46 protein-coding genes (1 of these 46 running past the window's edge) are annotated in these 57671 nt (G+C 67.2%); 31 read left to right on the top strand and 15 right to left on the bottom strand.

The genetic code is table 11. The annotated features are described in order from the left end of the window. Positions 1–412: the end of a hypothetical protein gene (locus tag SX243_00230; GenBank protein ID MDY7091374.1), read on the top strand. 743 nt of this gene lie to the left of the window's left edge; 412 of the gene's 1155 nt are visible here — the last part of the coding sequence; its start codon lies off the left edge, out of view; its stop codon occupies positions 410–412. A 99-nt stretch (positions 413–511) separates the two neighbouring features. Beyond that, entirely contained in the window at positions 512–2686 is a 2175-nt protein-coding gene (locus tag SX243_00225; protein MDY7091373.1) for an ATP-dependent DNA helicase RecQ, read from the top strand. Here the strand turns inward: SX243_00225 and SX243_00220 are convergent. Next, positions 2623–3399 carry a TerC family protein gene (locus SX243_00220; protein MDY7091372.1) on the bottom strand — a complete coding sequence of 259 codons (777 nt, stop codon included), beginning with the start codon at positions 3397–3399 and terminating at the stop codon, positions 2623–2625. The two genes, SX243_00225 and SX243_00220, sit on opposite strands and share 64 nt — an antisense overlap. Positions 3400–3537: 138 nt before the next feature. Further along, entirely contained in the window at positions 3538–6804 is a 3267-nt protein-coding gene (locus tag SX243_00215) for an Rne/Rng family ribonuclease (protein MDY7091371.1), read from the bottom strand. Between the two features lie 234 nt (positions 6805–7038). Here SX243_00215 and SX243_00210 point away from each other — a divergent pair, with 234 nt between their 5' ends. After that, positions 7039–9249 carry an MMPL family transporter gene (locus SX243_00210; GenBank protein MDY7091370.1) on the top strand — a complete coding sequence of 737 codons (2211 nt, stop codon included), beginning with the start codon at positions 7039–7041 and terminating at the stop codon, positions 9247–9249. On the opposite strand, the gene SX243_00205 is transcribed toward SX243_00210, so the two are convergent. Continuing rightward, positions 9243–10157, bottom strand: coding sequence for a hypothetical protein (locus tag SX243_00205; protein MDY7091369.1), 915 nt, complete (start codon positions 10155–10157; stop codon positions 9243–9245). The genes SX243_00210 and SX243_00205 overlap by 7 nt on opposite strands. A 193-nt stretch (positions 10158–10350) precedes the next feature. Between SX243_00205 and pyrF the strand changes: the two genes are divergently transcribed. The 3 genes from pyrF (at position 10351) to argS (ending at position 14271) form a co-directional block, all read left to right on the top strand. Continuing rightward, complete coding sequence (pyrF, locus tag SX243_00200; protein ID MDY7091368.1) at positions 10351–11091, top strand: orotidine-5'-phosphate decarboxylase; 741 nt, start codon at positions 10351–10353, stop codon at positions 11089–11091. A 97-nt stretch (positions 11092–11188) separates the two neighbouring features. After that, positions 11189–12211, top strand: a complete 1023-nt coding sequence (locus SX243_00195; GenBank protein MDY7091367.1) for an NAD(P)-dependent alcohol dehydrogenase — start codon at positions 11189–11191, stop codon at positions 12209–12211. A 302-nt stretch (positions 12212–12513) separates the two neighbouring features. Further along, positions 12514–14271, top strand: coding sequence for an arginine--tRNA ligase (argS, locus tag SX243_00190; GenBank protein MDY7091366.1), 1758 nt, complete (start codon positions 12514–12516; stop codon positions 14269–14271). A 67-nt stretch (positions 14272–14338) separates the two neighbouring features. Here the strand turns inward: argS and SX243_00185 are convergent, their stop codons facing one another. Beyond that, positions 14339–15244, bottom strand: a complete 906-nt coding sequence (locus SX243_00185) for a hypothetical protein (GenBank protein MDY7091365.1) — start codon at positions 15242–15244, stop codon at positions 14339–14341. Positions 15245–15466: 222 nt separating this feature from the next. Between SX243_00185 and SX243_00180 the strand changes: the two genes are divergently transcribed. The 13 genes from SX243_00180 (at position 15467) to SX243_00120 (ending at position 33785) form a co-directional block, all read left to right on the top strand. Further along, a complete protein-coding gene (locus SX243_00180) occupies positions 15467–16027 on the top strand; it encodes an RNA polymerase sigma factor (protein ID MDY7091364.1) in 561 nt (186 codons plus the stop codon). Next, positions 16024–18801, top strand: coding sequence for a FecR domain-containing protein (locus tag SX243_00175; protein MDY7091363.1), 2778 nt, complete (start codon positions 16024–16026; stop codon positions 18799–18801). The genes SX243_00180 and SX243_00175 overlap by 4 nt, the downstream gene beginning before the upstream one ends. Positions 18802–18870: 69 nt before the next feature. Then, positions 18871–19803 carry an ABC transporter ATP-binding protein gene (locus SX243_00170; protein MDY7091362.1) on the top strand — a complete coding sequence of 311 codons (933 nt, stop codon included), beginning with the start codon at positions 18871–18873 and terminating at the stop codon, positions 19801–19803. Continuing rightward, positions 19790–20659, top strand: coding sequence for a hypothetical protein (locus SX243_00165; GenBank protein MDY7091361.1), 870 nt, complete (start codon positions 19790–19792; stop codon positions 20657–20659). The genes SX243_00170 and SX243_00165 overlap by 14 nt, the downstream gene beginning before the upstream one ends. Continuing rightward, positions 20656–21744 (top strand): ABC transporter ATP-binding protein, encoded by a 1089-nt coding sequence (locus SX243_00160; protein ID MDY7091360.1) that lies wholly within the window; start codon positions 20656–20658, stop codon positions 21742–21744. Before SX243_00165 ends, SX243_00160 begins: the two co-directional genes overlap by 4 nt. Continuing rightward, positions 21741–22616, top strand: a complete 876-nt coding sequence (locus SX243_00155; GenBank protein MDY7091359.1) for a hypothetical protein — start codon at positions 21741–21743, stop codon at positions 22614–22616. The genes SX243_00160 and SX243_00155 overlap by 4 nt, the downstream gene beginning before the upstream one ends. A gap of 109 nt (positions 22617–22725) precedes the next feature. Further along, complete coding sequence (locus tag SX243_00150; GenBank protein ID MDY7091358.1) at positions 22726–24246, top strand: tetratricopeptide repeat protein; 1521 nt, start codon at positions 22726–22728, stop codon at positions 24244–24246. Positions 24247–24272: 26 nt separating this feature from the next. Further along, entirely contained in the window at positions 24273–26603 is a 2331-nt protein-coding gene (locus tag SX243_00145) for a PEGA domain-containing protein (GenBank protein ID MDY7091357.1), read from the top strand. Positions 26604–26987: 384 nt separating this feature from the next. Continuing rightward, positions 26988–27878, top strand: a complete 891-nt coding sequence (locus SX243_00140) for a hypothetical protein (GenBank protein ID MDY7091356.1) — start codon at positions 26988–26990, stop codon at positions 27876–27878. Further along, on the top strand, positions 27875–29182 hold the full coding sequence (fahA, locus tag SX243_00135; GenBank protein MDY7091355.1) for a fumarylacetoacetase: 1308 nt from the start codon (positions 27875–27877) through the stop codon (positions 29180–29182). The genes SX243_00140 and fahA overlap by 4 nt, the downstream gene beginning before the upstream one ends. Before the next feature lie 41 nt (positions 29183–29223). Then, positions 29224–31290 carry an acetoacetate--CoA ligase gene (locus tag SX243_00130; protein MDY7091354.1) on the top strand — a complete coding sequence of 689 codons (2067 nt, stop codon included), beginning with the start codon at positions 29224–29226 and terminating at the stop codon, positions 31288–31290. Positions 31291–31462: 172 nt separating this feature from the next. Beyond that, the gene (gene hppD / locus SX243_00125) at positions 31463–32551 is read left to right on the top strand and encodes a 4-hydroxyphenylpyruvate dioxygenase (protein ID MDY7091353.1); all 1089 of its coding nucleotides are present in this window, start codon (positions 31463–31465) and stop codon (positions 32549–32551) included. 79 nt (positions 32552–32630) lie between these two features. Continuing rightward, positions 32631–33785 (top strand): homogentisate 1,2-dioxygenase, encoded by a 1155-nt coding sequence (locus SX243_00120; protein ID MDY7091352.1) that lies wholly within the window; start codon positions 32631–32633, stop codon positions 33783–33785. 153 nt (positions 33786–33938) lie between these two features. Here SX243_00120 and SX243_00115 read toward each other — a convergent pair whose 3' ends face one another. Next, positions 33939–34793, bottom strand: coding sequence for a metallophosphoesterase (locus SX243_00115; GenBank protein MDY7091351.1), 855 nt, complete (start codon positions 34791–34793; stop codon positions 33939–33941). 16 nt (positions 34794–34809) lie between these two features. Then, on the bottom strand, positions 34810–35592 hold the full coding sequence (locus tag SX243_00110; protein MDY7091350.1) for a Type 1 glutamine amidotransferase-like domain-containing protein: 783 nt from the start codon (positions 35590–35592) through the stop codon (positions 34810–34812). A gap of 227 nt (positions 35593–35819) precedes the next feature. Between SX243_00110 and SX243_00105 the strand changes: the two genes are divergently transcribed. After that, positions 35820–36362, top strand: coding sequence for a macro domain-containing protein (locus tag SX243_00105; protein ID MDY7091349.1), 543 nt, complete (start codon positions 35820–35822; stop codon positions 36360–36362). 86 nt (positions 36363–36448) lie between these two features. Here the strand turns inward: SX243_00105 and SX243_00100 are convergent, their stop codons facing one another. Further along, positions 36449–36883, bottom strand: a complete 435-nt coding sequence (locus SX243_00100; protein MDY7091348.1) for a hypothetical protein — start codon at positions 36881–36883, stop codon at positions 36449–36451. A gap of 269 nt (positions 36884–37152) precedes the next feature. Between SX243_00100 and SX243_00095 the strand changes: the two genes are divergently transcribed. The 3 genes from SX243_00095 to SX243_00085 all read left to right on the top strand — a co-directional run bounded on the left by SX243_00095 (position 37153) and on the right by SX243_00085 (position 39682). After that, positions 37153–37461 (top strand): hypothetical protein, encoded by a 309-nt coding sequence (locus SX243_00095; protein MDY7091347.1) that lies wholly within the window; start codon positions 37153–37155, stop codon positions 37459–37461. Positions 37462–37550: 89 nt separating this feature from the next. Further along, positions 37551–38492 (top strand): glycosyltransferase family A protein, encoded by a 942-nt coding sequence (locus SX243_00090; protein MDY7091346.1) that lies wholly within the window; start codon positions 37551–37553, stop codon positions 38490–38492. A 2-nt stretch (positions 38493–38494) separates the two neighbouring features. Beyond that, positions 38495–39682 carry a PEGA domain-containing protein gene (locus tag SX243_00085; GenBank protein MDY7091345.1) on the top strand — a complete coding sequence of 396 codons (1188 nt, stop codon included), beginning with the start codon at positions 38495–38497 and terminating at the stop codon, positions 39680–39682. 81 nt (positions 39683–39763) lie between these two features. On the opposite strand, the gene SX243_00080 is transcribed toward SX243_00085, so the two are convergent. The 3 genes from SX243_00080 to SX243_00070 are packed head-to-tail and all read right to left on the bottom strand — an operon-like array spanning position 39764 to position 42248. Beyond that, on the bottom strand, positions 39764–40510 hold the full coding sequence (locus SX243_00080) for a DUF3891 family protein (GenBank protein ID MDY7091344.1): 747 nt from the start codon (positions 40508–40510) through the stop codon (positions 39764–39766). A 21-nt stretch (positions 40511–40531) separates the two neighbouring features. After that, on the bottom strand, positions 40532–41248 hold the full coding sequence (locus SX243_00075) for a response regulator transcription factor (protein MDY7091343.1): 717 nt from the start codon (positions 41246–41248) through the stop codon (positions 40532–40534). Between the two features lie 10 nt (positions 41249–41258). Beyond that, positions 41259–42248, bottom strand: a complete 990-nt coding sequence (locus tag SX243_00070) for a HAMP domain-containing sensor histidine kinase (GenBank protein MDY7091342.1) — start codon at positions 42246–42248, stop codon at positions 41259–41261. Positions 42249–42484: 236 nt separating this feature from the next. Between SX243_00070 and SX243_00065 the strand changes: the two genes are divergently transcribed. Together SX243_00065 and SX243_00060 are read left to right on the top strand one after the other, a co-directional pair. Further along, positions 42485–43411, top strand: coding sequence for a fatty acid desaturase (locus tag SX243_00065; protein ID MDY7091341.1), 927 nt, complete (start codon positions 42485–42487; stop codon positions 43409–43411). Between the two features lie 243 nt (positions 43412–43654). Beyond that, positions 43655–44434: a helical backbone metal receptor gene (locus SX243_00060; GenBank protein ID MDY7091340.1), complete on the top strand. Its 780-nt coding sequence runs from the start codon at positions 43655–43657 to the stop codon at positions 44432–44434. 6 nt (positions 44435–44440) lie between these two features. On the opposite strand, the gene SX243_00055 is transcribed toward SX243_00060, so the two are convergent. Next, the gene (locus SX243_00055; protein ID MDY7091339.1) at positions 44441–46006 is read right to left on the bottom strand and encodes a beta-ketoacyl synthase N-terminal-like domain-containing protein; all 1566 of its coding nucleotides are present in this window, start codon (positions 46004–46006) and stop codon (positions 44441–44443) included. 181 nt (positions 46007–46187) lie between these two features. Between SX243_00055 and SX243_00050 the strand changes: the two genes are divergently transcribed. Continuing rightward, positions 46188–46829 (top strand): class I SAM-dependent methyltransferase, encoded by a 642-nt coding sequence (locus SX243_00050; protein ID MDY7091338.1) that lies wholly within the window; start codon positions 46188–46190, stop codon positions 46827–46829. Between the two features lie 255 nt (positions 46830–47084). Next, positions 47085–48524, top strand: coding sequence for an alkaline phosphatase (locus SX243_00045; GenBank protein ID MDY7091337.1), 1440 nt, complete (start codon positions 47085–47087; stop codon positions 48522–48524). 84 nt (positions 48525–48608) lie between these two features. Here the strand turns inward: SX243_00045 and SX243_00040 are convergent, their stop codons facing one another. The 3 genes from SX243_00040 to SX243_00030 form a co-directional block, all read right to left on the bottom strand. Next, complete coding sequence (locus SX243_00040) at positions 48609–50465, bottom strand: M4 family metallopeptidase (protein MDY7091336.1); 1857 nt, start codon at positions 50463–50465, stop codon at positions 48609–48611. 291 nt (positions 50466–50756) lie between these two features. Then, positions 50757–52106: an argininosuccinate lyase gene (argH, locus tag SX243_00035; protein MDY7091335.1), complete on the bottom strand. Its 1350-nt coding sequence runs from the start codon at positions 52104–52106 to the stop codon at positions 50757–50759. Further along, positions 52103–53422 (bottom strand): argininosuccinate synthase, encoded by a 1320-nt coding sequence (locus tag SX243_00030; protein MDY7091334.1) that lies wholly within the window; start codon positions 53420–53422, stop codon positions 52103–52105. Before SX243_00030 ends, argH begins: the two co-directional genes overlap by 4 nt. Before the next feature lie 329 nt (positions 53423–53751). Between SX243_00030 and SX243_00025 the strand changes: the two genes are divergently transcribed. The 4 genes from SX243_00025 (at position 53752) to SX243_00010 (ending at position 56667) form a co-directional block, all read left to right on the top strand. After that, positions 53752–54117 (top strand): hypothetical protein, encoded by a 366-nt coding sequence (locus SX243_00025; GenBank protein ID MDY7091333.1) that lies wholly within the window; start codon positions 53752–53754, stop codon positions 54115–54117. After that, entirely contained in the window at positions 54114–54293 is a 180-nt protein-coding gene (locus tag SX243_00020) for a hypothetical protein (GenBank protein ID MDY7091332.1), read from the top strand. Before SX243_00025 ends, SX243_00020 begins: the two co-directional genes overlap by 4 nt. A 119-nt stretch (positions 54294–54412) precedes the next feature. Beyond that, positions 54413–55051, top strand: a complete 639-nt coding sequence (locus SX243_00015) for a DUF6499 domain-containing protein (GenBank protein MDY7091331.1) — start codon at positions 54413–54415, stop codon at positions 55049–55051. Positions 55052–55698: 647 nt separating this feature from the next. After that, positions 55699–56667, top strand: coding sequence for an IS1 family transposase (locus SX243_00010; protein ID MDY7091330.1), 969 nt, complete (start codon positions 55699–55701; stop codon positions 56665–56667). A 250-nt stretch (positions 56668–56917) separates the two neighbouring features. Here the strand turns inward: SX243_00010 and SX243_00005 are convergent, their stop codons facing one another. Further along, positions 56918–57382: a hypothetical protein gene (locus SX243_00005; GenBank protein ID MDY7091329.1), complete on the bottom strand. Its 465-nt coding sequence runs from the start codon at positions 57380–57382 to the stop codon at positions 56918–56920. Between the last annotated feature and the right edge of the window lie 289 nt (positions 57383–57671).

The raw sequence follows: 57671 nt of genomic DNA, 5'->3' as shown, positions 1-57671 counted from the left end.
TGACGTGATCGTGACCCCGGCGGCCGGCGCGGCTCCCTTCGTCTTCGCCCCCGCCGCTGCCCTCGGCCTGGGTCCCCAGGACGATCTGGACGCCCTGACGCTGATGGAGAACGGCGATGGCTTCTTCAGCCCGTCGAAGCGGCCCTTCGACTGGCAGACCGACCCCCGCATCGACATGCTCTTCTTCTCCGTGCGTCGCGGATCGCCCATCATCGGGGCCCTGGACAGCGTGTTCGGCATTCCCATCACCGAGGGTGACATCCTGATTCCGCCGGTGAACGGCGCTGCCACCCCAGGGATCTTCGTCGCTGCCGAGGCGCTGGGTCTTGTCACCAACCGCGGCGGCGGTGGCAATCCGCCCTTCCCGCCCCACTCCGACGATCTGGACGCCCTGGCGTTGCCGCCTTGCTGATCGTCTCCACGGACCCTCGTTGACGAGTGGTTCCAACGCCGGCCGACGCCCTGGAGGCATCGGCCGGCGTTTCGTTTTCGATCCGATAGACTCTCCCCCATGGCGCGTTCCGAGTCCCCCCAAGCCACCCTCACCACCGAATCCGACCCCCTCGCTCAGGCCCTGCGGGAGACCTTCGGTCACGGGGCCTTCCGCACCGGTCAGCGGCGGGCCGCCCAGGCGGTGTTGGACGGCCGCGACGTGGTGGCGGTGATGCCCACCGGTGCCGGCAAGTCGCTGTGCTATCAGCTGCCGGCGCTGCTGCTGGAGGGGACCACGGTGGTGATCTCGCCCCTCATCGCCCTGATGAAGGATCAGGTGGATGCTCTGCGCCAGCGCGATGTCGCCGCGGCGGCGATCCACTCCGGCTTGACCGCCGGCGAGCGCCAGCGGGCGGAGCGGGACCTGGCGGAGGGGCGGTTGAAATTGGTCTACGTGGCCCCCGAGCGCCTTGCCAGCCGCCGCTTCCAGGCCGGTCTGGAGCGCGCCCATCCTTGCCGTCTGGTGGTGGACGAGGCCCATTGCATCAGCCAGTGGGGCCACGATTTCCGCCCCGACTATCGGCGGCTCGGCCAGCTCCGGCGTCAGCTGGGGGTGCCGGCGGCGGCGTTTACCGCCACCGCCACCCCGGAGGTACGGGAGGACATCGGCCGCCAGCTGAGCCTGGAGGAGCCGCTGGAGCTGGTCACCGGCTTCGCCCGCCCGAATCTCACCCTGGCGGTGGAAGAATGTCCGGATCGGGTGAGCAAGGCTCGGGCCCTCGACCGCATCGTTCGCGAGATGGGACCGCCGGGCATCGTCTACGCTTCCACCCGCAAGAACGTCGAGCTGTGGGCGGCCATGCTCGAGCAGCGTGGCCTCAAGGCGGCGAGCTACCACGCTGGTCTCGACGACGGCGAGCGACGGCGGGTGCAGGAGGAGTTCCTTGGCGGCGAGCTGGAGGCCATCGCCGCCACCAACGCCTTCGGCATGGGCATCGACAAGGCGGATATCCGCTTCGTCGTCCACGCGGATCTTCCCGGTAGCGTCGAAGCCTACTACCAGGAGGCCGGCCGCGCCGGCCGCGACGGTTTGGAGGGGCGCTGTGCGCTGCTCTACTCGCCGGTGGACATCCGTACTCAAGAATTCTTCATCTCCGGTTCCAACCCCGACGTCGAGACTTTTCACCGCGTGTGGGCAGCCCTCGGCGAGGGCTGGGACGACTCCCAGATCGAGAGCGCCGCCGGCACCGCCGCGGCGGACCGTATGGCGGCGGCGACGGCGGCCCGGCTGTTGCGCCAGGCCGCCGCCGAGGAGCGGGTGCCCCTCGGCCAGGGGCCGCCGCCGGTGGACCTGGCGGCGCAGCGCACCAAGGCCCGTCGGGATTCCCAGCGGCTGCGCTGGATGGTCGACTATGCCGACCATCGGGGCTGCCGGACGTCGTTCATTTACCGGTATTTTGCGGGTTCTGGCGGGGCTGGCGCAGACGGGACGGGCACCAGTGCCGAGGATGCGGTGGAGGAATGTGGCACCTGCGATGTGTGCCGGGGCTGGCGGTTTTCCGGCGGCCGCGAGCCCACCGACGAGGAGCTCCTGCAGGTGCGCATCGCCCTTTCCGGTGTAGCCCGCCTGTCGGGGCGCTTCGGCATGCAGAAGGTGGTGCAGATGCTCACCGGCAGCCGTGCCCGGGCGCTGCTGGAGCGCGGTCTCGACCGCCTACCGACCTATGGCAAGCTGGCGGCCCTGGGGCAGGACGGCACGAAGGCTCTCTTGGGGGTTCTCATCGAGGCCGGCTTGGTCCAGCGTCGGGGCATCGAGGGCGGCCGGCCGGGAGCGTTCGTTCTCGCCCTCAGCGCCGCTGGCCGGGAGGTGATGCACGGCCGTGACCGGCCTCGCCTGCCGCTGCCGGAGCGCGCCGCCGCCGGACCCCGCCCTGCGGCGGCGCCGGATCTGCGCGTTCCCTCGTCCAGCGCCGCCCGCAACAGTCTTTCCGAGGACCCGGCCCTCGGGTCGGTGGATGCCGAGCTCTTCGAGCGGCTGCGGGAATGGCGCGGCGAGGAGGCCCGGCGGCGCAGCCTACCGGCTTACGTGGTCTTTCACGACAGCACCCTCGAGCAGCTAGCGGCCCTCCAGCCGCGGGACGAGGAGCAGCTGCTCCGGGTCAAGGGCATTGGTCCCGCCAAGGTCGAGAGCTACGGCGAGGCGCTGTTGGCGCTCTTGGCGGAATCGCCGGAGGAAGGCTCCGAGTCGCCGTAGCGATTCGCCCGGTAGCGCATGTTGAGCATCTCGATGGCCAGGGCGAAGCCCATGCCGAAGTAGATATACCCCTTGTTCAGGTGCTGGTCGAAGCCTTCCGCCACCAGCAGCACTCCGATCATCACCAGGAAGCTCAGGGCGAGGATCTTGATGCTCGGCCGGCGGTCGACGAAGTCGCCGATGGGGCCGGCGAAGATCAGCATCACGATCACCGCCAGAATTACCGCCGTCGCCATGATGGCGAGGTGGTCAGCCATGCCCACGGCGGTGATCACCGAGTCGAGACTGAAGACCAGATCGAGGAGGGTGATCTGGACCAGCACCGCTCCCATGGTCTTCACCGAGGCGCCGGCGGCGGCCTCCGCCGCCGGGTGCTTGGCTTCGACCTTGTCGTAAATCTCGAGAGTGGCCTTGGCGAGCAGGAAGAGACCGCCGAGGATGAGGATCAGATCCCGTCCGGAGATGCCTTCCCCGAAGATGGTGAAGAGGTCGGTGTTGAGCTTCATCACCCACGCCAGGGAGGCCAGCAACACCAGGCGCGAGACCAGGGCCACGATGAGCCCCAGGCGGCGTGCCCGCAGCTGCTTCTCCGGCGGCAGCTTGCCCGCCAGGATGGTGATGAAGACGATGTTGTCGATGCCCAGGACGATCTCCAGGGCCGCGAGGGTGATCAGGCTGATCCAGGCTTCGCTCGAGGTCAACAGCTCCATCATGGGACTTGGGTCTCCTCCGTATGGGCCTTCCTGCAGGCCATCAAATAGGCCCTCTACGCTGCCCCGGGCTCGGCGCCTCGGGAGCGATACGGCTCCCTACGCTCCGGCCGAGGGAAGGCCGGAGCGTAGGATTTCTCTCTACTCTTCCTCGCTCTTGGCCGACCGAGTACTACCCCGGCGTCGCCGGGTCTTGGGCTTGTCCTCGGCGTCGTCGTCCTTGGCGGACTCCGCTTCCTTCTTGGCTTTGGAGCTGCGGGTAGAAGAGCTACGGGTTGAGGACCGGCGCCGTCGGGTCTTGGGCTTGTCCTCGCCCTCGTTCTCGTCATCACCCTTCGATTGGGCCTCCTCCGCAGCCTCTTCCTTGGCCTTGGTGGTCTTGGTTGAAGAGCTGCGGGTAGAGGACCGGCGTCGCCGGGTCTTGGGCTTGTCCTCGGCGTCGTCGGCCTTGGTGTCGGCCTTGGTCTCAGGTTCTTCCGGAGCTTCGTCCTTGGCCTTGGCGGCCTTGGTAGAGGAGCTACGGGTGGAGGATCGGCGTCGCCGGGTCTTGGGTTTGTCCTCGGCGTCGTCGTCAGCCTGAGTGTCGGCCTTGGCCTCAGGTTCTTCCGCAGCCTCTTCCTTGGCCTTGGTGGCCTTGGTAGAGGAGCTACGGGTAGAGGATCGGCGTCGCCGGGTCTTGGGCTTGTCCTCGGCGTCGTCGTCGGCCTGGGTGTCGGCCTTGGTGTCGGCCTTGGCTTCGGCCTCTTCCGGAGCTTCGTCCTTGGCCTTGGTGGCCTTGGTAGAGGAGCTACGGGTGGAGGATCGGCGTCGCCGGGTCTTGGGCTTCTCCTCAGAAGCCTCGGCTTCCTTGGCATCCTGAGCTTCGTCGCTCTGGGGTGCGTCCTCTGCGGCATCCGCGTCCTTCTTGGCGCGGGTGCTGCGGCGTCGCCGGGTCGGTTTGGGAGCTTCGGCCTCCTGGGCCGAATCCTCCTGGGACGGCTTGGCGGCCTGGGTCTCTTCCTTGCCGCCCTCTTCCTGCGCGCTTTCCTCCTGCTTGGCAGATTCCGCCACCGGCCTCAGATACCAGGGCTGGCCGAATTTCTGGCGGATTCGCTCTTCCGAGGGAGGCTGATCCGGAAGGGTGGGCTTGACCGGAGCGATTCCCACGTGGGGCCGGTTGCCGCCCTTCTTGCGCTGGGTGGGCTGAGTATCCCAATGGGGCTGCTGGTCCGAGCCGCCGGAGGATTCGCGGCGGCTGCGGCCGGAGCGGCCCCGGCGACCGCCGGTGCCCTTGTCGCGGTTTCCAGTGTCGCGGTTTCCGGCGTCCCGACTGCCCTTGTCACGGGTTCCGGTGTCGCGGTTGCCGCGGTTGTCGTCGTCTTGGTCCTTCCCGCGGCCACGGCTGCGGCTCCTGGAGCGACGCTCCTGAGAGTCCCGCTGCTGCGCTGAGGAGTCGTCCTCGCTGGCCGCGCTCTTGTCCTCGCCGCCGCGGGAACGGGTGCTGCCGGAGCGGCCCCGCCGCCGCCGGCGGCGCCGGCGCCCGGTGCTCTCCTCGTCGCCATCCTGATCCGAGTCCTTCGAATCCTGACTTGTCTTGGCAGCTTTTTCGTCCGCCTTGTCGCTGTCCTTGGAGGAATCCCGCTGCTGCGAGCCCTGCTGCTCCTGCTGGCTTCCGGAGGCATCCTTGCCGGCTCCGTCTCCGCCGGAGCTCCCCCGCCGCCGTCGTCGCCGCCGCCGACGACGACGCGGCTTCTTCTCCTCGCCGTCCTGCTCTTCGCCGGAGCCACTGTCAGCGGCGCCATCACTGGCGGCGGCGCTCTCGGCCTTTGAAGCCTCTTCCTCCTCAGACCGGCGGGAGCGACCGCGGCGTCGACTGCTGCGGCCGTCCATCAGATCCGAGGCGGTGAGGGCTGCCACCGCACTCCTCGGCGGGGCGGTGCCCTCGCTCTTCGAGCCCTGGCCGCGCTTCCACTCGACCTGCTCTTCGGAGCGGTGCAGATGAGTGGCGGCGACGATCTCGATGCGGATGCCGTATTCCGCCTCCAGCTGGGCCAGCTCCCGCCGGCGGTTGTTTTGGATGCCGTCGGCGAGCTCCGGATGCAGGGCGATGCGCACCGCCCGCAGATCGCCGGCGGCGGCCCGGGCTTCGATGCGCCGCAGCAGGCTCAGGCCGACGAACTCGGGGCTGGCGATAGTACCGCTGCCGCTGCAGGTAGGGCAGGGGCGGTGGGTGCGCAGCTGCAGTGCTTGTTTGATCCGCTGGCGGTTGATCTCCAGCAGGCCGTTGTCGCTGATGCGGCCGATGGAGACCCGGGCGCGGTCCACCTTCATGGAGTCCCGCAGGGCCTTCTCCACCTTGCGGTGGTTGCGGCGGTGCCGCATGTCGATGAAGTCCACCACCACCAGGCCGCCGATGTCGCGCATGCGCAGCTGGCGGGCGACCTCCGCGGCGGCTTCCAGGTTGGTGCGGGCGACGGTGTCCTCGTGACTGTTGCCGCCGCGGGTGCGGCCGGAGTTGACGTCGATGGCGGTGAGAGCTTCGGTGCCGTCGATGACGATGGAGCCGCCGCTGGGAAGCTGTACCGTGCGGTCGTAGATGCGGTCGATCTGCTCGTCCAGGTGGAAGCGGGCGAAGAGCGGGATGCGCCCGTCGTAGCGGATCAGCTTGGTGCGCGCCCGCGGCATGAAGGCGCGCATGTATTGCTCGGCCTTCTTGAGCACGTCGTCATCGTCGACGTGGACTTCTTCGATGGAGCTGTCCAGATAGTCCCGCAGGGCCTGCAGCACCAGGTCCTGATCGCTGTAGAGCAGGCGCGGCCCCTTGCCCTTGGAGAGCTCGGCGGCGATGCGCTTCCACAGCCGCAACAGAGCGTTGAGGTCGCGGTTGAGGTTGGTCTTGCTCTGATCCTGGGCGTTGGTGCGGGCGATGGCACCGCAGCCGTCGGGCATGTTGAAGCCGCCCATCTGCTCGCGCAGGCGCTTGCGGTTCTGGTCGTCCTCGACCTTGCGCGACACGCCGCGGGTGTCGTCGAAGGGAGTGAGCACCATGTAGCGCCCGGCGAGGCTGATGCTGGTGGTGAGGGCGGCGCCCTTCTGGCCTACCGCTTCTTTGGTGACCTGCACCAGGATCGGCTTGCCGCGCTCCAGCACGTCGGCGATCTTGGGGCGGCCCTTGCCGCCGTACTTCTTGTGATAGGCATCGGGAACGATGTCGTCCCCCGGCAGGAAACCGTGGCGCTCGGCGCCGTAGTCGATGAAGGCGGCGTTGAGACTGGATTCGATCTTGGCGACGACGCCGCGGTAGATGTTGCCGCGGGTGAGGCCGGATTCGGCGGCCTCTACTTCGTAGGCTTCGAGAATTCCGTTGTCAATGATCGCCACGCGCAGCTCGTCGCTATGCCGCGCGTTGATCAGCATTTTTCGGCTCAAGTTGTCTCCATTTCTCTCTGGCCGCCGGGCGGGGGTCGCGCAGCTCTACTGCGCGGCGGCCTACCGCCGGCGGGCCGGGTGCCCGTGCCCGAGGGCTCCTGGGCTGTGGTACCGATCAGGGGCGGCGCTCTACCCTGCGGCTTCCATTGAACGAACGGAGACCGGAAGATAGGCGCGCTGCCGTAGAATTGACGGCGCCGGGGGCTTCGATAGCCGGCCGGCGAACGATCCTCCATGAATGAGCTCGACTCCAGCATCACCCCGGAATCACGGGGGGCGGTACGCCGAGCCTGGCTCTTGGGCCTGGTCGCGGTGGCGGTGGTCCTCGCCCTGATCACGCGGCTCGATCTATCGCCGCGGGTGGAGGCGGACTTCTTCTTCGCCACCGACGATCCCCAGCTTCGCACCTCGGCGGCCATCGACGAGCTATTCCCGTCGAGCCCTCAAATGCTGGTCTTTCTCGCCGGCGATCCGGCGGCGACGAGCTATGCCGAGGCGGTGGGGCGCCTCTCGGAGGGGCTCTCGGCCACCTCCGGGGTAGCGGAAGTGTACAGCCTTACGGCGGGTCCGGCGAGCCCCACGGGGGTAAAGAATAGCCCTTTATGGCGCCGATTGCTGATTCCAGGGGGTGAAATAGAGTCTGGAACCCCTTCGCCAAGCGCCTCGGGGAGTCTGGTTTTGGCGGAGTTGGAGGAGGAAATCTCCGCTTCACCGGTGGTTTCGGCGGTGGAGGAGCTGGTCGCCGCGGCGGTGGCCCAGGAGCCGGCCCTCGACAGCGCCGCCATCTCCGGCGTTCCCTACGTGGTGGAGCAGGTCCGCCGCCGCCTGGTGCGCGACCTGCGCACCTTCAGTCTGGTTTCTCTGCTGCTCTTCGGGTTGGCGGTGGCGTTGGTCTTCCGCTCGGTGGCGGTGGTCTCGGGCACCCTGGTGCTGTGTTCTTTGGCCTGCGCGCTGACCCTCGGCGTGCTGCGGTTGCTGTCGGTGCCCATCGGTTTGCTCACCGCCAACCTCGCCACCATCGTCTTTGTTCTCACCCTCTCCCACCTGATCTTCCTGACCGCTGCCTACCGCCGCGGCGACGCCGCCGAACCCGCAGCGGAAAGGGCTCGCCGGGCGGTGCGGGAGACTCTGCCGGCGTCCTTTTGGTGCGCCGTCACCACCTTCTTGGGCTTCGCCAGCCTGTTGTTCACCAGCGCCCGGCCCATGCGGGAGCTGGGGCTGGCGGGGATGATCGGCACCGCCGTGGCTTTGGCGGTGGCCTTTGCCGGCCATCCCACCTTCCTGCGGGCGGCGCGACTGCCGCCGGCGGGCGGTGGGCGTTGGTCGTTGCCGGCGGCGTCTCGGGGGGTGGTCCTCGGTCTGGGGCTGCTGACGTTGGTGGCAGCGGCGGGGTTGCCGCGGCTGGACACCGACCCTAGCCTGCTCTCTTACTTTGCGCCCGGCAGCGAGCTGCGGGAGGGCCTGGCGACCCTCGACCGCGGCGGCGGCTCCAGCCCGCTGATGATGGTGGTGGAGGACGCCAGCGGCGGCCGATTCGATCAGCCCGAGGTCGCCGGCCGTCTCGCCCAGGCCCAGGCGGCGCTGGAGGCGGATCCGGCGGTGGGCACCGGCCTGTCCCTGGCGGTGCTCTTGGAGGAGGCTCGCCAGGTACCGTTGGCGCGCTTCCTAGGCCTGCCCCAGCTCCTCGCCATCCTCGACAGCCCGGCCTACGACCAGGTGGCGTCCAACTTCGTCACGCCGGACCGCGAGTCGGCGTTGGTCTTCCTGCGCATGCGCGAGGAGGCGCGGCCCGATTCCCGGGAGCCCAGGTCGCGGGAACAGGTGGTCCAGCGTCTCGAGGGCATGGTGCTCGAAGAGGGGCTCGAGCCCCGCCTGGTGGGTGGTCTCTACGCCCTCCAGGGTCAGCTCTCCGCCCTGGTGGGGCGCAGCCTGCTGATGGGATTGGGAGCTCTGGCCGGGCTCTTTCTGCTCATCGCCGTGGGCATCTCCCGCAGTCCGCGCATCGCCGCCGCCATGGTCGCCTGTCTGCTGGCGCTGCCGGTGCTGATCCTCGGCACCCTCGCCTGGCTCGGTCGGCCGCTGGACGTCATCGCATCCCCCGCCGCCAACGTCGCCATCGCCCTGGGTATCGACAGCATGATCCATCTGGTCCTCGCCCGCCGCCGGCTGCAGGGGGGCGGGCTCGCGCCGGCGAAGGCTTGGGATGCGGCGCGCCGCCGCATGGCCCCGCCGATCCTCACCGCCGCCCTGGTGCTGGCCGCCGGATTCGGCATCTTCGGCCTGTCGAGCTTCCCGCCCACGCGCAACTTTGGCTTGGCGGTGGTGGTGGGTACGTTGGCGGCTGCCGCCCTCGCCCTCTTCGCCTTACCCTGGCTGGCCGGCTCGCATCGGGGGGCAGCTGCGGGCGCAGGGACGACAGAGCCCGGAGAGAAGTCTTCTCAATAGGGCGGGATCCGGAGGGCGTAGCCTCCTCCCGTGGCGTTGGTGGCGAAGATCAGCCCCACGACCTTCATGTCGTTCGTGCCCACCACCGCGGAGCCCGAGTCCCCTTGCGCCACGGTGCCGGCGGCGAAGGTGATGACGTTGTCGAAGAACGCCCAGGTGGAGTCCTTCCAGGAAATCACCGCTCTGCCGACCAGGCCGGCAATGGTGGTGGTCTGCACCGCCGCGGTGACCTGGCCCACCCATTTCACGTTTTCTCCGTTGACGGGAGCGCGGTAGCCCGTGGGCTGTCCGATGCCGTAGATATTGGTGGCGCCGGTCTCGGTGGTCATGTTGCAGTAGGCGAAATCGTAGCGATTGAAGGTCGGGACCGGAGGGTTGCGGCTGTCCATGGCGGTGACCGGCATGTAGCCGGTGACGGAGGTCAGGCTGTTGCCGAAGAGGCCCTGTTCCGGCTGGTAGACGGTGCCGCCGATGTTGCCGTTCTTGGAGATCACGTGGTTGTTGGTGAGCAACCGATACTTGCCGCTCCAGGCCAAGTTGCAGCCCAGGGTGCCCGTCCCTTCGCTGAAGAATCCTTCGGAGACGCTGATCTTGTAGCCGCCGGGAGCCGGCCGTTTTTTCTCGTCCAGCGCCGCCAGGCGGATGGGTCCGACCTCCACCACCTTGGTGCGGATGGAGAGGATGTGGATCGCACCCTCGGCGTCGTGGGTGTGGTGCTCCACCGTCGGCGGCACGAAGAGGTCCGAGGGTCCCATCTCCTCGCGGGCCTTCTTCTTCTCCACGTGGACTTCGAGGCGATAGTCGCCTTTCTCGAATTCACGGGCGCCGATGTATTGGATGTTGGGGCTGGAGAGCCAATGCTGAACGCCGAGGACGGCCTGCTCTACCTGCTCGAGGGTCGGTTCCATGACGGACTCCTTTCGAGGACAGGGCTCGCGGCTCGGACGATCCCGGGGTTGATGGAGCGAACTCTGTCATGAGAGTCGGGGCGGTCGCAAGCGCATTTGGACCCGACCGGGGACACTGCTGGGCCACGGCTCGGGTACACTCGCCATCGACACTGGCGAGAGTCACCACCGTTAACCCCCAGCCGCAGGAGTCATGACCTACATGGAAGCCTCGCACCAACAAATCCCGCCCCGGGAACGCCTCATCCTCGCCCTCGACGTCGCCACGCCGGAGGAGGCCCGGGAGTGGGTGGAGCGGTTGGGGGAGAGTGTGGAGTTCTACAAGCTCGGCCTCGAGCTCTTCATGGCCGGCGGGTACTTCGAGCTGGTGGAAGATCTGCGGCGGCGGGGCAAGAAGATCTTCGTCGACCTCAAATTCTTCGACATCCCCCAGACCGTCGCCTCGGCGGTGCGCCAGCTCAACGGGCGCGGAGTGACCTTCGCCACGGTGCACGGCAACGACGGCATCCTGAAGGCCGCGGCGGAGGCCAAGGGGGACGTTCAGATCCTCGGCGTGACGGTGCTCACCAGCCTCGACCAGGGGGATATGGACGATCTGGGCTTCCAGACCGACATCCCGACCCTGGTGCGCTCCCGGGCGCGGCGGGCCATCGAGCACGGCTGCGACGGTGTGGTGGCCTCGGGTCATGAAGCGGCGGCGATTCGCCGCGAGCTCGACAAGGCCGGGCTGGGGGGTAGGATCGTGGTCCCGGGGATCCGGCCCGGCGAGGGTCGTAGGAGCGACGACCAGAAGCGCACCGTGGACGTGGAGAAAGCCTTCGAGAAGGGGGCGGATTACATCGTCGTCGGTCGACCCATCCGCGGCGCCGAGGATCCCAAGGCCGCCGCCGAGGCCATCCAGCAGCGCATCGCCCGGCATTTCGGCGCCGACTAGCTAGGCCCGCCCCGGACCCACCCCAGCGAATCAACCGGCGGCTCAGCAAGCCAATCAGCGAGCCAATCAGCCAGCGAACGAGACAGGGAGCAGCAGCATGCGAGTGATGGAGATCCGAGACGCCTTCGGACTGGAGAACCTACAAGCCGCCGACCGTTCAGACCCCCAGCCGGGGCCTGGGGAAGTGCAGCTGGCGATGCGGGCGGCGTCCCTCAACTATCGCGACCTGCTGATGGTGCGCGGCCACTACAACCCCCGTCAGCCGCTGCCGCTGATCCCGTGCTCCGACGGCGTCGGCGAGGTGACGGCGGTGGGCGAGGGAGTGAGCCGGGTGGCCGTCGGCGACCGGGTGGCCACCACCTTCAGCCAGCGCTGGATCGCCGGTGAGCCGACGCCGGAGCGCCTGCGCTCAACCCTCGGCGGCCCGCTGGACGGCACCCTGGCCCAGTCCATGGTGCTGGACCAGGAGGGGGTGGTGAAGGTCCCGGAACACCTCACCGACGAGGAAGCGGCAACCCTCACCTGCGCCGGCCTCACCGCCTGGAGCGCCCTCTTCACCCACGGCGATGTCCAGCCCGGGGATACGGTGCTCACCCTCGGCACCGGCGGCGTCTCCATCTTTGCTCTACAGCTGGCGAAGCTCGCCGGCGCGCGGGTGATCATCACCTCCTCCAGCGACGAGAAGCTCGAACGGGTGCGCCAGCTCGGCGCCGACGAGACCCTCAACTACCGCCAGACCCCGGAGTGGGGCAAGGCGGTGCGCGAGCTCACCGACGGCCGCGGAGTCGACCTGGTGGTGGAGGTGGGCGGCGCCGGGACCCTGGCCGAGAGCCTCAAGGCGGTGCGGTTCGGCGGCCGCATCGCCATGATCGGGGTGCTCTCCGGCGTGGCGACGGAGCTCGCCGTCACCACTCTGTTGATGCAGCAGGTGCGCATCCAGGGCATTCTGGTGGGGCATCGGGACGGCTTCGAGGCGATGAACCGTGCCGTCGCCGCCGCCGAGATGCGGCCCGTGGTGGATCGCACCTTCCCGCTGGCGGAAACTCGCGAGGCGCTGGAGACCATGGGGCGGGGCGAGCACTTCGGCAAGATCTGTCTGAATCACTTCGCGGACCTTTGACTGCCGGTAGTGTCCTAGTTTGAATCCGCTCAGGCCTCGGCACTGCTAGCCACCGCAGGCAGTGGCGTCGGAGCGGCGCGCGGAAAACTCGCTGACGCTCAAACAGTTCCGCGCGTTCTTCCGCTCCGACTTTCGCCTGCGGTGGGCGCCTCGGAGTCTTCGCGGAATTCAAACTAGGACACTACCTGACCGCCGAGGTTCTGAGCCGGGGAGGCGGTCTGTAGTAGGATTCGCCGTCGGTCCCCGCCGGGCCGTTCCCCGAACGCTCAAGACCCCTCCCCAACGACGGAAGGATCGTTCCGATGCCCTACGCCCTAGAGAAGGCCAAGCAAGAGATCGCCGACCTGTTGGCGAAGGCCACCGGTACCGAAGTCCTCGACAGCAAGAGCGCGCCGCCCAACGTCGACGCCGACCTGGCGGTGCCGATCTTCCCCATCGCCAAGCAGCGCGGTGTCAACCCCGCCGCCCTCGCTCAGGAGCTCGCCGACGGCCTCGACCTGGAGGGCACCCTGCTGGCGGCGGTCACCGCCACCGGCGGCTTCGTCAATTTCAAGCTGGCGGACGACGCCTTCACTCGCGGAGTCTTCGCCGACTTCGCCCAGCGCGGAGCCGACTACGGCGGCTCGGCGGAGGGCGCCGGCCGCACGGTGGTGGTGGATTTCTCCTCGCCGAATATCGCCAAGCCGTTCTCCGTCGGCCACCTGCGCTCGACGGTCATCGGTCAGGCGCTGGTCAATCTGCATGAATTTCTCGGTTTCAAGGTGGTGGGGGACAACCACATCGGTGATTGGGGCACCCAATTCGGCAAGCTGCTCTACGCATTCGAAGTCTGGGGCGACCGGGAGAAGGTAGCCCAGGAGCCCATCCGCGAGCTCTTGGCCCTCTATGTGCGTTTTCACGAGGAGGCCCAGGACAACCCGGCCATGGAGGACGAGGCGCGGGCCTGGTTCCGCCGGCTGGAGGAGGGGGACGAAAAGGCCCGGGAGCTGTGGGAGTGGTTCCGGGAGGTCAGCTGGACCGAGTTCCAGCGGGTCTACGATCTGCTGGGAGTACGCTTCGACGAGGTCCTGGGGGAGAGTTTCTACAACGACCAGCTGGACGACGTGGTGGACGAAGCCTTCGACAAAGGCCTGGCGGAGTGGAGCGAGCTGGCGCCGCGCACCGCCGTCGGCGACGGTCCCGAAGAATCCGCCAGCGCCGAGCCGGAGCGGGTGGCCATCATCCCCTTGGCGGAGCACGGCATCGAAACGCCGCTCCTGGTTCGCAAGAGCGACGGCACCTCCCTCTACGCCACCCGCGACCTCGCCACGATCAAATACCGGGTCGAGCATTGGGCGCCGGAAGCCATCCTCTACGTGGTCGGCGGCGAGCAGCGGCTGTACTTCCAGCAGCTCTTCCAGGCGGCGGAGCTACTCGGCTACGGTGCCCAATGCGAGCACGTGCCCTTCGGCCTGATCCGTCTGCCCAAGGGCCGCATGTCCACTCGCAAGGGGCGGGTGATCTTCCTCGAAGACGTTCTCGACGAGGCCATTTCCCGAGCCGAGGCGGTGCTCGAGGATCGCGAGCTCTCCGACGACGAGAAGGCCACCATCGCCCGCATGGTGGGCATCGGCGCGGTGAAGTGGGCGGATCTATCCCAGACTCGCACCAAGGACGTGCTCTTCGACTGGGACAAGATGCTCAACCTCCAGGGGGATTCGGCGCCCTACCTCCAATACGCCTACGTGCGCACTCTCTCCATGCTGCGCAAGGCGCCGGAGGGTCTCGGGGAGGCGGATCCGGATCTGTTGGGGGAGCCGTCGGAGGTGGAGCTGGTGAAGGCGCTGGCGCGATTCCCGGAGGCTGTGGCCGCCGCCGTCCAGGGGCGCTTCCCGCACCTGGTGGCCACCTATCTCATCGCCCTGGCGCGGGATTTCAGCTCGTTCTACAACCAGGTGCCGGTGCTGCAGGCGGAGACGCCGGAGCTGGTGGCGGCGCGGCTGGAGCTGTGCCGCATGACCGCCCAGGTGATCCGCCGGGGCCTGGGGCTGCTGGGCATCGAGTGCCCGGAGCATATGTAGCGCTCGGAGCCTTCGTCAGCAGCAGAGGCACGCCACGCGTGTGGCCATTCTCACCGACAGAAATCCCTCACCGACAGAAGTCAAAGTGACCGAGGAAGGGCACCATCTTCGCCTCGTCCCCCACCGTGCCGGTGAGCACCGGTGCGTCGTCCGCACCGATGGTCTCCGGGAAGGGACCGCTCCAGATGGCGATGCGCATCCGGTGGTCCTGAGGGCATTCGGCGAGGAAGAGAGCTAGGAGCTCCTCGCGGCGGCGCATCTCGTCGAGATCGCCGATGCCCACCACGTAGAGCAGCTCGGCGCCGGCGGCGGAAAGGGAGCCGCGGCGCAGCACTTCCCGCAGGTCGACCTGGACGCCGTTGTCCTCCAGGGCTTGCAGATCGTCGCGGGTGCCGGTGAAGAAGTCGGTGACGATGCGGCGGTCTTCCGGGCTCATGGCCGCCTGGGCGCCGGCGAGGAATTCGAAGAAGAGGAAGACGTGCTCGCCGTCCGTCGCTTCGATCAGCTCGCCCTCGGTGGAGTCGTCGGTCTCGACCTCGATTTCCGTCGCTGGAGCTTCCGGTGGGGCCTCCGGCGGTAGAGGCTCGTCGACTGGGCTCTCGTCGATGGGGCCCTCGTCGGTGGGCGGCTCGTGCGGTGCGGGGGCCTCGGGGGCTGGCGGCGCTTCCGGCGGCAGCTCCGGAGCTGGCGGCTCGGGAAGCTCGCCGTCGCTGAGGATGGTCATGCGCATGACCCAGGGAATCTCCAGGGCGATGGCCGCGTGGTATCCCTCCGGCAGCTCCTCCGCTCCCAGCAGATCCCGCGCCCGGTCCGCCTGGGCTGCGGGATCTTCCAGACTCTCGATGGTCTGTTTGGCGGTCTGCACGCCCCAAAAGGCCAATCCCGCCACCAACGCCGCCACCAGCAGCATCAGGCAGCCGCAGCCGGTGGCCAGCACCAGGCAGGTCTTGGAGGTCGAATTTTGCGCGGCCATGGGTGACTCCCTTCGTCGCCGCGGTGCATCGGCAGCCGCGGCCTCGCCCCGGGGAGTTTACCTCGGCGGTCTCCCGGGGCTGCTAGGCACTCTGGAACAACTGTGCAAGGCTGATGCAGAATTCCTTCAGCCGAGAAATCCTCCCATCGGGCGAGACGGCTTGTTAAGAAGTGCCGAGCCGCCTCGTATTAAGCCATGAGGAGGACGAAACCGTTGCAAGCCATGCCCAAAGACATCTCTTCGAACCCCGCCGGCCTCGACCCGGGGGCCGCGGCGTCCCAGACGCTCCACCGAATTTTCGAGCTACACCACGAGCGCGCGGCCCATGCGGCCTATCGCGTCACCGGGAGCGCCTCGGACGCCGAGGATGCCCTGCAGACGGTCTTCCTGCGGCTGCTGGGCAAGGCGCCGCCGGGAGCCCCGGAGGATCTGGGACCCTACATGCGGCGCGCGGCGGTGAATGCCGCGCTGGACATTTTGCGCCGGCGCAAACGTCAGCGGGCGGTACCTCTGGACGACCAGCCGGCGCCGCCGGCGGATCCCCGGCCGAGTCCGCAACAACAAGGGTTGGGCAGCGAGCTGGGCTTGCAGCTGCGCCGAGCCCTGGCCACTTTGAGCCCGCGCTCGGCAGAGATTTTCGTCCTCCGATTCCTCGAAGGTTATGGCAACAAAGAGATCGCCAGCATGCTCGGCACCACCCAAAACGCCGTGGGGGTCACCCTCCACCGTGTACGGGAGCAGATGCGCCGGGAGCTGGGTGAATACGTAGGAGAGGCCTCATGAGCAACCATCACGGACTGTCCGAGCAGCGTTTGGACGAGCTTCTCGACCAGGGCATCGAAGCCCTGCGGGACGAGCGCCTGGGATCGGCGGAGCTGGAGCAGGCGGCAGCGCGGGTGCGCCGGCGCTTGTCGCGAGAGTTGGACCGCGAGCTCGCCGCCCGCCAGCCGGGAGGGGTGGCGCATGCCGAAGACGCCTCGGAAGACGCCGTCGCCCTCAGCGGCTGCGACGACTTCCAGGCGTTCATCCCCGATTATTTGCACGGCGACCTGTCGCCCTCCCGGGCACTGCTCCTGGAGGACCACGCCCGCGGCTGCATCCCCTGCCGCCGGGCTCTCCAGGCGGCGCGCTCCCGCGCTCTTGGAGAGGGCGAGGCTGCGGAGCCGCAGCCCGCGAAGCGTTCCGAGAGCCGTTCCCCCTGGCTCCGTTGGGCGGCGATGGTGGCGGTCACCGTCGGCCTCGGCTGGGCGCTGTGGGCGGTGCTGGGCATCGTTCCCCTACCCTGGGGCGAGCCGGCGGTGGTGGCGCAGCTGGACGGCCAGCTCTTCCAGCTCACCCGCGACGGCTACCTGCCGGTGAGCACCGGTCAGGAGGTTCCCTACGGCACCGTTCTGCGCACCGCCCGGGATACCGAGGCGGTGTTGCGGTTGGCGGACGGCTCGGAGCTCGAGCTCGCGCCGCGCTCCGAAATCCAGGTACAGCGCCGGCGCGCCGGCACTACCGTGCGGCTGTCCCGGGGCAACGTCATCGTCGAGGCGGCGCCCCAGGGTTCCGGCAACCTCTTCGTCGCCACCGACGACTGCCTGGTGTCGGTGACCGGCACCATCTTCGCGGTCAACCACGGCACCAAGGGCTCCCGAGTCTCGGTGGTGGAGGGCGCGGTGAAGGTCGGCTACGGCGCCCGCAACGCCGTCCTCACCGCCGGCGATCAGATCGCTACCCATCCCAGCCTGGCACCGGTGCCGGTGGCGGACGAGGTGGCCTGGAGTCGCAACGTCGATGAATACCTGGCGTTGCTGCGCGAGCTCAAGGACCTGGGCCGGGAGATCGACGACGCCCTGCCGCGGCGCGGCCTGCGTCACGCCTCGGCGTTCCTCGACCGGGTGCCCGGCGATACCGTGGTCTACGCCGGCCTGCCCAACGTCGGCGGCGATCTGCAGCAGGCGTACCAGATCATCGAGCAGCGAGTGGCCACCAGCCCGGCGCTGGCCCGCTGGTGGCAGCAGAGCCTGGGAGAGGATCATGAAGAGCTCGCCGAGGGCCTGCAGCGGTTGGCGGATGTCAGCGAGCAGCTGGGGGACGAGGTGGTGGTGGCGGTGACCGCTGTTCCCGGTGATGGCACCGGCGAAGACGACTCTCCGCGCATGCTGATCCTCGCCGAGGCCCTCGATCCCCAGGCCCTGCTCTCGATCTTCGAGGCCGAGATTCTGCAGGCTCAGGATTCGGCCCCCGGTAGCGAAATCCCGGTGGTGTTGGTGGAAGACCCGGCGGCGCTCCCCGCCGACGAGGCGGAGAGGCTGCTGGTGTGGGTCCACGACGGGCTGCTGGCGGTGGCTTCTCACCGCGACCTGCTCCTCGACCTGCAGGATGGAGCCTCGGCCTTCTCCGGAACCCAACTGCACCAGACTCTGAGCCAGGTCTACGCCGACGGCGCCGACTGGTTGGTGGCCGCCGACATGGGGGTGCTGATCCAGCGCACCGACGCGGAGGACCAGCCGGCCCTCGCCAGCGCCGGGATCCTCGATGTTGAGACCCTGGTGCTGGAGCGCCGGCGGGAGCTCAACGACCACATGCGCCACCGGGCGGTGCTCTCCTTCGGCGGCCCCCGCCAGGGCCTCGCTTCCTGGCTGGCGGCGCCGGCTCCCATGGCCTCCCTGGACTTCGTCTCGCCGGACGCTCACCTGGCGTCGGCGGCGCTGGTGAAGAATCCGGCCGCCATGCTCGAGGACGTCAGCCGCATGCTCGGCGCCCAGGGCATCGATCTCATGGAACAGCTGCAGAACCTGGAGCGGAGCCACGGCATCGACGTGATGGCGGATCTCGCCGAACCGCTGGGCGGCGAATTCGCCTTCGCCCTCGACGGGCCGCTGCTGCCGGAGCCGTCCTGGAAGCTGGTGCTGGAGGTCTACGACGCCGCCCGCCTGCAGACCACGTTGGAGCGGCTGGTGGCGGAAGCCCGCGGCATCGGCTCCGTCAACGGCGAGCCGATGATCGCGCTGACCCTCGATCAGGAGACCGTCGGTGGGCAGGTCTACTACCGGCTCCACGGCACCGCCGGTGCCACCGGCGGCTCCGACCCCCTGGATCTGCACTACGCCTACGTCGACGGCTACATGGTGGCGGCGCCCAGCCGTCCGCTCATCGAGCACGCGGTGGGGTATCGGGATAGCGGCTATACTCTGGCTTCGTCCCCACGCTTCAGCAACCTGCTTCCGTCCGACGGCCATGCCAATTTCTCGGCCCTCACTTACCAGAACCTCCAGCCCGTGCTCGGGCCCCTGGCCCAGCTGTGGAACGGCGGTACGGAGAATCTGTCGCCGGAGCAGCGCCAGACCCTCGAGGAGCTGGTGGCGGACACCCCGGCGACCCTCGCCTGCGCCTACGGTGAGGAGGACCGCATCGTGCTGGTCAGCGACACCGAGGGGGATTACCTCTCGAGCCTGCTGGGCGCCGCCGGGGCCCTCGGCCTCGATCTCTTCGCCGCCGACGCGGCGGCGCAGTCGGCGCCCACCGGTACGGCTGCGGCGAGCGCGGCAGCCTCCGGTCCCCACGCCTAAGAACATCAGCGAGAGGAGGAAACCGGCGGCGGTTGAAACACCGCCGCCGGGTGCGCGGTAATGTCTGTCATGGATTCGGTCATCGAGCTACACGACCTGCGCGTCCGCCTCGGCTCCCAGGAGGTGCTGCAGGGCCTCACCGGGGCCTTGTCGGGCCGCGCCATCGGCTTGCTGGGCCCCAACGGTGCGGGCAAGACCACCCTCATCCACACCCTCCTGGGCTTTCACGCTCCAGCTTCCGGCAGCGCCCGCATCTTCGGCCACGACGTGGTGCGGGAGCCCAAGACGGTGCGCCAGATGCTCGGCTACATGCCCGAGCGCGACGCTTTTATCGCCGGCATGACCGGCGTGCACTTCGTGCGGCTGATGGCGGAGCTCAGCGGTCTGCCCTCCCAGGCGGCATTGGAGCGAGCCCACGAGGCGATGTTCTACGTCGGCCTGGGGGAAGCCCGCTACCGCCCCATGGAGAGCTACTCCCTGGGCATGAAGCAGCGCGCCAAGCTGGCCCAAGCGCTGGTCCACGGGCCGCGGCTGCTCTTCCTCGACGAGCCCACCAACGGTCTCGATCCGCCGGCCCGGCAACGCATGCTGAGCCTGATCCGCGATCTGCGGGACGGCGGCGAGGTGCGGCTGGTGTTCTCGTCCCATCTGCTGCGGGACGTGGAGGAATGCTGCGACGAGGTGTTGATCCTGCGCCAGGGTCACATCGCCGCCTACTGCAACCTGGAGGAGGAGCGGCGCACCAACCGCAGCTTCCTCGAGCTGGAGGTCCGCGGCGACCGCGACTCCTTCGCCGCTGCTGCTGCGCGGCTGGGGGTGGAGAGCGCCCAGCACGGCCCGCGGCGGCTCAAGATGGTGCTCGCCAACGGTGTCGAGGTGCACGACCTCTATCGCATCGCCGAGGAGCAGTCGGTGCAGCTGCGGCGGCTGGTCTACAAGCGCGACTCGCTGGAGGACATCTTCTTGAAGGCCATGGAAGGAGGCGGCGATGGCGGTCTATGATCGCGGCTACAAACGCTTCGACGGGGAGCTGACCGAGCCGCTGGCGCGCTTCCTGGTGATCCCCCGCTACGCGTTTCGCACCGTCTTCGCCTCGCGCCTCTTCCTGGCGTTCTTCATCCTCAGTCTGGTGCCGCCGGTCATCGGCGCGTTGGTGATCTACCTGCGGTACAACGCGTCCTTCCTCCAGACCTTCAACCTCCAGATCGCGGATTTGCTGGTCATTGACGAGCGCTTTTTCGACGCCCTGCTTCACAGCCAGGGCTCTCTGGCCTTCTTCGTCACCCTCTTCGTGGCGCCGGCCTTGATGTCCGCAGACCTGCGCAACAACGCCCTGCCCCTCTACCTCAGCCGGCCGTTCTCGCGCCTGGAATACCTGCTCGGCAAGGCGTCGGTGCTGGTGGTGTTGCTGTCGGTGCTGACCTGGATCCCGCTGCTCGGTCTGTGGGTGCTCCAGGCCTATTTGGAGGACGGTTGGGCGGGGCGCTTCGCCTGGCTGCCCCTCAACCTGCTCGTCGCCTGCGGGCTCTTCCTGGTGCTGCTGATCCTGCTGGGGCTGGCCATCTCCGCCTGGCTGCAGCAGAAAGCCCTGGCCCGGCTCACCCTCTTCGCTTACTACTTCGTCTCCATCGCGGTGGCGGCGGTGGTCAATCTGATCTTCAGCCGCGCCATGGACACACCCTGGGGCGATCTGTTGAGCCTGCCCGCCAGCGTCGATGCGGTGTGGTCAGCGCTGCTGCGCACCTCCTCCGTCAGCGGTCTGCCGGCGTGGGCCGGCGCGCTCTCCCTGATCGCCGTCAGTGCTCTCTGCGCCCTGTTGTTGGTGCGCAAGGTGCGGGCCTATGAGGTGGTGCGATGAACGAGAACTCCAAGTCGGATCCCACCCTCGCCGACAGCTCAGCGGCGGAGGCTTCCTCCGGGGAGACGCCCACCGGCGCTCCCGTCGTCGAGCCGCCCGTGGTTGAGCCCCTGCGCAAACCACCCCGGCTGGGGGCGGAGGAGCGCTCCCAAAGCATCGTCTTCGAGAACGTCTCGCGCTTCTACGGCGAGGTCCTGGGGGTCAACCGGGTGAACCTGGTGCTGCCACCGGGGATCACCGGCCTGGTGGGGCCCAACGGTTCGGGCAAGAGCACCCTGATGAACCTGATGACCGGTTTGCTGCGACCCACCCGCGGGCGCGTGGAGCTGCTGGGCATCACCCCCGACCATCCGGAGCGGCTCTTCCACAGGGTGGGCTATTGCAGCCAGTTCGACGCCTTTCCCAAGGGCATGACCGGGCGCCAATTCCTCACCTCCTTCCTGCGCATTCACGGCCACGGCAACGCCGAGGCCCAGCGCCGGGCGGAGCGGGCTCTGGCCCGGGTGGGGCTCACCGAGGCCGGCAACCGCAAGGTGGCGGGCTATAGCAAGGGCATGCGCCAGCGCATCAAGCTCGCCAACGCCATCGCCCACGATCCGGAGATCTTGATCCTCGACGAGCCCCTCAACGGTCTCGATCCCATGGCCCGGGCGGAGGTCATCGCCCTCTTCCAGGAGCTGCGGGACGCCGGCAGCTTCCTGATCATCTCGAGCCACATCCTCCACGAGCTGGACATGGTTTCCGACCGGGTGGTGCTGCTGGATCACGGCTATGTGGTGGCGGAAGGTGAGGTGGAGGGCGTGCGGGACGAGATGGACGACCGGCCCCTACAGGTGCTGATCCGTTGCGACCGGCCGGAGGTGGTGGCCGCCGCGGTCTTCGGCGATGGCCAGGCGGTGGGGGTCCAGCTGCACCAGGACCGCGGCGGCCTGGTGGTCAGCACCCGCAACGCCGACCGGCTGCACCTGTTGCTCAACCGCATCGTGGTGGAGCAACAGGTGCAGGTCGAGGCGGTGGCGCCGGCGGACGCCGACGTGCACGCACTGTATGAGTATTTGATCGGCGAACGGGGAGGCAAGGGATGAACACCGAGGCTCACAACGCCGGCGGCACCGCGGAGGAGCTGGCGGGCATCGAGCTCGCTCCGCCCCGAGCCGCCGCCCGCTGGCAGGCTCAGCTGTGGGGCATCCTGCGGCTGGAAGTGCGCAAGAACCTGCTCGGTGCGCGGGTGATTCCGCTCCTGCTCCTGGCGGCGTTGCCGGTGGGCCTGCTGATCCTGCAGGCGGTGCTGGTACCGATGTTCGGCAACGAAGCCGCCCAACAGGTGGACGGAATCGGGCTCTTCGCCGGCCTCTACCGCGTCTACTTCCTCAAGGTGGCCATCTTCGCCAGCTGCCTGGTGGTCTTCGTCCAGCTCTTCCGCGGCGACCTCATGGACCGCAGCCTGCACTATTACTTCCTGTGCCCGGTGCGCCGCGAGCTGCTGGTGGTGGCGAAGTTCCTCGCCGGCCTTACCGCCACGGCGCTGGTGCTCTCCCTCTCCACCGCCGCCAGCTTTCTCCTCGCGGTGCTGCCCTTCTCCGGTTCCGGTCTGCCCTCCGGTGCCGTTGGCCAGCTCTTCGCCTACTCCGGCATCACGGTCCTCGCCTGCGTCGGCTACGGGGCGGTGTTCATGCTCGCCGGCCTGTTCTTCCGCAACCCGGTGATCCCGGCGTTGGCGCTCTTCGCCTGGGAGCTGCTGAATCCCTTCCTGCCGGCGCTGCTCAAGCAGGTGAGCGTCATCTACTACCTGTCCTCGTTGTTGCCGGTGAAGATCAGCGCCGGGCCCTTCGTGGTGCTTTCGGATCTGGCGTCGCCGTGGGTGGCGATCCCGGGGCTGCTGCTGGTGGCGGGGGTGGCGGTGGCGGCGGCGGCGCTGCGCATCCGGCGGATGGAGATCACCTACTCCGACGATTGAGCCGCAACGCCCGTCTGCGGTCCGGAAGGTCCTCATCCACGGATCTCCCAGGCCCCGGTTCGTTTCCCCGCCCGCAAAGCGGGTATCATGCACAACCATGAGTCGATGGTTGCGCACCCCCGCCCCTCTGTCCTTCGCAGGTATCGCCGTGCTCTGGTGCATGGCCCTGGTTCTGTTGCCGGTTTTCGTCAGCGCCCAGGGCGCTTCCTCGGACGATGCCGCCGCCCGGCGGCTGCTGGTGGAGGCTCAGCGCCTGGAACGGCGCGGTGATCTGGAGGCGGCGCTCCGGGAGTATCGCCTGCTGGTGGATCGCTTCCCCGAGTCCGAGGCTTCCGCCGAGGCCCACTACTCCCTCGCCGAGGTGCTCTACCGCCAGGGCAATGTGATCCCCGCCCGCCAGGCCATCGACGAGCTGGTGGCCCGCCGCCCGCGTTCGCCGTGGTCGGCGGCGGCCTATGTGCTCCAGGGGCGCATGCTGGCGGAGCGCCCCACCGGCCCTGGTGATCTGGAGGCGGCCCGGGCGGTGCTGCGCCGCCTGCCGCTGCTCTACGGCCGGGACAGCTATCCGGAGCTCTCCTGGCGCGCCGAAGCGCGAGTCCTGGTGGGGGAGATCAGTCTCGACCTGGGCCAGCCCGGGGATGCCGCTGCCGCCTTCATCCAGGCTCTGGAGGACGAGGTCGCCGGCCCGTGGACGGCGCGGGCGCGGCTGGGGTTGGCGAAAGTTTTGCTGGCCAACGGTGATTGGGTCGCCGCCAGCGCCGAGCTGCAGCGGGCGGCGGAGTCCGGTGTCGCTCCCGAGGCCCTGCTGGCGCGTCAGCGGTTGACCCTCCTTCATCGAGTACAGATCCGGCCCACCGCCGGGTTGCCCTCGTGGCGGCGGGCGCGCCCCCTGGCGGTGCCCGGCATCGAGTTGCGCAAACCGGTGGGCGTGGCGGCGGCTCCCGACGGCACCGTCGTGGTGGGCGATCGCGGTAGCGATACGGTGTACCGCCTGGCTCCCGATGGCTCGTTGGAAGATCGCCTGGAGCTCACCGAGCCGGGGCGCCCCTGGTGGCAGGACGGTGAGGTCTATCTGCCCTCCGGCGACGCCGTCAGCCGGCTCACGGATCGTTCTTCCCAAAGCTTCATGGCACCCCGGGGCAGGAAGATGGAGCCGGTGAAGGACCTCGCCGCCGGTCGCCGCGGCCGTCTGGGCCAGTGGTATTTGCTCGACGAGCAGAGCGACCGGGTGCTGGTCTTCATCCCCGCCGGCCGCTATCTGGCCACCCTGGCGGAGGGCGAACCGGTGGACGTCGCCCGCGATGCCCAGGGCCGCATCTACGTGCTCGACGGCAAGAGCTCTCAGGTCGAGCGCTTCAGCCCCGACGGCACTTCCCTGGGGGTGATCGTTCGCGATCTCGGGCGCAAGCCCCAGGCGTTGGACGTCGACGATCTGGGCAATCTCTACGTCCTCGACCGCGACGCCGGCCGCATCTCCATCTACCAGCCGGACGGCCAGCTGATGGCGACCCTCGGTCCCCAGCTGCCCGGAGGATTGGAGCTGCGCAATCCCCTGGACCTGGCGGTGGACGGCGCCGGCCGGGTGCTGGTGGTGGACGGCAAGTTGAGCACGTTGGTGGTCGTGGAATGAGGGGTAGAAGCGGAATGAGGATCCCGATGCACGACGACACCCACTTTTCGATGACCCTCCCAAGGCTACGAGGCGCCCGAGCTTTGGTGCTCGTCTCGACGCTGCTGCTCGCGCTGCTCGTGCTGCCGGCCGCCGTGGCGCAGATCGAGGAGCAGGACCTGCCACCGGAGAGCTACACCGAGATCGCCTACGACCGCCTCACCGCCGAAGAGCTGGCGCAGCGTTATCGGGCGGCCCAGGAGGCTTTCCGCAACGACCCCGCCGGCCCCGCCGTCCTGGAGCTCGCCAACGCTTTGGTGCGCATCCTCGAAACCCGCGTCGGCGAGGCCGAGGGCGCTCTGGCAGAGCTTCCCGACGGCGTGCCGGCGACCCCTTCGGACACGCTGGTGCGGGATCGCGCGCGGCTGGAGTCGAGCCTGCTCTTGCGCGCCCGCGCCTTGGACGCCCGGGGAGACAGCGCCGGAGCCGACCAGGACCTGGTGCGCATCCTGGCGCAAAATCCCGCTTTCGAGATGCCCTCCCAGGGCATCGACGCCAACTTCGCCAACCGCTACATCGCGCTGCGTCGTTCATCCCTCGGCCGCCTCAACCTGACGGTGACGCCGCAGGATGCCCGGGTGTTGGTGGACTCGCGGCGGGTAGACCCGTCTTCCGGAGAGCTGCCGGTGGCCGCCGGCACCCGCACCATCACCGCCAAGCGCCCCGGCTACGCCGACATCGTGATGCAGGTGGAAGTGCCCGGGGGGCGCACCGTACCGCTCAATCTGGAGCTCGAACGCAACAGCGCCATGCTGCGGCTGGTGACCCGTCCGTCGGACGTCGAGGTGCGGGTCGACGGGCAGCCGGTGGGGGTCACCCAGGGCACGCTGCCGCCGGGCTATCCGGTGCCGCCGGCGGCCTCCCGCTATCCGCGGAGCGAGCTGTCTGCGCCTTTGCGCATCGGTGACCTGACCCCCGGCGATCATCGCCTGGAGCTGAGCCGCGAAGGCTATCGCCCGTACCGGGTGTCGGTGTCGGTGCCGGAGCTGCGAGACTACGACGCCGGGGTGATGATCTTGGAGCGCGAGCGCGGCACGCTGGTGCTGCGCAGCCTGCCGCCGGGAGCGACGGTGGAGTTGGACGGCGAGGTGGTCCGGCCGCTGCCCCTGGGGGGCGGCGGTGGGCGCCTCGATCTGGCTCCTGGTGAGCATCGCCTGGTGGTTTCCGACGCCGCTGCCGGAGTCTTCGAGACTCGCGTCACCGTCGGCGATGGCGAGGAGAAAGAAGTCGCTTTGGATCTGCGGCCGGCGCTGGTGCTGGTGGGCGTCGTGGGCGGCGACGGCGTCGCCGGTGGCAAGCTGCGCACTGCCCTCGCCGAAGCCGGCTCACAGCTGGAGCGTTGGCTCTTCCTGGACCGTTCGGAGGAGAGCAGCGATTTGCTCGCTCGCCCGGAGCTTAACGCCTCGGTGCTCCGCGCCGCCACCGGCCCCGCCGCGGCGGCGGGCCGCTCGACGGTGCGTTGGGACCAGGTCCGCCAGGCCATGGAGCGGCGTTACCCGGGTTCCGTCTACGCTCTGGCGGTGCTCTCCGACGATCTGCTGGCCTCCCACGCGGACCTGTGGTTCCTCCCCGCCTCTCCGGCGCCGGCCCTTCCCGACCACCGGCGCATCCCCACCCATCGCCCGGAGGCGGTGGCGCAGGTGATCGAGGGCTTCGACCAGCCGGTGGAGCTGCAGCGTCCCTGGCTGGGCGCGCTCCTGGTAGACAGCGCCGCCGCCCAGGGTCCGGTGGTGGCTTCGGTCACCTCCGGCGGCCCCGCTGCTTCCAGCGGCCTGGCCCCCGGGGACGAGATCCTGGCACTCTCCGGTGAGACGCCGGGCACCGCTGCGGCGTTGATGGAACGCTTGGCGGAGCAGCCGGAGGGCTCGAGCCTGAGCGTGACGGTGCTCCGGGGCACGGAGACGAGAACCGTCGACCTGCGCCTGGGCATCACCCCGGCGGTGGTGCCGCTGGATTCTCCGGACTTGATCTACGCCTCCATCTCCGCCTTCCTCACCGCCCTGGCCTCCGACCCCCTGGACGGCACCGCCCCGTGGCTCATCGAGCTCAACCAGGCGGCGGTCTATCTCCACGGCCGGGACTACGAAGAGGCGGTGAAGGTGTTGCGGGGCATCGAGGCTCCCACGGGCTCCGGGCTCGGTCAGGGGACGGTCGACTATTGGCTAGCCGTAGCTCTCCGCGCCCTCGGGCCCGACTACGCCGCCCAAGCCCAAGGCGCCCTCCAACGCGCCGCCGCCCAAGAAGGCGCCCGCCTCTTCCACAACGACGGCCCCCGCGTTGCGCCCCGTGCCCGGGCGCAGCTGAGCGGTGGGGGCTGATTTTCCTCCTTTTTCCCTTTTTCATTCTTGGTTCACCAGGGGGCCTCCGCCCCCGCGTTGCCGGGCCCTAATTGAGCTTTGCCCGACTTGCTGAAATTCCTTCACCTCACGCTCCTTCGTTCAGCAGGGGGCCGATGAACCCGTGGGCGTGGGCCGTCGGGTTCTGCGGTGGGCGAAGACGCCCATCCTCGAAACCCGCAGCCCACTCATACCGGAAGTGGTTGATCCAGCTTTGGGGTGCTAGCGACCGGGAGTGGAGTCGCTAGCTGAGGTGAAGGGGCGGGGGTCTCAAGCTTGGGCTTTACAACAGTTTGCGGCGATGAGGGGGGGTGCCGTTATACTGGTTGGGGCTCGCGTCCGCGAGCAGACCCACGGGAGATCTGAATGACGAAATCTTTGCGCGCCATGCTCGCCGGCCTGATCGATTATGCCGGCCTTTTTCCACCGGCCCAGCTGCCCATGCAGCCATCGGTGGACAACTACGCCGCCTACCGCGGTGGAGAGGACGCGTGGATGTTGGGGCGCTTTGTCGTGCCCCTGGCGCGGCTGGAAGAGCTCGAGCAGGCGGTTGAGGAAAGCTCTTCTGCGGACGGGGAAGAGCCCTGGCCGCTGAGCGTCCTGGCGCCGCCGGATGCGGCGGCCGCCGAGGCGTTGATGAGATTCGACCAGCGCCGGGACGAGACCGGCCTGACCGTCTCCTCCCTCGAAATTCGGGTGGCGAGCCCGGAGGAGGTGGAGAGGGCTCTGCAGCTCATGCCCGAAGAGTGGGAGCTCTTCTTCGAGGCCGCCGCCGGCGAAGAGTTCCAGCCCATCGTGGAGGCGTTGGCGGGGACCCGGGGGCGAGCCAAGATCCGCACCGGAGGCGTCACCGCCGAGGCCTTCCCGCGGCCGGCGGAGGTTCAGGCCTTCTTTGCAGCCTGCCGCGCCGCCGGCATCCCCTTCAAGGCCACCGCCGGCCTGCACCATCCGATCTGCGGCCGCTACCGGCTGACCTACGAAGACGATAGCCCCTGCGCCACCATGTACGGCTTCGCCAACCTCTTCCTGGCCGCGGCTCTGCTCCACGCCGGCACGCTGGCGCCGGAGGACGTCTCGCGCCTGCTGGTGGAATGCGACTCTATGGCCTTCTGCTTCGACGATGAAGGTGCCCAATGGCACGACGCCCGGATCACCACCGCCCAGCTCGTCGAGGCGCGCCAAAGCTTCTGCCGTTCCTACGGCTCGTGCTCTTTTACCGAACCGATCGACGACTTGCGAGGACTGACCTGGCTATGAACCATACTGCCGACCATACCCACAATCCGCTGCTGCACAGCTGGGTGGAATCCGCCAACCAGCCCGAGACGGATTTTCCCATCCAGAACCTGCCCTTCGGCGTCTTCGTTCCCCCCGGCGCAAGCGAGGGTCGGGTGGGCGTTGCCATCGGTGACCAGGTGCTCGATCTACGGGCCTGCAGCGAGGCCGGGTTGTTCAAATTGCTCGATGCCGCGGAGGCTTGCCGAGCCCATCGCCTCAACGACCTCATGGCCCTCACCGCCGATCAGCGGAAGGCCCTGCGGGGGCGGCTGGTGGAGCTTCTGAAGCACGACGCCGAAGGCGAGCATCGGGAGCTCGCCGAGAAGGCGCTCTTCGATCAGGACGCCGTGCGCATGCTCATGCCCGCCCGGGTCGGCGACTACACCGACTTCTATGCCTCCGTGCACCATGCCACCAACGTTGGTTCCATGTTCCGGCCCGACAACCCGCTGTTGCCCAACTACAAGCACATCCCCATCGGCTATCACGGGCGTGCCTCGTCGCTCTTGGTCAGCGGCACGCCGGTGCGCCGGCCCGAGGGGCAGCTCAAGGGAGAGGAGGGCCCGGGCTTCGGTTCCTCCAAGCTCCTCGACTACGAGATGGAAGTGGGAATCTTCATCGGCCCTGGCAATGCGCTGGGGGAGAGCGTGAGCCTCGATGAGGCGGAGGACCACTTGGTGGGCTTGTGTCTGGTCAACGATTGGTCCGCCCGCGACATCCAGGCCTGGGAGTATCAGCCCCTGGGGCCCTTCCTGGCCAAGAGCTTCGCCACCTCCGTTTCTCCTTGGGTGGTCACCGCCGAGGCGCTGGCGCCCTTCCGGGTGCCGGCCTTCCAGCGGCCCGGGGACGACCCCAGCCCTCTGGAGTATTTGCACAGCGACGCGAACCAGCGCTACGGCGGCTTCGACCTGCAGGTGGAGGTGTGGCTCCAGACCGAGGCCATGCGCAAGGCCGGCCACGACCCGGTGCGCCTCTCCCACGGCTTCTTCAAAGATCTCTACTGGACCCCGGCGCAGATGATCACCCACCACACCAGCAACGGTTGCGACCTGCACCCCGGCGACCTGCTGGCCAGCGGCACCGTCTCCGGCCCCGAGCGGCACAACCGCGGCTGTCTGCTGGAGCTCACCTGGCGCGGTGCCGAGCCGCTGGAGTTGCCCGGCGGCGAGACGCGCAAATTCCTCGAGGACGGCGACGAGGTGATCCTGCGCGGCTACTGCGAGCGCGACGATTACGTCCGCATCGGCTTCGGCGAATGCCGGGGCCAAATCATCGGGCGATGACCTGGACGATGAGCAGAGCGGGTCGCTGAGGAGACGCTCGTATGGTCGACAACCCCAATACCAGCGGACCCTCCGCCGGCCCGCCGGCCTCCGAGCCGGAGCCGGTGTGGCGGCCGTCGCCGGAGCGCGTCGCCGCCTCCAACCTGGTGGACTTCATGGCCTGCCTGGAGCGCCAGGGCCTGGCCCGGGTAGGGGATTACGATGCCCTCTACCAGTGGTCCGTGGCCGAGCCCGAGAGCTTCTGGCCGGCGGTGTGGGACTACTGCCAAGTGGTGGCCAGCCACCGATGGGAGCGGGTGCTGGACGACCCGGCCAAGATGCCCGGCGCCCGCTGGTTCGATGGCGCGCGGCTGAGCTTCGCCGAGAACCTGCTGCGCTTCGACGACGACCACCCGGCGCTGGTCTCCTGGACCGAGGCTGGCCCCCAGCGGCGCCTGACCTATCGGGAGCTGCGTCGAGAAGTGGCCCGGGTGGCGGTCTCCCTGGCGGCCCTGGGGGTGGAGCCGGGAGACCGGGTAGCGGGCTTTTTGCCCAATTTGCCGGAAGCGATCATCGCCATGCTCGCCGCCTCCAGCCTGGGGGCGGTGTGGTCCTCCTGCTCGCCGGACTTCGGCATCGACGGCGTGCTGGACCGCTTCGGCCAGATCGAGCCCAAGGTGCTCTTCGCCGCCGACGGCTACGTCTGGTCGGGCAAGGAGATCGACGTCCTACCGCGAGTGCGGGCGGTGGTGGAGAAGTTGCCGTCACTGGTGGTGGTGGTGATGGTGCCCCATCTGAGGGAGTCCTCGGATCTCGCTAGTGACCTAGAAAGTCTTTCTCTCGAAGGCTCCTCGTCTCTCGGGGGTTCCTCCGGCGGCGTCTGCCTATACCAAGACTTCCTCGCCGACGAGGCCGCCCTCGATGATCAGAATCCTCTGAGCTTCGCCCAGTTGCCCTTCGATCACCCGCTCTACATCCTCTACTCCTCCGGCACCACGGGGCTGCCCAAATGCATGGTCCACGGCGCCGGGGGGACCCTGCTCCAGCACCTCAAGGAATTGGTGCTGCACACCGATCTGCGCCGCGAGGACAAGATCTTCTACTACACTACCTGCGGGTGGATGATGTGGAATTGGCTGGTCAGCAGCCTGGCGGTGGGGGCGACGGTGCTGCTCTATGACGGCTCGCCGCTGCCCGCCGAGCGCAAGGCAATCCTCTTCGACCTGGCTCAGGAGGAGGGGATGACGGTCTTCGGCACCAGTGCCAAATTCCTGGCCTTGGCGGAGAAGGAGGGGCTGAAACCGTCGGAGACTCACGACCTGGGGCCCCTGCGCACCATCCTCTCCACCGGCTCGCCGCTGGCGCCGGAGAGCTACGATTACGTCTACCGGGAGGTCGCCCCGGACGTCTGTCTGGCCTCCATCTCCGGCGGCACCGACCTGGTTTCCTGCTTCGCTTTGGGCAATCCCACCGGGCCGGTCTACCGCGGCGAGCTCCAGGTGCGCGGCCTGGGCATGGCGGTGCAGGTCTTCGATCCCGACGGCGAGCCGCTGGTGGGAGAAAAAGGTGAGCTGGTGTGCACCCAGGCCTTCCCCTCCATGCCGGTGGCGTTCTGGAATGATCCCGACGGCGAGCGCTACCGCAGCGCCTACTTCGATTTTTATCCCGGCATCTGGCGCCACGGCGATTGGGTGGAGCTGACACCCCGGGGCGGGCTGATCATCTACGGCCGCTCCGACGCCACCCTCAACCCCGGCGGAGTGCGCATCGGCACCGCGGAAATCTACCGTCAGGTGGAGGCCCTGGACGAGGTCCTCGAGAGCCTGGTGGTGGGGCAGCGCTGGCAGGGGGACGTACGTATCGTCCTCTTCGTCCGCCTGCGGCCGGGACATGAGCTGGACGACGAGCTCCGAGAGCGCATCCGTCGTCACATCCGGGCCAACGCCACGCCGCGCCACGTGCCGGCGAAGATCCTGGCGGTGGCCGACATTCCGCGCACCATCAGCGGCAAGATTTCCGAGCTGGCGGTACGCAACGTGATCCACGGCGAGCCGGTGAAGAATACCGACGCTCTCGCCAACCCGCAGGCCCTGGAGCTCTTCCGGGACCTGCCCGAGCTGAAGGACTAAATCACCGCTGACGGTGGCGGCCGAGCTGCGACGGATCTGGGATTCTGGATCCGCGTCTTGGTACAATCACCTGTCAGCCATTCGCACGCGTTCTGCCGGGGGCCGGCCAACCGCTGTTTCGTTCGACTCCGCCGCGGGCCCCGCGGATGGGGATACAACCAGGAGGTCTACGATGAACGACAACCCCCTAGGACTCAAGAAGATCCATCACGTCGAATTCTGGGTAGGAAACGCCAAGCAGGCGGGTTTCTACTACCGGCAGGTCTTCGGCTTTTCCCAGCTCGGCTACGCCGGCCTGGAAACCGGAATTCGCCACGACACCTCCTATGCGTTGCGCCAGAACGACGCCACCTTCGTGTTCAGCTCGCCGTTGAAGCCCGAGAGCCCGATGAACGCATTCATCGCCAAGCACGGGGACGGTGTGCGCGACATCGCCTTCCAGGTGGAGGACGCCGACCACGCCTATCGCGAGGCCCTCAAGCGCGGCGCCGAGACCGCCATCGAGCCCTACGATCTCAAGGACGAGCACGGAGTGGTGCGCCGCGCCGCCATCAAAACCTATGGCGACACCATCCATTCGCTGCTCTCGTTCGAAAACTATGACGGCCCGTTCCTGCCCGGCTTCGAGCTGCGGCCGATCCCCGCGGAGTCCGTGGGCATCCGCCGCGTCGACCACATCGTCGGCAATGTCGAGCTGGGCAAGATGCAGTATTGGGCCGATTGGTACAGCCGGGTGCTGGGCTTCGAGCGCTACATCACCTTCGACGACAAGGACATCTCCACGGAATACAGCGCTCTGATGAGCATCGTGATGTCCGACAATGATTACGCGATCAAATTTCCCATCAACGAGCCCGCGGCGGGCAAGAAGAAGAGTCAGATCGACGAATATCTGGAGTACAACGGTGGCCCCGGGGTGCAGCACGTGGCGTTGCTCACCGACGACATCCTGCAGACCGTCGGCGAGCTGCGCGACCGCGGGGTCGAGTTCCTCAACGTGCCCGATACCTACTACGAGGACCTGCCCAGCCGCGTCGGCGAGATCGACGAGGAGTCGGATGCGGTGCGCCGTTTGGGGATCCTGGTGGATCGGGACGAAGAAGGGTATCTGCTGCAGCTGTTCACCAAGCCGGTGGAAGACCGCCCGACGGTGTTCTTCGAGTTCATTCAGCGCAAGGGCAGCCGCGGCTTCGGCAAGGGCAACTTCAAGGCTTTGTTCGAGGCCATCGAGCGCGAGCAGAGCGTGCGCGGCAATCTGTGAGCCGGCGCCGCCCCGCCCCAGCCGCCAAACCTCTTCGACCCTTCGTCGCTGATCGAGCCGCCGAGAAAGGAGCCATCTAATGCCCATCTATCATCGCCTGGGAAAGATCCCCAGGAAGCGACACGCCATTTTCCGCCAACCCGACGGCAGTCTCTATCCGGAGCAGCTGATGGGGAACAAGGGCTTCGTCGGCATCTCCTCGTTGCTCTATCACCTGCGGCCGCCGACCCAGGTGAAGAAGGTGGAGACCCTCAAGTCCGTCGCCTTGGAGAAGGCGGGGGATCCGCCCCTCCGCCATCGTCATTTCCGCGGTCACCGCCTCGATCTCGGCGGCAGCGCCGTGCTCGACCGGGTGCCGCTGATGTTCAACCGCGACCTGGCGTCGTATTTGGTGGCCCCGGACCGCGAGGACGATTTCTTCTATCGCAACTCTCAGGGCGACGAGGTGGTCTATGTCGCCGAGGGCGAGGGCGTGCTGGAATCCCAATTCGGCGACCTGCCCTTCCAGCCCGGCGACTACCTGGTGATCCCGCGCAACATCACCCACCGCTATCGCTATGCCGAAGGCGCGGTGCGGCTGCTGATTCTGGAGAGTGCCGGCTATATCCGGGTGCCCAAGCGCTATCGCAACGAGCACGGCCAGCTGACCGAGGATTCGCCCTTCAGCGAGCGCGATCTGCGCCTGCCCCAGGAGCTCCAGGTCCACGACGAGACCGGTGAGTTCCAGGTGGTGGTCAAGCAATACGATTCGCTGACCTCCATGACCCTCGCCCATCATCCTTTCGACGTGGTGGGGTGGGACGGCTATTACTATCCGTGGGCCCTCAACATCCACGACTTCGAGCCGCGGGTGGGCCGGTTCCATCTGCCGCCCCCGATCCATCAGACCTTCGAGGGCGATGGTTTCGTGATCTGCTCGTTCTGCCCCCGGCCCTACGACTTCGATCCCGAGGCGGTGCCGGCGCCCTACAACCACTCCAACGTCATGTCCGACGAAGTGCTCTACTATGCCTCCTCGGAGTTCATGAGCCGCAAGGGCATCGAGTACGGATCCCTCACCCTGCACCCCGACGGCTTGCCCCACGGCCCCCATCCGGGCCGCGCCGAGGCCTCCATCGGCCAGAAGGGCACCGACGAGCTGGCGGTGATGTTCGACACCTTCCGGCCGCTGCACGTGGCCAAGCCGCTGCTGGCGGTGGAGGATGAGACGTACGTCACCAGCTGGCTCGAGTAGCCAGCCGCTGCCCATCGCACGCCATCTCGCCGCGTGCTCCTCGTCTCGGCTTGTGCGGCGTACCGTGGGTACGCCTCCGCGCCTCGCTCCTGCGCTGCGACGATCTGACGCACGCTGAACAGCGGCTTGGCTTCGGTGCTGGTTGGTAGAGAGTCAGCGGGTCCCGTCGAGCCAGGTGTCGGGGGCGGGGAGGATTTGGCGCAGATAGTGGGAGACACCGCGGCTGCGCACCCAATCCCGGGGGTAGCCCAAAGAGACCTCCTCGAAGCGCACGCCGTCGCGGAAGTGGGTGCCCTTGATGTGCAGGTGGCCGTAGATCACCGCCGCCACCGGGAAGCGGCGGTGCCAGTCCTCCGACTCCCGGGTCCCGCACCAGATGGAAAAGCGCGGAATACGCCGCAGCCGTACCAGATCCTGGCGTAGAGGCCAGTGGCTGATCAGGATCAGGTGGGCACCGTCGGTGGCTGCCTGGGCCAGCCGCTCGCTGGTGTAGCGCACCCGCGCCGCACACCAGGCGGGGCGGGAAGGAAAGGGGTCGGGGTGGAGCAGGATCTCGTCACCGCACAGGACCCCCGACTCCGCCGCCCAATCCACCGCCTCGTCCGCCGCCACCTCCGGCGGCCGGAAGCTGTAGTCATAGAGCAGGAAGAGGGGCGCGATGCGGTAGGAGCGTCCGTCCTCCGTCACCCCTGGCCAGCGGGCGTAGGGATCCTCCGGAGTGAGCACGCCGAAGCTGCGGCAGATGTCCACCAGCCGGCGGTACTTCTCTTCCCCTCGGAGCGGCGACGGATCGTGGTGCAGGGACCACAGGTCGTGGTTTCCCGGCACCCACACCAACTGCCGGAAGCGCGAGCTGAGCTCCGAGAGGGCGAAGCGCAGCTGGCCTTCCGTTTCCCCCACGTCGCCGGCGATGATCAGCCAGTCCTCCGGAAAGGCGGGCATCTCCGTGAGCGCTTCGCGGTTGGAGCGGTTGGCGATGTGCAGATCGCTGATGGCCCAGAGCTTCATGGACAACCGGCGGCCTTCAATGGACGATCTCCGGGATCAGGGGCTCCTCCGGCGGCTCGTCCTGGTCGGAGCCATCGCCCGCCGCTTCCTCCTCCGAGCCGTCCGGCGGGAAGAGCAACGCTTGGACCACCGACTCCTCAGGGCTCTCGGCCTCTTCGTCATAGTGGAACTCGGTGAGGGGATGGCGCAGGGGCTCGACGGTGAGATCCGGATGCACCAGCGCGCCGCCGCCGCTGGGGATACCCAAGCCCCGCACCGTCTCGCGGATCTTGGGCAGGGCGGTGTGCATGCGCGGCCACTCCGGCTCGTCGTGGACGTCGATGAGGTAGGGCACCAGCTTGAAGGTCTCGAAGCTGCCCACCGGCTGGCCGTCCTTCTCCTTGAGGCCGTAGAGTCCCAGCTGCACCGCGCCGGCGGAGACGCCAATGAGCAGAGCGCCGCCGTAGTAGCACTCGATGATCTTCTGGGTGACGCCGTTGTCCTGCATGGTCTTCCAGCCCCGCTGAGCGTCCCCCCCGGCGAGCAGAATCAGGTGCGCCGACTCCAGGAAATCCAGGTCCTCCTCGCTGGGCTCGGAGGGGATCATGCGGCAATCATCGATGCCCGCGCCTTCCATGGCTCCCTGGAAGAGCATGTAGAACTCCGGGCGGTCCTCGTTGGAGGCGCCTAAATAGGCGGCCCGGGGGCGGTCCTCCTCGATCAGGTCGCGGATCCGGCCGAGAAAGAGCTCGCCGTCCTGTCGCCAAAAGAGCAGCTGGCTGTCGGCTAGCAGTAGAATTGGTTTGATGGGTGTTTCCACGTCAGATGTCCTCCTGAGGCTCGTCGCCGTAGGCCCTTTTTCCGGGGCTGTCGAAGCCTCGCCGACGGATGAAATGGCTGTCGCCGGTGGGCCCATTGTATGCGCGGGGGCTCGAACGGGGCCAAATCCGGAGGCTCCACCTACCCCTAGACGCAAGCCCTGTTCGACCGTGTGCAACCCCGCGCAATCGTTTGATATAATTATGGTTTGGAGGGAGTGTCAAACCTATGTCTGAATTGCACGTAAGGCTTAAACTTGACGGAACCCAACTGGAGCTCCTCGAGGGAGACATCACCGAGCTCGAGTTGGAGGCCATCGTCAACCCTGCCAACGAGAATCTACAGCTCGGGAGCGGTGTCGCCGGCGCGATCCTGGAAAAGGGCGGAGAGGCGATCCAGGAAGAGTGCAACCGTATCGGCCAGACCCCGGTGGGTACCGCCGTGATGACGGGAGCCGGCGAGCTCAAAGCTCAGCAAGTGATCCACGCCGTCGGCCCCCAGATGGGCGAAGGAGACGAGGACCGCAAGCTGGCATCGGCGGTGCGCTCGGCCCTGGCTCTGGCGGACCGCAATGGTCTCAAATCCATCGCCATCCCCGCCATCTCCACCGGCGTTTTCGGCTTCCCCATGGACCGCTGCGCCCGCATCCTGCTCACCGAGGTCCACCGCTACCTACAGGGTGGTACCAAGCTGGAGAAGGTGGTGGTTTGTCTCCACGGTGAGGAGGCCTTCGGCATCTTCCGCCGCGAGCTCCGGCGCGGTTTCCGCTGATTGACGCTCGATAACCGAATCTTCCTCCAACCTCCCTCGGGTGCCGACGGGCTGCGCCTGGCGCCGGTCGGTTCCCTCGGGAGCGCTCACGCGACCAAGTAGGCGGTGGCGCGGATTTGCAGCCGCGCCCGATTCTCGAAGCCGCTACCCGCCAGCGTGAACGCGGTGCGGGTCGCCAGCACCGGCAATACGATCCAACCGTCAAAACTATCGCCGCCACCGTAAGGGGCCACGACCGGCTCGATCTCGGCGAGCTTCACCCAATGCTCGTGATCCGGGTCGAAGCAGGCTCGCAGCTCGACATAGGCGCGGTCCAGGTCGATGGCTCGGCGCGACGACGGGTGCCAGAGCGAGAAAACGAAGCGCATCTCGTCGTAGCTTTCCGTGGTGAAAAAGGTCTCCTCCCCGCTGCGCAAGGGGAAGGCGAAGCTGCCTCCAGCGTCGGTGGCGTGAATCTCCGGAGTTTCCTCGAAGAGGATCTGCCGCGGGCGCACGGGTGCGGGCTGTCGTGGCTGACTCATCGTGGGTCTTTCCTTTGTTGGGTGAGCCGCAGGTTGCGGAGCGGAGACATCGCGGGCCTCGATGGCCGGGCTCTCGCGCATTCGGTGGTCCGCGTTCTCGGCGCCGAGGGCGGCCGGGTGCGCCGGAGCTCGTTCGCGGCGCGAAAAATGGAGTCTATCATCGCTCATCGCGCTACCATGGAGGTGTTGGTGGCCTTTCTTGACAGCCCGATTCGACCGGCGGTAGCTTCGGTCGAATTCATCCACCGAGGACTTCCCCCGAGGAGACCATGCCCAAGTCCAAGATGCGCTCGTACCTGATCTTCACCGGCACCGGACCGATTCTGGTGCTCTCTACCTATCCCAAGCTCACCGATGAGCGGTTGGTCCAGAAGCTTCGGTACAAGGGAATCGACAAATTCATCGCCTACACCGTCGACCTCGACGCCGTGGAAGCTCGCTACCCGGAAGCCTACGAGAATATTGCCGCGGACCTCTCCGGTACCGAGGACATCCGCGTTCTGGATTTCAACGGCCACCAGATCATGGCCAACTTCTCGGTGGACGCGTTGGGTGATCCGATCAAATACGGCGGTTGACGGCCTCTCGCCGGCCGCCGCCGCGGTCTCCCCGAGGATAGCCCGCGGATAGTGCGCCCCTCGGTGGAGGTCCCTGATGGAGCCCCCTGATGGAGCCTGAAGTCTCGGTCGTCATACCGACCTACAACCGCATCGACGTGCTGCCGGAAGTGCTGGCGGCGCTGGAAGCGCAGGAGGGTGCGCCGCCCTTCGAGGTGTTGGTGGTGAACGACGGCTCCACCGACGGTACCGCCGACTGGCTCGATCAGCGTCGCTTCACCCTGCCGGCCGAGGTCCTGCACCAACCCAACGCCGGCCCGGCGCGAGCCCGCAACCGCGGCGTCGCCGCCGCCCGCGGGCCCTGGGTGGCCTTTCTTGGGGACGACACCGTCCCTTCCCCGGGATGGCTGGCGGCCCATCGTGAGGCCCATCGGCGCCATGGAGACTCGCCGGAGCTGGCGGTCATCGGCTACACCCGCTGGCATCAGCGCATGCGCCTCACCCCGTTTCTCGACTACATCAACGAATACGGCCTGCAATTCGGTTATGCGTTGATCGAGGACCCCGACGACGTTCCGTTCAACTTCTTCTACACCTCTAACCTCTCGCTGCATCGCCAACGGCTGCTCGACGAGCCCTTCGACGAGGGCTTCCCCTACGCCGCTTGGGAGGATATCGAGGCCGCCTATCGCCTGCGGCGCGGGGGTTTGCGGCTGATCTACGAAGCCTCTGCGGTGGTTTGCCACGACCACCCGACGGATCTTGCGCGCTTCGCCCAGCGACAGGAGAAGGCGGGCTACTCGGCGGTGGTTTTCTATCTGCGGCACCCGGAGATGGCGAGCTTCTTGGGCCTCGGGCCGGAGGGGCCGCCGCCGCCTCTCAACCGCTGGGTTCAGGGGCTTCGCGGCGGCCTGGCCCGGACCTTGCAAAATACTCCTGTGAAGATGCCGGCTCTATGGCAAGAATGGTTGCGCGGCCAGTACATTTTGGGCCTTCACCGCGGATGGCATCACGAGGTGGAAGCCCGACGGTCGAGCACCGAAGGAGGTTGAAGATGAGACTACAGATGATGAAGCGATGGCCCCTGGTCGCCGGATTGCTGGCTGGGGCCCTGATGATCCTGGCGGATGTCCCCGTGGCTTCCGCCGACACGCCACAGCGCGGCCAGAGCGCTCGGGTTCAGGGGGGTTCCTCGGGAGGCTCTTCCAGCGGTTCTTCCAGCGTCTCCCGAGGCTCCAGCCGCAGCTCGAGCTCGGGCTCTGTGAGCCGCTCTTCCGGCGGCCGTAGCTCGGCCCGCTCGACGCCCCAGACGCGGCCCAGCCGCCGGGGCGACAGCCGGCCTTCCGCCCGAGTGCGGAATCCGGGCAACTACGAGGGCTCGTCCTCGGCATCCGACTACTCGCGCCGGGACCGTGACAGCCGCAGATACCGCGACCATCGCGACCGCCATGGCTATTACGGTGGTCACTACCGCAACTACTCCTATTGGGGCAGCCACCACTACTATCCCTATTGGAGCTCCCGCTTCTATTGGGGCTGGGGTCCGTATTGGTGGGGTGGCTACTACGGTCCGCCGGTGCGGGTTTACTACTCCGCCGCCGACGGCCTGGGCGCCTTGGACTTCGATGTCCGGCCCGAAAAAGCAGAGGTCTTCCTCAACGGTCAGCGCATCGGCGTCGCCGACAACTTCGACGGCTTCCCGACCTATTTGTGGCTGGAGGAAGGCACCTACGACGTGGTCATCTACCGGGAGGGCTACGAGACCATCGCCCGCCAGTACAGCATCGTGCCCGGCGTGGTCATCGACATCGAGGACCGCATGGTCCCCGGTGAAGCCATCAAGCCAGAGGAGCTGCCGGCTTCCTCCACGGTCAACCGCGACCGCCGCGCGCAACGGGAGCAGGAGCGACAGGACGCTCTGGCCCGAGAGGACGAGGAGTGGCGGGAGCGAGCCCGGGCCTACCGCGAGCGGCGGGACGCCCCCGCCGACAGCCGGGACGCCCGCGCCGAGCCCAGCCGCCTCTATCTGACGGTGGAGCCCGGGGACGCCTCGGTCTACCTGGACGGTCGCGTCCTGGGCACCGGGGATGAGCTGAGCCGCCTTCACGCCGGCTTGCTGGTGGACGCCGGTGAGCACGAGCTGGAGGTGGTGCACCCGGACTACGAGACTCAGACCATCGTTTTCGAGGTCGAGGAGGCGGGGGAAGAGACCCTCGACGTAGAGCTCGAGCCGGAAGACTGACTCTCGCCCCTTCGAGCCTCCTGCGGAAAGGCAAACGACCGGCGACGCCCTTGTGGGGCCGCCGGTCGTTTTTCGTCTCCGTCAGCCGGAGACGACGCGGATCTTGCGCTCCAACCAGCGGGCCTCGGCGAGGGCTCCGGCGAGATCTCCATCGCTGCGATAGGGGCGGTCCGGAATGCGGCGATAGCGCAGGCCGAAGGTGGTGGCGCCGGCCAGGGGCAAGGGCTCGATGGCCATCTCCTGGAGTGGCAGGCCGCTGGACTCCGGCGCCCTTTCTTCCTCCGGCGGCCGCACCGAGAAGCGCAGGCCGCCGCGCTCGATGGGCTCGCGCCAGTCGTTGCACACCGCCAGCGACAGCAGATCGGTGAGCTCGAGGATTCGGTAGTCCCGGCGCACGGTGATGGCATCCGCGCCGGAGCGCTGGGTCAGCTCTTTGCGCAGCTCATCCAGACGTTCGAAGAACGCCTCCCAGCCCTCGTGCTGGCGATGGTCCTCGTGCAGCCCGGAGGCGTGGTGGGCGATGAGCAGCGAGGCGTAGGCATGCTCGTCGGCGAAGCGCTGCACTCCCCGTAGCCAGATTTCGAAGCGAATCTCCGTGGGGATGTCTAGAAAGCTGTAGGGATCGCCGCTCTCCGGATTGACCCACGGAGCCGAATCGGTTTCCCGCCAGCCGTTGTCGTGCTCGCGAATACCGAAGAGAATCTCCTCTCGCCGCGGGTTGTCGGGAAGCTCGTCGTCGCGCCACAAGCCGGCCAGCTGTCCGGAAAAGAAGGCATGGTCGGTCTGAGTGGTGACCACCAGGTCGCCGTCCTGTCGGAAGAAAATCATGGGGATGATCCTATCGCTTCCTCAGGGCACGAAGCGATAGCCGACCCCGCGCACGTTGCGGATGAAGCGGGGGCGCCAGGAGTTCTCCTCGAAGGCCTTGCGCAGGGTCACGATGACGTTGTCCACCACCCTCGTGTTGGGATGGTTGGGCAGGTCCCAGACTTCCGTCAGCAACTCGCGGCGGCTGATCACCTGGCTCGGCCGTTCGGCGAACATCTTCATGACCGCCAGCTCCTTGCGGGAGAGCTCCCGGATGCCCTGGCGGGTCTTTGCTTGCCAGGTGCGAAAGTCGACCCAGAAGTTACCGAAATCCAGGCGCTCCACCTGATCGTCGGTGTCGCCGTCCGTCGCCGTCCACTGCTTGCGGCGGAGCAACACCTCCACCCGGGCCAGCAGCTCCGCCAGGTCGAAGGGTTTGGTCACATAGTCGTCGGCGCCGGTCTTGAGGCCGTAGACCACATCGTCCGGCTGGCTGCGGGCGGTGAGCATGAGCACCGGGGTGAAGTCCTCCCGCCGGCGCAGCTCGGTGCACACCGCGAAGCCGTCCATCTCCGGCAGCCGCACGTCCAGGAGGATCAGGTCGTAGTGTTCCTGCTCCGCGCGCTCCAGAGCGTCGGCGCCGTCCCCGGTGACGTCCACCCGATAGCCTTTGCGCTGAAGGTTGAACTCCAGCCCTTGGGCGATGGCCTCCTCGTCCTCTACCACCAGGATGCGCGGGCTGTCCTGCTTCTCCTCCATCTCGGTCCTCCTACCTCGCTGCCTCTGCTTCGTTCTTCAGGTTCGAGGCTGTTGGGGCGGACGCCGCCACCTGGGGCAGCACGACCTCGAAGCGCACCCCGGGGCGTCCTTCCGGCGATTCCGCCTTGATGGTGCCGTTCATCTCCCGCACCAATCCCTGGGTGATGGCCAGCCCAAGGCCGGTGCCCCGGCGCCGGCCGCGGATCTCTCGGCCGATTTGGTAGAAGCGGTCGAAGACCCGCCGCAGCTCGCTCTTGGGGATGCCGATGCCGTCGTCCTCCACCGCCAGGACGACGGTTCGCCGCGGGCCGTCCTGAGCCAGCAGGCGGATTTCGCCGCCGTGGGAGGAGAAGCTGGCGGCGTTCTCCAGCAGGTTGTCGAGAATGCGGTAGAGGGCATCCTCGGTGGCCAAGACCCAGGCGTCGGTGTCGATGCTCGGGGAGAAGGTCAGTCCCTGGCTCTGGATGCGTTCGCGCACCTCCTCCAGGTGGCCTTCGAGGAACGGCCGCAGCTCCAGGGGCTCGAGGCGCAGGCGATCGCGCCGGGCCTGCAGCCGCGAGGTCTCCAGCACGTTGTCCACCAGCCCTTCCATGCGCACCGCCTGCTGCTCGATGTAGCCCAGGAAGCGCTCCTGCTCCGCCCGGTCGATGTCGCTTTGCAGCAGAGTCTGGGCGTGCAGGCGAATGGCCGCCAGCGGCGATTTGAGCTCGTGGGTGATGCTGGCGACGAAATCGTCCTGCTTGGCGGAGTAGCGGCGCGCCGACAAGGTCTGCGCCAGTTGGTGGGTGAGGCCGGCGATGACCAGGGCGAAGAGCAGGCAGCCGGCGGCGAGGATCCACCAGTGGAAATTCTCCTGGCTCACCCCGACCCCTGCCGCCAGCTCGTTGATCCGCGCCTGGGCGCGCAATACGTAGATCACCCACATCACCAGCAGCAGGGTGGTGAAGAGCAGCGAGACGGTATAGCTGAGAACGATGTAGAGGGAGCTTCGGCGGCCCATGATCATTCGTCATCCTACCGTGGATCCCCACCACTTCAGGCCTCAAGGGAGGATCAAAGCACAGACGAGAGGCCGCCGCGAAGCTTTCCGATGACACTTCTCTGACACTTCCCCCGCCTCGCCGCCCCATCCTGACCGCATCCTGACAGCGCCACGGCGCTCTGGCGCGGATAATCAAAGTCCGCTGTTGCACCGAATGTTGTATCGACCATTCATTCCTTCGAGAGGTCTGTTCCATGGCCCGAGCTGCTGATTTCTCCGACTCCGCCGACCGCCCCCTGAGCCCTATGGGTTGGGTCAACGCCGCCGGCTTTCTCGCAATCCACCTCGGCTGCATCGCCGCCTTCTTCCTGCCCTTCTCCTGGAGCCTGGTGGGCCTGGCGGTGGCGCTCTATCTGGTCCGGATGTTCGCCATCACCGCCGGCTATCACCGCTATTTCTCCCACCGCAGCTTCAAGACCAGCCGTGTCTTCCAGACGGTGTTGGCGGTGCTCGGCCTGCTGTCGATCCAGAAGGGACCTCTCTGGTGGGCCGCCCACCACCGCCACCATCACCGCCACAGCGACCAGCCGGAGGATCTCCATTCCCCGCACCAGGACGGCCTGTATTGGTCCCACCTGGGGTGGATTCTGAGCGGCGACTATGAGGCCACCGACACGAAGCGCATCGCCGATTTCGCCAAATACCCGGAGCTGCGCTGGCTCGACCGCTACCACCAGGTACCGGCGCTGGTCATGGGCGCCCTGCTGCTGGCCTTCGGTGGCCTGCCGGCTTTCGTGTGGGGCTTCTGCATCTCCACCGTCGCCACCTGGCACGCCACCTTCGCCATCAACAGCCTCACCCACCTCATCGGCAAGCGCCGCTACGCCACCACCGATGACAGCCGCAACAATTTCGTCCTCGCCCTCCTCACCCTCGGCGAGGGCTGGCACAACAACCACCACTACTACAAGTCGTCGGTGCGCCAGGGCTTCTATTGGTGGGAGGTGGACATCTCCTACTACGTCCTCAAGGCCCTTTCCGCCGTGGGCATTGTGTGGGACCTCAAAACCCCACCCCGCCACATTGTCGAAGGCAACCGCCTCGACCGCCCTGCGGAGCCCACCTCCGCCGACGTCACCGAGCTCGCCCCGGCGGACGAGTCGGAGGTGCGGGCGGCCTAGTAGCAACCCTCCCCGGGCCGCAGCAAGAAACCTGGTTGGGGCTCGCTCGGGCCTCGGCGCTGCTGGCCGCCGCAAGACTTCGAGCCGCGGCGGCGCGCGGAAAACTCACTTCGTTCAGACAGTTCCGCGCGTTTCCCTGCCGCGGCTCGCGCTTGCGGCGGGCGCCTCGGAGTCCTCGCTCACTTCCAACCAGGTCCCGAGCTGCTCCCAGGCTGCTGCCGCGAAACCACGTAGACTAGCCCCATGCGCATCATCTCCCTCTGTCCGAGCCTCACCGAGCTGGTCTTCGATCTGGGGGCTGGTGAGGAGGTGGTGGGGCGGACGCGGTACTGCATTGAGCCCAAGGGCGTCGTGGAGTCGGTGCCGGTGCTGGGTGGGACGAAGAATCCCAAGGTGGAGGAGGTCGTTCGGTTGGCGCCGGACCTGGTCTTGCTCAACGAGGAAGAGAACCGCCGCGAGGACGCCGAGGCGCTCATCGAAGCGGGACTCACCTGCCGGAGCTACCTGCCCCAGACCGTCGAAGACACTGCCGCCATGGTGTGCGATATCGGGGCGGCCGTGGGGCGTACCGAGGCCGGGGAGAGGATCGCTGGCGAGATCGAGGCGCGGGCAGAAGCGGCTCGGGAAGCGGCGAAGCGGGGGCCGGAGGTTTCCTGGGCCTATCTGATCTGGCGCAAGCCCTGGATGGCTGCCGGGGGCGACACGTTTGTTGACGCTCTGCTGACCCTGCCCGGTGGCCGCAACGTTTTCGGTACCCACGAAGAGCGCTACCCGGCGGTCACCGCCGAGGAGCTTCGCACCGCCGATCCGCAACGCATCTGGCTCTCCTCCGAACCCTTCCCCTTCGAGAACAAGCACATCGACGAGATCGCCTCCGCCACCGGCCTGCCGCCCTCCCGCTTTCGCCTGGTGGACGGCCAGGATCTCTCCTGGCACGGCTCCCGCACCCGGCGGGGCATCGACTACGCGGTGGAGCTGCTGGAGGAGGCGCGGAAAGAGCTGGCGCCGGCGAGCCCTAGCTGACGCGACTCACTCCCAAGGCCGCGACACGATACAAGCGTTGATGCCGCCGATGCCGCTGGAGAGCTTGCCCACCGGCCCCGGCGGGGCCGCGCAGGCTTGGTCGAAGACGAAGTGGCGGTGGACCTCGGCGATGGCGGGGTTGAGCTCGTCCTCCGTCAGCGGGGTGGGGTAGAGCTGGCCGCGTTGGTAACCGAGATATTGGGCGGTGAGCTCCCAGCCGCCGCCAGCGGCCATGCCGTGACCGAAGGTGCCCTTGCGGGCGGTGACCAGCACGCTCTCCGGCAGCACACCGCGGAGGGTGGAGATCTCCTGGAAGTCGCCGGGGGTGGCGGTGGCGTGGAGGTCCCAGGAGGCGATGTCCTCCGGCGCCACGTGGGCGCCGGCGAGGGCCTGACGGAGGGCTTCCGTGGGACCTTCCTGGGACGGGGTGATGATGTGGTCCGCGTCGGCGCTGACGCCGGCGGCCAGTAGCTCCATCCCCAGGGGCTTGAAGCCGCGGGCGGTCATGTGGTCATAGTCACCGACAATCCACACCACCGCGCCGCCAGCGACGTGGGTGCCTCGTAGGCCGCCCAGGGGCTTGGACACGGCGCCGTCGGCGTTGATTACCCGGCCGGCGTAGAAGGCGCCGACGATGAGCGGGTGGGGTGGCGGATCGGTGGCGCCCACCACCACCGCCTTGGCCTCGCCGCGGCGGATGGTGTCCATGGCCAGCTTGAGGCCGACGCCGAAGGTGGAACACGCCGCCACCGGGGCGAAGGCCAAACCGGTGATGCGGCCGAGCATGGAGATCTGGGAGGCCGGCGTGTTGTGAATATTCCAGATCACGTTGGCGCTGACCTGCCGCCACGGGGGCTCCGGAGCCTCCCAGCGCTTCTGCAGCCGGCTTTGGCGGCGCCGCTTCTCCCGCATCAGGCGGATCTTCCCCGCCTCCACATCCCCTTCCACGGAGAGGGATTCGATCTCCCCCAGCTCCGTCAGATACTCCCCTAGCTCGGTCGAGCGATCGGCCCAGAACGCCCACCAGGCGTCTTCCGCCAGGTCTCGCTCTTCCACCGGCGCCTGCTCCGGGTCGGCGGGGATTTCCTGGTCGTCCGGCGGCGTGCCGTGGGCGAGGAAGTCTCGCAGCGCCGGATTGCGCTCCGGCTGAGCCCAGAAGCGATTCCAGCTCCGCTGGGCACGGTGGAGGGTGAGGGAGGCGTCGTGGATGGTGGCGATATTGCCGATGCCGGTGCCGACGTAGACGTGGGCGGCGGTGCCCAGGCGGGTCAGCTCGTCCTCGATGCCCGGGTTCTGACTCAACGCCTGGATGAAGCTGGCCAGTGCGTATTTGGTCGGCCGGTCCATCTTCTCGTCCAGCTGAGGAAAGCGGTTCGGCTTGAACCGCTCGTCGACCCAGGGGCGATAGTCGCGGAAGCGCAGCTCCGGCTGGCCGACGAGGAAGTTGTCCCGGCCGAACCCGTTGAACGGGCCGAGCCAGCTCTCGCTGCTTTCCAGGTTGTGGGCGAAGGTGTCGATATCCGGTGATCGGGGCGCGACGACACCCCATCCGAAGACTCCGATTCTGGTCAACGGGCTCCTCCTCGCTGAGGTTTCCCGGATTGTTACACATCCGATGCGGTAGCGCCGGGAGGGAGAGGCGGGTAGGGTTGCTGATCGATGGCTTGGGGTATGCTGATGAGGCCGGGTCCGGCGGCGGATGGGGCGCGCGATGCTGCCGCCCGTCCTCCCCGCACAGCTCGGGAACCCACCCATGCGAGGCGTAGAACAGATTCCGTGGCTATACGACGCCATGATGGCGATCTCCGAGTGGCGAGGTCTCGCCCGCTGGCGAGCCTGGGTCGCTGGAGGAGCCGGCGACCGGGTCCTGGAAGTCGGCTGTGGCAGCGGCCGGAATCTTCCCCACTACGACGCAGAGACTCGAGTCGTGGCCTTGGAGCCGGATTGGACCATGCTGCTGGTGGCACGGCGACGGGCTCCCGGGGCGGTCCTGGTGCTGGGCCGAGCCGAAGAGCTGCCTTTTGCCGAGGAGCACTTCGACACGGTGGTCAGCGCGCTGGTCTTCTGCAGTGTCGACGACCCCGACATCGCCCTGGCGGAGGTGGGGAGGGTGCTGCGGCCCGGCGGCGAGCTGCGAATGATGGAGCACGTGCGCTCCGAGCACCCGGTCCTCGGCAAGCTCCAGGATTGGTCTCAGCCGCTGTGGACCCGGGTTGCGGGAGGCTGTCGCCCCAATCGCTGCACCGAGGCATCGGTGGAGGCGGCGGGTTTCGTCATCACCTCCGACGGTCGCCGGCGCAGTGGCGTGATGCGGCGCTTTGCGGCTCGATGGGGCGGAAGCTCGGAGCCGGAGCCGGCCACGGAATCGGAGACCGCGAGTACCCCGGGGCCCTGAAGCCCAGCATTCTGAAGCCCGGCGGCCTGAAGCCCGGCGGCTTGAAGCCCGGCGACTGGGGCTGCAGATTCACAATTCTGCGACAGTCGGGCCGTGGGGTGGCGATGGTGGCGCGGGATGCTCGATACTGGACCTTTCAGGCCTTGGCCCAGAGAAAACCACGAGCCCAGAGAAATCCACCAGCCCAAGACTTCGACCTGGCCCAGCCTTCCGCCAACTCGCCCGGTGGCCCAACAACTGCGGAGATCCAACATCATGATGCGATGCCTTCGTTCTCGTCTTCTGCCCCTTGCGGCGTTGCTCTTGCCGCTGCTCCTGATCCCCCAGGGGGGGTGCGGTCAGCCGGAAGAGGAAAAGCCCGCTTCGGTGATCTTCATGATCGGTGACGGCATGGGGCCGGCAGCCATTGCCCTCGCGCGCTGGGCTCTCCTGGAGCCGGGGGAGCGGCTGACCCTTGAGCAGTTGCCGGAGGTCGGGTGGGTAACCACCTACTCCTCCAACAACGCCGTCACCGACAGCGCTGCTTCCGGGACCGCCATGGCGGCGGGGATCAAGACCGACAATCAGATGATCGGCATGACCCCCGACGAGCAGCCGGTGCGCACCATCGCCGACCTGGCCCAAGATCAGGGCTGGAAGGTGGGCTATGTCACCACCACCGAGATCACCCACGCCACGCCGGCGTCGTTTTACGGCTCGATCAAGAATCGCTACAAGCCGGAGGAGGTGGACAAGCTGGCGCCGCAGCTGCTGGAGCAAGGGCCGGATCTCATCCTCGCCGGCGGTTGGGCGGACTTCCTGCCCTACCGCAGCTACGGCAGCCGCCAGGACGATCGCAATCTGTTGGAGGAGTTCGAGGCTGCGGGCTATACCCTTTGGCAGGACCGCGAGGACCTGGAGGGTGAGCCCCCGGAGAAGCTCTTGGGGCTTCTGGCCGGAGGTCATATGCCCTACGAGCTGGACAACCAGCGGATACCCGAGGCGCTACGCTACCCGGACCTCCAGCGCCTCACGGAAGTGGCCCTGAAGGCCTTGGGCACCGGCGACCAGCCGTTCTTCCTGATGATCGAGGGCGGCCGCATCGACCACGCCGGTCACAGCTTCGACGCCGCCGGCGTCATCGCCGAGATGGCAGCTTTCGATCGGGCGGTGGAAGCGGTGATGGAGTACCAGAAGGAGCATCCGGAAACCCTGGTGCTGATCACCGCCGACCACGCCACCGGCGGGCTGGCGATCAACGACTTCGTCGACTGGGAAATGATCTCGCGGCAGTCCGCCTCGGTGGATTGGATGAAGGCTGACGTGCGGGACGAGGACGATCCCAAGGGGGCCGAGTACCTCGACGAGCTCTCCGGCTTCGATCAGTACCCGGAAGAAGAGGTGCCGCACTTTACCGAGGAAGAGGTGCTGGCCGTTCGCCTGGAGGGTGACAGCTACAATGCCGGCCGCATCCTCGGCCGTGCCTTGGGCGACCGCACCGGGGTCACCTGGTTGCCGCGGGTGGACGGGTTCAACACCGGCGGTCACACCGGAGAGGACGTGCCCATCTTCGCCGCCGGACCCGGCGCCGCATCCTTCGGCGGCAACCTGGACAATACCGACATCCCCAAGGTCCTCAGCCAACTGCTGGGCTGGCCGGAGCCGGGGGTGGCCTCCGGGACGGGCGAGCAGGCCTCCCAGGGCGCTTCGGAATAAGCTGGACTTCCCAGAAATGAAAAGCGCCCCGCCGCCGAAAGGCGACGGGGCAATGCACGCATCAAGGGAAAGGAACGAAGAGCCTTACGGCTGGTTCGTGCACAGCTCGTAGGTGCCGCTACCGCTGTAGGACACCACGCGCCAGCGGTAGGTACCGGAGCTGCCGCTGTAGGTCACCTGCTCGCTGGAATTGGAGCTCAGGCTGCTGTCCACGTTGGACCAGGAGCAGCTCCACCAGGAGCAGCTTTCCTTGTCCAGGTAGAGGTCCAGATCGGTGGCGGTTCCGGTGAGGATGCCGTCGATGGTGCCGCTGGCGGAACCCTGGGCCACCGTGATGCTCTGGCCGTTGGAGATGGAGCCGGTGTAGGAGGTGTAGCCGGAGGGGCAACCACCGCCGCCACCACCGCTGCCGGGGCAGTTGGGCACGCCCACGGCGCACCAGGCCTCATGCACCGCATCGACCTCGGAGGAGCTGCTGCCGTAGAGGTCCGCGGCGGCGTTGGCCGTGGCGGTCCGGGCGGCGGCGAAGTTCGAGCTCGAGCTCAGGTAGGTGGTCTGGGCGCGGTAGAAGATCTGCTCCGCCTTGGCCATGCCGATGCCCGGCACGGTGTTGGAGGTCTTGCCCCGCGGGTGGGTGCCGCCATCCACCAACAGCTGGAAGGCCAGGTTGGCGATACCGGAGTTGAGGTGCACGCCGCCGTTGTCGGAGGAGCCGGTGTAGCGCTCCGGATAGTAGTCGTAGGAGCTGCCGTCGTCGGTGGGATCGTCCATGTAGCGCAGCGCGTCACCGGAGATACCCGGGGTCCAGGTGTCCTCGCCGACCTTCCAGGTGTTGGAGTTGACACCACCGTCCAGCCACGCTTCGGCGGCGGCGGCGAAGATGTCCGAGAACGCCTCGTTGAGGGCGCCGGACTCGTTCTGGTAGATCAGATTGGACTCATAGTCGGTGACCGCGTGGGTGAGCTCGTGGGCCACCACGTCGAAGGCGTTGCCCAGGGGGCCGGAGTTGCTGCCGTCACCGTCGCCGTAGACCAGCTGAGAGCCGTTCCAGTAGGCGTTGACATAGCTGCTGCCATAGTGCGCCGTGGAGGTGATGGTGGCGCCGGAGCCGTTGAAGGAATCGCGGCCGAACTTGGTGTTGTAGTAGTCGTAGGCGTCGCTGGTGTTGTCGTGGATCGCCTGCTCGACGGAGTCGCTGCAGGTCTGGGTGTTGGTGCAGCGCAGGGTGCCCGGCAGCGAGCTGCCGTTGTTGGCGTCGTAGGTGCGCCAGCTCTTGGCGTGGATGATGGTGGGGTGACGGGTCACCAGGGCGCCGGAGGTGGCGTCGGCGAAGACCCAATCCTTCTGCGGGCCGACCTCGTTCTCGTAGGCGACCAGACCCTTCCAGGCCAGGTGAGCGCTCTCGCCGCGGCCGTCGAGAACGTAGGTGAGCTCGACGTCGCTGAGCAGCTCGGGCTCGACGATGCCGGCCTCGGCGAGGGCCTGCTTGAAGGCCACGCCGGCTTCTACCTTCGGCTCCGTGGCGAGGCCGTCGGCGGAGACGAACTTGCCGTTGACGGCAATGACCCGGTTGCTCTTGCGGTCGGCGTGGACGATCAGCTCGGCGCCCACCACCGGAAGGCCGTGGATGCTCTGCCGGACACGCACGTGCACCTGACCGAGATCGTCGCGGTAGACGCTCCGAGAGGCGAAGGTCTCGTCGCCGGTGGCGCGGAGGTTCTCGCCGGCGAAGCCGCGGAGAAAGTCGATGGCAGCGTCGCGCTTGGCGATGCCGGATTCCAGGACGCCCAGGTCGCCGGCCATGAAGGTCGGGACGCCGGCGGCGTCACGGTGCAGCACGCGCTCGTCTTGGGGCCCGTCACTGCCGGCGGCGAAGGCCGGAAGAGTACCGAGAATGAGAAGTAGAGCAAGGGTAACGAAATTGAATCGAGCCAATCGCATCAAAGAATGCCTCCAACAGAAAAAGAGAGAATCGCCGCGGAGCGGATTGCGCCGGCGGCAGCAAAATCCCAGGGCTCGAGAGGACCTTGGGGGTGGTGCTCGAGCTGATTTGGGGCCTTAACAGTGTTGGAGTGCGCCCTGGTGCCGAGGCCGGGACATAGGAAGACAGATTGACCTTGGTCGATTTGTGGCCCAGGGCATCAATTGTCTGTGTTTGTCGGCATGCGGCCTCGAGATTTGGCCACCCAAAATATATTTTGTTGTAAGCCCAGAGGGCCGACGGGCGGGGCGCTACTCTGGATCCACCAGCTGCCAGGCGGCGGCCACCGGCCGCTGGAGGCCTTCGAGGCGCTCTCTCGCCGCCTCGGAGACGGTGCGGTAGGGCTCGAGGTCGAGGGCGCCGGGGGCGCCGAGGTGGGTCCGCTGACGCCAGGCTTCCGCCGGGTCCCCGCTCACCGCACCAGCCGGATCTCCGGCGATGGCCTTGTAGGCACTGCGGAAGGGTTCGCCGGCGGCGACTCGCTGGTAGACGGCGTCGGTGGCGCCGATAGAGCGCTGCATCACCTGGCGGCAGCGCTCCCGATCGACGCGCAGGGTGTCGAGCACCGGCAGGATCGCCACCAGCACGTCCCCCACCCCCTGCATGCCTTCGAGGAACGGTTCCTTGGTCAGCTGCAGGTCGCGGTGATACCCCGACGGCAGGTGGCTGTAGACCGCCCCGATCTCCGCCTGGCGGCTGCGCAGCTTGGCGGCGCTGGCGCGGATCAGCTCCAGGACATCGGGGTTGCGCTTCTGGGGCATGATGCTCGAACCGGTGGTGACCCGGTCGTCGAGGCGGATGCAGCCCAGCTCCTCGCTAGAGAACCAGATCAGATCGTCTGCCAGTCGCCCCAAGTCGAGGGCGGCGGTAGCACCCGCTCCCAGGGCCAGAGACTCGCTCTTGCCGCGGTCGTTCTGCACCGCCAGGGTGTTGGCCTGCACTCGCTCGAAGCCCAGCAGCCGCGCCACCAGCGGGCGGTCCAGGGGTAGGGCGACGCCGTAGCCGGAGGCGCTGCCCAGGGGCGAGCGGTTGAGGTGATGGAAGGCGGTTTCCATCCAAGGGATGTCGTCCAGCAGGTTCTCGGCGTGGGCGGCGAAGAGAAAGCCGAGGGTCGAGGGCATGGCCTGGCGGGTGTGGGTATAGCCCGGCAGGCTGGTCTCTCCGTGCTCCTCCGCCAGCCGCAGCAGCCGGCGAACCACCTCGAGGGTGGCTTCGATCTGCTCCAGCACCTGCTCCCGACCCCACAAGCGCAGGGCGGCGATGACCTGGTCGTTGCGGCTGCGGCCGGTGTGGATGCGCCGGCCGGCATCCCCCAGCCGCTCGGTGAGGCGGTTCTCGATAGCCGTGTGGCCGTCCTCGTCGCCGGTGGAGATGGTGAAGCGGCCCTCCCGGGCGTCCTCGACGATGAGCCGCAGCTCCCGCCGCAGCCCCGCCAGCTCGTCGTTGGTGAGCACGCCGATACGGTGCAGCATCAGGGCGTGGGCGGTGGAGGCCAGAGCGTCGAAAGCCACCAGCCGCAGATCCAGCTCCGGATCGCGGCCGGTGGTGAAGCGCTCGATCCGCTCGTCGAGGCTTTGACCCCGGTCCCACAAACGGCTCAAGAGGTAGCTCCCTCCCTCGGCTCGGAATGCGCCGTCTCCGAATCTCCCGGCGCCGATCCCTCCGGCACGGAGTCACCGTGTTCGACGATGACGTTGTGGGCCTTGAGGCGCAGGGCGTTCAGGCGAATGAAGCCGCGGGCGTCGGTCTGGTCGTAGCCGCCTTCGACGTCCATGGAAGACAGCTCCTGGTCGTAGAGGGAGCTGGTGGACACCCGGCCCAGGGCCTGCAGGCCGCCCTTGTAAAGCATCACTCGCACGCGGCCGTCGATGAGGCTCTCGGCCTGGGCGAAGGCGGCGCGGATGAAGTCCATTTCCGGGCTGAACCAGAAGCCGTTGTAGATCAGCTGGGTGAATTTGGGCGACAGGCTGTCGCGCAGTCGCAGCACTTCCCGGTCCATGGCGATGCCTTCGAGGTCGCGCAAGGCGAAGTGCAGCACCGTCCCCGCCGGGGTCTCGTAGACGCCGCGGGATTTGATCCCCACGAAGCGGTTCTCCACCAGGTCGACCCGGCCGATGCCGTGCTCGCCGGCCACCCCATTGAGATAGTGGTAGAGGTCCAGCGGCTCGTGGTGGCGCTCGCCGGAGTCCAGGTCGGTGACCGCCGTGGGAATCGCGTCCTTGAACTCGATCTCCAGGCGCACCGGCTGGTCCGGCGCGTCCAGGGGCGAACGGGTGAGCTTGAACATATCCTCCGGCGGCTCGACGAAAGGATCCTCCAGAATGCCCGCCTCGTAGCTCCGGTGCATGAGATTCTCGTCCGTGCTGTAGGGCTTCTGGGCGCTGGCCTCCACCTCGATGCCCTGCTCCTCGGCGAAGCGCAGCAGATCCGTTCTGCCCTGGAAGCGGTTGAGGAACTCCCGTTCCTTCCACGGAGAGATGACCTCCAGCTGCGGTGCCAGGGCGGCAAAGGCGAGCTCGAAGCGCACCTGATCGTTGCCCTTGCCGGTGGCGCCGTGGGCGACGGCGGTGGCACCGGTCTCCAGGGCGATCTCCACCTGCCGCTTGGCGATCAGGGGGCGCGCCAGGGCGGTGCCCAGCAGGTAGCGGTTCTCGTAGATGGCATTGCCGGCAATGGCCGGGAAGATGTAGTCGCTGACGAACTCCGCCTTCAGGTCTTCCACCCGCACGTCCACCGCGCCGGCGGCGCGGGCGCGCTGCTTGACCAGGTCGAAGTCCTCCTGCTGGCCGACGTCGGCGACATAGGCCACCACGTCGTAGCCGCGTTGCTGGAGAACGGCGAGGATGCAGGCGGTGTCGAGGCCGCCACTGTAGGCCAGAACGACTTTCTTGGCTGAGGATGAATTGCTCGCGCTCATCGGTCACTCCTAGGATTGGATCTCAGGCGATAAGGATCTCAGGATCCGGGAAACTCAATATGGGAATCTCAGGGCATGGGAATCTGCGGCATGGGAGGAAACTCGCGGTGGGGGAGCCTGTCAAGCCCTTGATTATCGAGCCATGCGGGGCCCAGGGCAAGCCCCGGGAGCCAACGGTCGTGTCCTAACTCTCTGTTGGTGGTTCCCGGGGTGACCAGACGGCGGTAGGTTGGCAGGGAGGGAGCGGGAGCACCGCTCCAGACCTACCAAAGCGGCCCCGACGAAGGCTGGTCCCGACGTCGAGGCCTGAGCCGACCATGGAGTGACCCATGACCGACCTGCCGCAATCCTACCCCGACGCCTGGACCGAGGCCCCGTTCCGGGAGCTCTTCCTTCACCTGCTGCCGCCCGAGGACGCCGAAGCCTTCCGGCGCGTTGGTGAGCTGATCTACCTTATGACGCTGGAGCACAGCTCCCATTGGCCGAATCCGGCGGAGGGAGGCACCCGGGCTGAGCTGCGGGCCATCGTGGGCGATCTCCGGTTCCTGGAAGGCTTCCTCCGCCTCAGCATCGCTCCCGAGGGCGAAGGGCTTCATGAAGACGACCCCGGGGCACGACTGCCGGCCCTCGCGTCGTCCTGGGCGTTAGAGCTGGAGGATCTCGCCCACCGCGTCGAATCGGAGCTTGGCCAGTGACGCGGATGAAGGTTTTCGCCTACACCGTCCGCGCCAGCCCGAATCAGCGGGCGCGGTGGTGGTATTGGGCCAACCGAGACGGCTATAGCGTGCTCGGCCGATGGCTCGAGGATGTAGCGGACGCCGCAGTTCGCCAGCTGGAGACCGAGCACGGCTACCGAAACCCTCCCACCTGACCTGCTAGAATCCCACCTGTAGAAAGCGCAGCTAGGCTGATCACTGAACGCCGGGGACCCCACCCCCGGCCCGCTGCGCCCTACCTTTCCTTCCTGTGGGGCACCTGGTGGGAGGTGCTGTGGCGGACTGGCGGAACCCGGAAGACTACACATACACCCAAGGCCTCACTCTGCATCAATGGGCCTGGGAGTTCCTGCGCCGCAATTCCGACTATCGGGACGACTGGAGAGCCTTTGAAGCTCTAGAAGACCCGATCATGCACACGGCTGAGCAATCCTCGGTCTACCGTTCGGCCAGCAGGAAATGGGGGCTTGCGTATCCCGTAGACCCCTCCCTCAACGCCACGGAAGCAGACGTACACTTTGCGCAAGCCGTCAATCATCTAGGCCTTGTCTATGGCTATGCGTCCGATGGCAACGAGCTGGTCACTGTGCTCGAATTTGACCTAGAAAAGCCAATAAGTCCGCAAGTTCAGATCGCCGAGAAGTACCTATTGCAGCAGCAGGGGGAGTACGCTGCCAGCGGTCGCATCCACCCCGCAGCTTCGAAGTCAAGGCCGCATCAGCAGCGGCACCTATATCCGGTGTATATCCGGCTTCTTGATGGTCATCTGGAGGGAGTCGGGACTCGCAAGATGGGTGACCTTCTGTTTGCCGAGTCACCTGACCCGAGGCAGCGTGCAAGAGATGGACTCCGCTCAGCGAAGAAACTAGCCACCTCCAGCTATCGAGATCTGCTCTTGTTCCTGGACGAATGAACAGGGGGAAGCAGGCCGGCTCCCCGTGTCCCCCGGGGGAAACGGCAGAACATAGCCCTTCCCCCGGATGCAACGGAGAATTCTCCGTCCCTCCCTTCCTCTAGTCGCCCAGGCTACTGAAAATGAAATCGCCGCCCAGGGAGTAGTGATCCCGAGACGGCGATGACCGGCGCAGGGCCGGGCCTCCTAATGGTACGGAGACTCTAATCCTAGCGAGTAGGGACCCCTGCGTCTAGATCTAGACGGAGGAGGTTTCGATGTCTCCAGGAGGTGAACGGGAGCGCGTGCAGCGTTGGCGCCGATGGGCGCCGCTGCTGGCGCGTTCCCTGATATCGGCCCGCCGGTGGGTGGCGGTCCGATCCCGCGCCCTCCGGCTATCCCTTCCCCAGCTCGTCCCGAGCTGCTCTCAGCAGTACCAGTCGCAGCCAGTCCGAGAGGCTGACGCCGGCATGCTCGGCTGCCTCTCGAATCAGCTCATCGTGTTCGGGGAGTAGGCGCACCCTCATGGACGCGCTGTGGTTCCTCTTCTCTTGGGTCGCTTTTGCCATGCCCAGATTGTAGCCCCATAGGGGCAACATTTTCAACCGCTACCCCTTGATTTTGTATGCCCATTGGGACTACAATCTAGAAAGTCGAGGGCAACACAGATGAGCGCCACCAACAACCCCAACCCACTCTGCACCTGCCGCGGTGCGTCCATCAAGTGGGGCAAGGACGAGAACGGACACCAGCGCTACCGCTGCAAGCAGTGCGGTTCAACCTTCGCGCAGCGTCCCGCCCGTCCCTTGGGAAACCATCGCATCCCGATGGAGCGGGCCATCCTGGTTCTGAATCTGTTGGTCGAGGGCTCCAGCATCCGCGCTATCGAGCGGATCACCGGCACCCACCGTGACACCGTCTGCCGGCTGCTGCGGACCGTTGGCGACCGCTGCGCCGAGCTACTGGATCGACTGGTGGTAGATGTCGAGGTCGAGGATGTGCAGGCGGACGAGATCTGGGGCTTCGTCGGCATGAAGCAGAAGACCAAGACTCAGAAGCAGATCCAGGACCCGACGATTGGCGATTCCTGGTGCTGGACTGCCGTTGACCGCGAGAGCAAGCTAGTTCTGGCTCACCACCTGGGTCAGCGCACAGCGGCTCACGCCGACGTCTTCATGGAGAAGGTAGCCAAGTCCACCGCCGGCCGCTTCCAGCTTTCAACGGACGGGCTGGAGAGCTACCCCAACGCGGTTGACTTCAACCTCGGCTCCCGCGCCGACTACGGACAGATCATCAAGCAGTACGGCTCCACCACCAAGGAAGACCAGCGCCGGTACAGCCCGGCGTCGATAATAGGGATCGAGAAGCGCTCCATTCACGGCGCGCCCGATGAGGACCGGATCTGCACCAGCCACGTGGAGCGGAACAACCTCACCATCCGGACCCACATGAAGCGGATGACCCGGTTGACCTGCGCTTTCTCCAAGAAGTGGGAAAACCTGCGGGCTGCCTTCGCGCTTCACTTCGCGGCGCACAACTTCATCAAGTTCCACCGCTCGATCCGGATGACTCCGGCGATGAAGGCGGGGGTTGTATCGAAGCCTTGGAAGATGGCGGACCTGCTGGCGGCAAGCTAGGCGAGCTGCTGCAACTCTCGCTTGGCGCAGTCTTGGATACCGAAGAGCCGGACCAAGCTTTTGACATGCCCTAGCTCAATCTCGGGGTTTGTTCTGCCGTGCTTCCCTTGCGGAAACCGATAATAGGTCTTTCCATTCCAGCGGATGACCCAGTTATGGTCGCGCTCTTCCCGCTTGTAGCCGGGGGCACACTTCCTCAGCATCTTCCAGACCTTATTGAGGCGAACCTGCCCCCGCGTCGCCATTGAGACTAAGCCGCCAGCTCTTCTCTAGGTACTCGCGTCTTGGCTGGGCGTGCTTCCTGCTTGAACTCTCGCACCTCAAGGCGTATTTGATCCTCCGAGAAAGGGTGCTTTTGCAGTCCTTCCTTTTCTAATCTCCGCTCGCGGACCTCGGTCCGGGCAGCCTCCCACTCGCGGTCAAGCGCCTCGGTTGACTCCCAGAAGAACTGCGCGACCTGCTCCTGAAAGTCTTTGAAACCTGTCGCTACGCTGGCGATATCCTCGAGAACCGAGACATAGCCGCGCCGGAAGTCGGACATGGCCTCGCGGGCCGTCACGCCCCCACCCGCGATCCCGCCTGGGTTCAGACCGTACATCCAGGCGCTGTCCTCCTCTTCCTCCAGGAGCGCCCTTCCGAAAATTTCCACCCCTGCTATGAACCCAGAGCCGGGTACGAGATCTCGGTAAGCGAATAACAACGGGTAAGTCTTCATGGTAGCTGCTCCAGTCTTGCGGCGGACTGCCCAACCCATGGGGCGCCTGTCCGTTGCGGACACTTGTCCATTACGGACATTTGGACACTTGTCCATTATGTACATTCCTGGCCACGTCCGCAACGAAACGGAGGGACCGCTAGGTCCGCATCCTTCGTGCGGGTTGGCCGTCTACCGCACCAACAGCCCATTAGGACACCACCGAGCCAACTTCACAGGATCGCTTCTTTCTGGAAAGCCCGCGCCTTCTAGGAGAGCAAGGCTTCCAGGTCTTCGCGGCTGAGATTCT

It is taken from the genome of Acidobacteriota bacterium (genome assembly GCA_034211275.1).
In the GTDB taxonomy this organism is placed as follows: domain Bacteria; phylum Acidobacteriota; class Thermoanaerobaculia; order Multivoradales; family JAHZIX01; genus JAGQSE01.
Note: the sequence above shows the minus strand (reverse complement) of the source record. Positions and strands in the feature narration are given on the sequence as shown.

What these genes read in the sequence shown, in the direction of transcription:
- SX243_00165 (MDY7091361.1), top strand. Translation starts at nt 19,790, where the DNA reads ATGGCGGTCTATGATCGCGGCTACAAACGCTTCGACGGGGAGCTGACC.
- SX243_00185 (MDY7091365.1), bottom strand. Translation starts at nt 15,244, where the DNA reads ATGGCCGCGCAAAATTCGACCTCCAAGACCTGCCTGGTGCTGGCCACC.
- SX243_00115 (MDY7091351.1), bottom strand. Translation starts at nt 34,793, where the DNA reads ATGAAGCTCTGGGCCATCAGCGATCTGCACATCGCCAACCGCTCCAAC.
- SX243_00140 (MDY7091356.1), top strand. Translation starts at nt 26,988, where the DNA reads ATGACGAAATCTTTGCGCGCCATGCTCGCCGGCCTGATCGATTATGCC.
- SX243_00070 (MDY7091342.1), bottom strand. Translation starts at nt 42,248, where the DNA reads ATGGGCCGCCGAAGCTCCCTCTACATCGTTCTCAGCTATACCGTCTCG.
- SX243_00045 (MDY7091337.1), top strand. Translation starts at nt 47,085, where the DNA reads ATGATGCGATGCCTTCGTTCTCGTCTTCTGCCCCTTGCGGCGTTGCTC.
- SX243_00225 (MDY7091373.1), top strand. Translation starts at nt 512, where the DNA reads ATGGCGCGTTCCGAGTCCCCCCAAGCCACCCTCACCACCGAATCCGAC.
- SX243_00120 (MDY7091352.1), top strand. Translation starts at nt 32,631, where the DNA reads ATGCCCATCTATCATCGCCTGGGAAAGATCCCCAGGAAGCGACACGCC.
- SX243_00080 (MDY7091344.1), bottom strand. Translation starts at nt 40,510, where the DNA reads ATGATTTTCTTCCGACAGGACGGCGACCTGGTGGTCACCACTCAGACC.
- SX243_00210 (MDY7091370.1), top strand. Translation starts at nt 7,039, where the DNA reads ATGAATGAGCTCGACTCCAGCATCACCCCGGAATCACGGGGGGCGGTA.
- fahA (MDY7091355.1), top strand. Translation starts at nt 27,875, where the DNA reads ATGAACCATACTGCCGACCATACCCACAATCCGCTGCTGCACAGCTGG.
- SX243_00105 (MDY7091349.1), top strand. Translation starts at nt 35,820, where the DNA reads ATGTCTGAATTGCACGTAAGGCTTAAACTTGACGGAACCCAACTGGAG.
- SX243_00160 (MDY7091360.1), top strand. Translation starts at nt 20,656, where the DNA reads ATGAACGAGAACTCCAAGTCGGATCCCACCCTCGCCGACAGCTCAGCG.
- SX243_00050 (MDY7091338.1), top strand. Translation starts at nt 46,188, where the DNA reads ATGCGAGGCGTAGAACAGATTCCGTGGCTATACGACGCCATGATGGCG.
- pyrF (MDY7091368.1), top strand. Translation starts at nt 10,351, where the DNA reads ATGACCTACATGGAAGCCTCGCACCAACAAATCCCGCCCCGGGAACGC.
- SX243_00005 (MDY7091329.1), bottom strand. Translation starts at nt 57,382, where the DNA reads ATGAAGACTTACCCGTTGTTATTCGCTTACCGAGATCTCGTACCCGGC.
- SX243_00170 (MDY7091362.1), top strand. Translation starts at nt 18,871, where the DNA reads ATGGATTCGGTCATCGAGCTACACGACCTGCGCGTCCGCCTCGGCTCC.
- argS (MDY7091366.1), top strand. Translation starts at nt 12,514, where the DNA reads ATGCCCTACGCCCTAGAGAAGGCCAAGCAAGAGATCGCCGACCTGTTG.
- SX243_00090 (MDY7091346.1), top strand. Translation starts at nt 37,551, where the DNA reads ATGGAGCCTGAAGTCTCGGTCGTCATACCGACCTACAACCGCATCGAC.
- SX243_00175 (MDY7091363.1), top strand. Translation starts at nt 16,024, where the DNA reads ATGAGCAACCATCACGGACTGTCCGAGCAGCGTTTGGACGAGCTTCTC.
- SX243_00025 (MDY7091333.1), top strand. Translation starts at nt 53,752, where the DNA reads ATGACCGACCTGCCGCAATCCTACCCCGACGCCTGGACCGAGGCCCCG.
- SX243_00095 (MDY7091347.1), top strand. Translation starts at nt 37,153, where the DNA reads ATGCCCAAGTCCAAGATGCGCTCGTACCTGATCTTCACCGGCACCGGA.
- hppD (MDY7091353.1), top strand. Translation starts at nt 31,463, where the DNA reads ATGAACGACAACCCCCTAGGACTCAAGAAGATCCATCACGTCGAATTC.
- SX243_00180 (MDY7091364.1), top strand. Translation starts at nt 15,467, where the DNA reads ATGCCCAAAGACATCTCTTCGAACCCCGCCGGCCTCGACCCGGGGGCC.
- SX243_00065 (MDY7091341.1), top strand. Translation starts at nt 42,485, where the DNA reads ATGGCCCGAGCTGCTGATTTCTCCGACTCCGCCGACCGCCCCCTGAGC.
- SX243_00100 (MDY7091348.1), bottom strand. Translation starts at nt 36,883, where the DNA reads ATGAGTCAGCCACGACAGCCCGCACCCGTGCGCCCGCGGCAGATCCTC.
- SX243_00205 (MDY7091369.1), bottom strand. Translation starts at nt 10,157, where the DNA reads ATGGAACCGACCCTCGAGCAGGTAGAGCAGGCCGTCCTCGGCGTTCAG.
- SX243_00040 (MDY7091336.1), bottom strand. Translation starts at nt 50,465, where the DNA reads ATGCGATTGGCTCGATTCAATTTCGTTACCCTTGCTCTACTTCTCATT.
- SX243_00010 (MDY7091330.1), top strand. Translation starts at nt 55,699, where the DNA reads ATGAGCGCCACCAACAACCCCAACCCACTCTGCACCTGCCGCGGTGCG.
- SX243_00155 (MDY7091359.1), top strand. Translation starts at nt 21,741, where the DNA reads ATGAACACCGAGGCTCACAACGCCGGCGGCACCGCGGAGGAGCTGGCG.
- SX243_00060 (MDY7091340.1), top strand. Translation starts at nt 43,655, where the DNA reads ATGCGCATCATCTCCCTCTGTCCGAGCCTCACCGAGCTGGTCTTCGAT.
- SX243_00085 (MDY7091345.1), top strand. Translation starts at nt 38,495, where the DNA reads ATGAGACTACAGATGATGAAGCGATGGCCCCTGGTCGCCGGATTGCTG.
- SX243_00195 (MDY7091367.1), top strand. Translation starts at nt 11,189, where the DNA reads ATGCGAGTGATGGAGATCCGAGACGCCTTCGGACTGGAGAACCTACAA.
- SX243_00130 (MDY7091354.1), top strand. Translation starts at nt 29,224, where the DNA reads ATGGTCGACAACCCCAATACCAGCGGACCCTCCGCCGGCCCGCCGGCC.
- SX243_00220 (MDY7091372.1), bottom strand. Translation starts at nt 3,399, where the DNA reads ATGATGGAGCTGTTGACCTCGAGCGAAGCCTGGATCAGCCTGATCACC.
- SX243_00030 (MDY7091334.1), bottom strand. Translation starts at nt 53,422, where the DNA reads ATGAGCGCGAGCAATTCATCCTCAGCCAAGAAAGTCGTTCTGGCCTAC.
- SX243_00075 (MDY7091343.1), bottom strand. Translation starts at nt 41,248, where the DNA reads ATGGAGGAGAAGCAGGACAGCCCGCGCATCCTGGTGGTAGAGGACGAG.
- SX243_00145 (MDY7091357.1), top strand. Translation starts at nt 24,273, where the DNA reads ATGCACGACGACACCCACTTTTCGATGACCCTCCCAAGGCTACGAGGC.